The sequence below is a fragment of the Acidovorax sp. GW458-11-26-14-TSB4 genome, assembly GCF_059423865.1.
In genome coordinates, this window is record NZ_JBWKYR010000009.1 from 1 (window position 1) to 55,767 (window position 55,767).

The window sequence follows — 55,767 nt, forward strand, 5'->3', positions numbered from 1 at the left end:
TGCAGGCGGTCCAGCAGCAGGCGCCGGTTGGGCAGGCCGGTGAGCGCGTCGTAGAACGCCAGGCGTTCGATCTCCTGCTCTGCGCGCTTGCGGTCGGTGATGTCCATGGTGAAGCCATGCGATACCACCGAGCCATCGGCCTCGCGGTGGGGGATGGCGTTCGTCATGTGCCAGCGGATGCTGCCATCGGGCATGCGCACCCGGTACTCGCACTGCCAGGGCACGAGCCGGCGCACCGACTGCAGGGCCGAGCGCTGCAGTGCCGGCACATCCTCGGCCAGCACCCAGTTGGAGAGCACGCCGTGGTCGGCCGTCACCTCGTGCGGCTCCACCCCCATGAAGTCGCGCACCGCGTCGCTGATGTACTGCACGCTGGTGATGCCGTCCTGGTGCAGGCGGTACTGGTAGATGAAGCCCGGAATGCGGCTGGCAATGCGCTGGATGAACAGCAGCTGCTCGCGCAGTTGCTCGGCGGCGCGGCGCTCATCGGTCACGTCCTGCACCACGCCCATGTCCACCCGCATGCCGTCCTTGGCCGTGAGGCGGCGCACGCGCGAGCGCATCCAGCGGATCTCGCCGTCCGGGCGCTTCCAGCGGTACTCGACGTCGGCGCCGGTGCCGCGCTCGCGCGCCGTCTCGAACACATGGCGGTCTTCGGCCAGGATGCCGCTGACGGCACGCTCGGGGCTCACCCATTCCTGGCGTTCCACGCCGGCGATGTCGCACAGGCCGGGCGACCACAGCAGCACCGTCTCGCCCGGGTCCTCGATGCGCCGCCAGTGCCCGGTCTGGGCCAGGCTTTCCATGGTGTTGAAGACGTCCGTCTGCTCGCGCAGCTCGCGCCGCACGTCCTGCAGTGCATGCTCGGCAGCGGCCAGGGCCGTGCGCAGGCTCTCGGCTTCGCTGGCATCGCGCACGGTGACGACGATGGAGCCGTTGTCGAGCCGGCGCGCCGACACGTCCCAGGCCACCAGCAGCCGCCCCGGTTCGCGCGCCACCTGGCGGCATTCGAGCAGCATGCCGGTGCGCGCCACGGTCTGCAGCTGGTCCACGAGGTTGGTATTGGCCAGCAGGTCGAACACATCCACCGCATCGGCGCCGCTGGCGCGCACGCCCCCCAGGCCCGGCATGCGCCGCGCCGCAGCGTTGGCCGCGCGCAGGAGCAAGCGCCCGTTCTGGGGGCGGAATTCCATCAGTGCCACGGGCACGGCATCGAGCAGGGCCTGCAGGCGCGCCTGCGCCGAAGACTCCACGAAGTCTTCGCTGGCACCCGCAAACAGATCGGTCAGGAGTTCGGCAGAAATCACAGTCGCTCTGAAACCTCTCGCAAACGATGGGCCGCACATGGCCATGGCGGCGGCAGCCACCAATGTACACCGCAAAGTATGTCAAAACGTAACAAATGGGACACCCATTTGGGCAGGGGGTGCCCCCCCCGCAGGTACAGGCGCATGTTCCCACGTTCTGCCGCCATGGCGCGCTTATTTTGTGCACGCGCCCGCACACCGCCGGGCCGGTGCCCGGCAACGGTAGCAGGCTGTCCACCACCGGCGCCCCCTGGAGCCCCTTTCGCGCCCCACTGGCGCCACTTCGTCGCATGCCGGTGGCCGCCTGGACAGGGCCTTCCTAGAGTGCGGGCACTGGAGACGCGGTGTCTCCACCCCACCCTGGAGATTTGTACATGACGATGGCTTTCCGGCCCTTGGCCGCCCCCTCCCTCCCGCGTGCGGCACGCATCCTGGCCCTGGCCTGCGCCTGCCTGGCGCTGGGCAGCGCCCATGCCCTGGACCTCACCGTGGAGGTGAAGAACACCAAGGCCGACAAGGGACCGGTGCTGGGCGCGCTCTACGGCGCGGCAGACGGCTGGCTGCAGTTCAGCAAGGCGGTGCAAAGCGGCATGGCCCCCGTGTCAGGCGACAGGGCGGTGCTGGTGCTGCGCGACCTGCCCGCCGGCAGCTATGCCTTGTCGGTCTACCAGGACGAGAACGGCAACGGCAAGCTCGACACCAACCTGGTCGGCATGCCCCAGGAGCGCACCGGCTTCAGCCGCGACGCCCAGGGCAACATGGGCCCTCCGCGCTTCCAGGATGCGGCCATCGAGCTGCAGCAGGACACCACCATCACCCTCCAGCTGCGCTGAGCGCGCCGCGCCAAGGAGACAACACACCATGGACCGCCGCCTGTTTTGCCAATCCCTGGCCCTGGGAACCAACGGCAGTGCGCTCGCCGCCCTGCCCCTTGCCGCACACGCGGATGGCAGCCCCGAAGCCGGGGCCACGCTGGGCGCCTTCAACCAGCAGCGCAGCCGCGCGCCCTGGACCCTGGGCTTCGAGGGCCTGCAGGCCGACCTCGCGCCCCAGCCCATGCAACTGCGCGGCAAGCTGCCCCGGGACCTGCGCGGCACCCTGCTGCGCAACGGCCCGGCCCAGCACAGCCTGGGCGATGTGCGCTACCAGCACTGGTTCGATGGCGACGGCATGATCCAGCAGTACCGCTTCAGCGACCAGGGCCTGCAGCACCAGGGGTGCTTTCTGCGCACGCAGAAGTTCGTGGCCGAGAACGCCGCCGGCCGGCGCCTGCACCACAGCTTCGGCACCCGGGTGGCCGGGGGCAGCCCGATGGCGTCGGCCGATGCCGGCAATGTGGCCAACACCAGCGTGGTGCACCACGCGGGCGAGACCCTGGCCCTGTGGGAGGGCGGTTCGGCCACCCTGTTCGATGCCGGCACCCTGGAAACCGGCGGCCTCAAGACCTGGACGCCAGAACACGCGGGCATGCCGTTTTCGGCACACCCCAAGATCGGTGCCGACGGCAGCCTGTGGAACTTCGGCGTGAGCAGCATGCACGGCCTGCTGTCCATCTACCAGGTCTCGGCCCGGGGCCAGGTGCGCACCGCCACGCTCCAGGTGCCGGACATGGCCATGGTGCACGACTTCGCGGTGACCGAACAGCACCTGGTGTTCCTGCTGCCCCCGCTCATCTTCGATCGGGACCGGGCCCAGGCGGGCAACACCTTCATGGACAGCCATGTCTGGAAGCCGGAGCTGGGCATGCGTGCGCTGGTGCTGCACAAGGACCGGCTCAACCAGCCGAAGTGGATGGAACTGCCCTCCGGCTTCCTGTTCCATACCGGCAACGCCTGGGAGGACGGCAAGGGCGTCATCCACCTGGACTACGTCCGCTCGGCGGATGCCTCCTCCGTCATCCAGGGCTTTCGCGCGCTGATGCGCGGAGAGTTCGGGGGCGAACCTGCGCATGCAGTGGCCCGGGTCGAACTGGACACGCGCAGCGGCCGCGCGCGGCAGACGCTGCAGGCGCACCACGCCGAGTTTCCGCGCATCGACCCGCGCTTCGTCGGCCGCCGCAACAAGCAACTCTTCATGGCCGAGCGCGTGGCGGTGTCGAACCGCCCGGGCTTCGACTGCATCACCCGGCTGGACCTGGACAGCGGCAAGGTGGACCGCTACCGCTACGGCGCCGACGTGATGGTCGAGGAGCATGTGTTCATCCCCGCCCGCAGCGGCAGCGGCAAGGAGGCAGAGGGCTGGCTGGTGGGCACGGCGCTGGACCTGCGCAGCCGGCGCACCCTGCTGTCGGTGTTCGACGCGCGCCTGCTGGCACAGGGCCCGCTGGCCCAGGGCAGCATGGACCGGGCTGTGCCCCTGGGCTTTCACGGGACATTCATCCTGGCGTGACGGTGGGCCTGCATGGCACCGCCATCTTGGCGGGCCGGTCTGCGCGATAGACTCGGAGCCCCCCGCAGAACCCCGGGGTGCCCCTGTCCTGGACCCAGATGACACAGACCGACCTTTCCGCCCACACCCCCATGATGCAGCAGTACTTCACCCTGAAGGCTGCGCACCCGGACACGCTCGTGTTCTACCGCATGGGCGACTTCTACGAGTTGTTCTATGCCGATGCGGAAAAGGCCGCACGCCTGCTGGACATCACGCTGACCCAGCGCGGCCAGTCCGGCGGCCAGCCCGTCATCATGGCCGGCGTGCCGTTCCATGCGCTGGAGAACTACCTGGGCCGGCTGATCAAGATGGGCGAATCGGTCGCCATCTGCGAGCAGGTGGGCGACGTGGCCACGGCCAAGGGACCGGTGGAGCGCAAGGTGGTGCGTGTGGTCACGCCCGGCACGCTGACCGATACGGAGCTGCTCTCGGACAAGGCCGAATCCATGCTGATGGCGGTGCACCAGGGCCCGCGCGCGCGCTGCGGCCTGGCCTGGCTGAGCGTGACGCAGGGCCGGGTCTACCTGGCCGAGTGCACCCAGGACGAGGTGGGCACCTGGCTGGCCCGCGTGGCGCCCAGCGAAGTGATCTACAGCGCCGGGGTGACCGAGCGCTTCGAGCAGCAGCTGCAGGTGCTGCGCCAGGGCGGCGCCTTCACCTGCCCCATGGGCCCTCGGCCGGACTGGCAATTCGATGCCACGCTGGGCGAGCGCAAGCTGCTCGAGCACCTGGGCGCTGCCAGCCTGCAGGCCTGGGGCGCGCAGGACCTGGCCCAGGCCCATGCCGCCGCCGCCGGCCTGCTGGCCTATGCCGAGCACACCCAGGGCCGCACCCTGACCCACGTGCACAGCGTGCAGGTGCAGCGCGGCGACGACCTGATCGACCTGCCGGCCAGCACCCGGCGCAATCTGGAGATCACGCGCACCCTGCGCGGCGAGGATGCCCCCACCCTGTTCTCGCTGCTCGACACCTGCATGACCGGCATGGGCAGCCGCCTGCTCAAGACCTGGCTGCTGGAGCCCCCGCGTGACCGCACGGCCGCGCGCCGGCGCCTGGCCGCCACCGCCGCGCTGCGCGGTGCCGCAGGCGCGGGCGGCGGCAGCGGCCCCTGGGCGACGCTGCGCGGCGAGCTCAAGGGCGTGAGCGATGTGGAGCGCATCACCGCGCGCATCGCCCTGCGCCAGGTGCGCCCGCGCGAACTCGTGGCCCTGTGCAAGACCCTGCACAAGGCGGCCCTGCTGGCGCAGGCCGGCCAGGCGGCCGAGCCCTACCTGGCCGAAATCTTCGGCCAGTTGCACCCGCCGGTGGACTGCCCCGAGCTGCTGCTGCGCGCCATCACCGAAGAGCCCGCGGCCCTGGTGCGCGATGGCGGCGTGATCGCCACCGGCTTCGACAGCGAGCTCGACGAGCTGCGTGCCATCCAGACCAATTGCGACGACTTCCTGCTGGACCTGGAGACGCGCGAGAAGGCACGCACCGGCATCGCCAACCTGCGCGTGCAGTTCAACAAGGTGCATGGCTTCTACATCGAGGTCACCAGCAGCAACCTGGACAAGGTGCCCGATGACTACCGCCGCCGCCAGACGCTGAAGAACGCCGAGCGCTTCATCACGCCCGAGCTCAAGACCTTCGAGGACAAGGCCCTGTCCGCCAGCGAGCGCGCGCTGGCGCGCGAGAAATGGCTGTACGAGCAGGTGCTGGACCAGTTGCAGCCCCATGTGCCGGCCCTTACCCGCCTGGCCCAGGCCCTGGCCGCGCTGGACGTGCTGTGCACGCTGGCCGAGCGCTCGCTCACCCTGAACTGGTGCGCGCCGCAGTTCGTGGCCGAGCCCTGCATCGAGATCGAGGACGGCCGCCACCCGGTGGTGGAGGCACGGCTGGCCGAGGTATCGGCCGGCAGCTTCATCGCCAACCACACGCGGCTCAATGCCAACACGCGCATGCAGGTCATCACCGGCCCCAACATGGGCGGCAAGTCGACCTACATGCGCCAGGTGGCGCTGATCGTGCTGCTGGCCAGCATGGGCAGCCACGTGCCGGCCAGCGCCTGCCGCCTGGGGCCCATCGACGCCATCCATACCCGCATCGGCGCGGCCGACGACCTGGCCAACGCGCAGTCGACCTTCATGCTGGAGATGACCGAGGCCGCGCAGATCCTGCACGCCGCCACGCCGCACAGCCTGGTGCTGATGGACGAGATCGGCCGCGGCACCAGCACTTTCGATGGCCTGGCCCTGGCCAGCGGTATCGCCACGCACCTGCACGACAGGACGCGCGCCTTCACGCTGTTCGCCACCCACTATTTCGAGCTGACCGAGCTGCCCGCCAAGGCCAGGCATGCCGTCAACATGCATGTGAGTGCGGCCGAGGCGGGCGCTGACATCATCTTCCTGCACGAGATCCAGCCCGGCCCCGCCAGCCGCAGCTACGGCATCCAGGTGGCCAAGCTCGCGGGCGTGCCCGGCCCGGTGCTCAACCATGCGCGCCATGCGCTGGCCGCGCTGGAAGAACGCGCGGGCGAGGACGAGCTGCAGGTGGACCTGTTCGCCGTGCCGGCCATGCCCGAGAGCGCGGGGGCGAGCCCAGTGGAAGCCCTGCTGTCCACCATCCACCCCGACGCGCTGAGCCCGCGCGAGGCGCTGGATGCGCTGTACCAGCTCAAGAAGCTGGCGGGCTGACCGTTTGGACCGGGGGCATCACTCGATCTTCAGGCCGATATCCTTGATGAGCTGGCCCCAGCGGGCACGCTCGACCTTGGCGTAGGCGTTCATTTCCTCGGCGGTGCCGGGCACGGCCTCCACCCCCAGGGTCTGGAAGCGGGCCTTCACCGGCGTGGAGTTCAGGGCCTGCTGCAGGGCCGCATTCAAGCGCTGCACCTCGGGCGCGGGCATGGATGCGTTGACCGACAGGCCCTGCCAGGCAAAGGCCTCGAAATCCTTCACGCCCTGCTCCCGCAGCGTGGGCACCTCGGGCAGGGTCTCCATGCGCTTGGCGCTGGCCACGGCGATGGCCCGCAGGTTGCCGCCCGTGATGTTGGGCATGCCGCCGGCCGACTCGACGAACATGAAGGGCACTTGGCCACCCATGATGTCCTGGATGGCGGGGGTCACGCCGCGGTAGGGCACGTGGGTCATCTTCAGGCCCGTGCGCTGGCGCAGCAGCTCCATGGCCAGGTGGTGCGGCGTGCCGGCGCCGGGCGAGGCGAAGTTCACGCCGTCCGGCTGGGCCTTGGCCCAGGCCACGAACTCCTGGAAGTTGCGCACCGGCAGCTTGGGCGAGACCACCAGGATCAGCGGAAAGCGCACCAGCATGCCCACGGACGCCAGGTCCTTGTCCACGTTGTAGCTGAGCTTGCTGTACAGCCAGGGGTTGGTGGCCAGCACCGCATAGTCGCCCGTGAGCAGCAGATTGCCCGGCGTGGACGAGCGCGCTACATAGTCCGCCGCGATGTTGTGCGCGGCGCCGGGCTTGTTGACCACCACGATGGGCTGGCCCAGGGTCTTGGCCATCTGGTCGGCCACGGTGCGGGCCACGATGTCGGTGCCGCCGCCGGGAGCCATGCCCACCACCCATTCGAGCGGACGCTTGTCCTGGGCGCTGGCGCCCGGGGCCAGGCAGGCGATGGCGAGCGCGGCGGCGGCGCACAGGGTGGACCGGCGGGTGAAATGGATCGTTGGCATGGCTTGTCTCCTCACGGGTGGTTGACTGGAAAGCACTATTCAAGTTAATTAATTAACTAGCTCATTGGCTAAATTGGAGTGGTGGCGATGGGCTGGCATGCGGCGCACTCAGTACGGGCTTGCCACGCCCGACACGGCCTGGAGGGCCGGGCCCCTGGCGAAATGCCCGGCCAGCTCGGTCGCGGCGCGCACCAGCAGCGTGGTGTCCACCCCCACGGCGACGAACAGGGCCCCGGCGTCCAGGTAGGTCTGCGCCAGCGCCCGGTCGGCCATGAGGATGCCGGCGGCCTTGCCGGCCCGGCGCACGGTGGCGATGCCGTCCAGGATGGCGCGCTGCACCGCAGGGTGCCCGGGCTGGCCCCGGTAGCCCATGGAGGCGGACAGGTCGGCCGGGCCGAAGAAGACACCGTCCACACCCTCGGTCTCGGCAATGGCCTGCAGGTTCTGCAGGGCCAGCGGTGTCTCGGCCTGCACGAGCAGGCACATCTGGCCGTTGGCGCGGTTCAGGTAGTCCTCCACCTGGTTCCAGCGCGAGGCGCGGGCCAGCGCGGCGCCCATGCCGCGCACGCCCTCCGGCGCATAGCGCATGGCGCGCACCATCAGCGCGGCGTGCTCGGGCGTGTCCACCATGGGGATGAGCAGGGTCTGCGCGCCCACATCCAGGTACTGCTTGACCAGGGCCACATCGCCCTGCACCGGGCGCACCACGGGCTGCACCGGGTACGGGACCACGGCGCGCAGCTGGTCGAGCACGCTGCGCACGTCGTTGGGCGCATGCTCGCCGTCGAGCAGAAGCCAGTCGAAGCCGCAGCCGGCCAGGGCCTCGGCGGCATTGGCGTCCGCCAGGCCCACCCACAGGCCGATCTGCGGCCGGCCCGCGCGCAGCGCGTTGCGGAAATGGTTCTCGGGGATCTGCTGCATGGTGCGCCCCTCACACGAAGCGGAACGAGACCGAACCCAAAGGCCCGTAGTCCACATGGAAGTTGTCGCCCTGCACGGCCGCCACGGGCCGCGTGAACGAGCCGGCCAGCACCACATCGCCCGCATTGAGCCGTTCGCCGTGCGGCGCGATCTTGTTGGCCAGCCAGGCCACGCCCGTGGCCGGGTGGTTGAGCACGGCGGCCGCCAGGCCCGTCTCTTCGATCACGCCGTTCTTGTAGAGCATGGCGCCCACCCAGCGCAGGTCCACGTCCATGGGTTTCACGGGCCGCCCGCCGAGCACGATGCCGGCATTGGCAGCAAAGTCCGAGATGGTGTCGAACACCTTGCGCATGGCTTTGGTGTCGCGGTCGAACTGCTCGATGCGCGCGTCGATGATCTCCACGGCCGGCACCACGTAGTCGGTGGCCGAGAGCACGTCGAACAGCGTCACGCCCGGGCCCTGGAGCGGCCGCGCCAGGATGAAGGCCAGCTCCACCTCGACGCGCGGGGCGATGAATCGCTCGAATGGGATGTCGCCGCCGGCGTCGAAGAACATGTCGTCCATCAGCGGCGCGTAGTCGGGCTCGGTGATCTGGCTGGCCTGCTGCATGGCGCGCGAGGTCAGGCCGATCTTGCGGCCCCGGATAGCGCGGCCGTTGGCCAGCTCCAGCTGCACCCAGGCGCGCTGGATGGCATAGCCGTCCTCGATGGTCATCTCGGGGTGCTGGGCCGAGAAGTGGCGCAGCTGCATGCGCTGCTTGCGCGCCTGGTAGAGCTGCTGCGCCAGGGCGGTGATGGTGTCGTTGGAAAGCATGGATGGTCAGCCCTGTGCAGGCTTGTTGAACAGGGGGTGGAGGGAGCTGTGCTTGGCGTCGAAGACCTCGGGGCCTTCATCGATCTGCAGGGTGACGCCGACAGGGCGCGACGCGAGCAGTGGCGCGAAATGCGCCTTGGCCACGTCCGACAGGGCCTGCCCCACGGCCTGCTGCGTGGCGGCGCTGCGGCCCCGGCCCATGCGCAGGTTGAGGTACACAAAGCCGTAGCCCGGCGACGGGCCGCCAGCGGGGGCGGCATCCCCATCGTCCGCCACTGCATGGTGGGCCGCCGGGTAGGCCAGCACGCGGATGCCACCGGTGGGGAACACCGGCTTGCCCGCCTCGTCCATCTGCCGGCGCATGGCTGCGGCCAACGCGCGGCACAGCGCGCTCATGTCGCTGCCACCCTGCTCCGCGGGCCGGTCCAGGTCGGGGGTGTACAGGATCACCAGATGCGGCATGGCACGCTCCTCACAGCCGGCTGGCCGATGGCTGCCCGACCGAGGCCTGCGGCCCCGGCACGGCGGCACCCGTCTGCGGCGTGACCGGGAACACGGCATTGATCTGCCCCGTGCCCGAGGCGCCGAAGTACGGCGTGAGCACCTCGGCCCGGCCGGTGTAGTCCGACCAGCCCAGCGCGCCCATGAGCATGGCCGTGTCGTGCATGAAACCCTCGCCATGGCCCTTGGCCGCGTATTCGGGCAGCATGGCGCAGAAGGTGGCCCAGTCGCCCTGCTTCCACATCTCGACCACGCGGTGGTCCAGGGCTTCGAGGAAGGGGCTCCAGATCTTCGTGGCGAAGTCGGGCGCCGTTCCGTTCTGCGCGAAGCGGTGGCTCAGGCTGCCGCTGGCCAGGATGGCCACGGTGCCCTCGTATTGCTGCTCGATGGCTTGGCGCATGGCCCAGCCCAGGCGCGCGCTGTCATTGAGGTAGTGCACCTGGCACAGGGCCGAGACCGAGACCACCTTGAAATGCTGGTCCGCGTTCATGTAGCGCATGGGCACCAGGGTGCCGTACTCGGGCGCCAGCGTGGTCGCGGGGTGGGCCAGCGTTTCCACTCCCTGGGCGCAGCAGGCCTGTGCCAGCAACTGGCCCATTTCGGGGTTGCCCGGGAAGGCGTACGGCAGGTTGCTGATGAAGTGCGGCAGCTCGTTGCTGGTGTACACGCCCTCGAAGCGCGGCGCGCAGTTGATGTGGTAGTTGGCGTTCACCAGCCAGTGCGTGTCGAACACCACGATGGTGTCCACACCCAGCTCGCGGCAGCGCCGGCCAATCTCCACATGGCCGTCGATGGCGGCCTGGCGAAAGCCCTTGCGCGGGCCTTCGAGCTCGCTCAGGTACATGGACGGCACATGCGTGATCTTGGCCGCGAGGGCAAGGGTGCCCATGTTCAGACTCCCCAGTGTGGAATGTGGTGGCCGCCCAGCGACACTGCCACGTTCTTGGGCTCGAGGAAGACCTCGTAGCTCCAGGTGCCGCCCTCGCGCCCGGTGCCGCTGCCCTTGGTACCGCCAAAGGGCTGGCGCAGGTCGCGCACGTTCTGGCTGTTGACGAAGCACATGCCGGCCTCGATGCCCGTGGCCACGCGGTGGGCGCGGCCGATGTTCTCGGTCCACACGTAGCTCGACAGGCCGTACTGCGTGTCATTGGCCAGGCGGATGGCCTCGGCCTCGTCGGCAAACGGGATCAGGCAGGCCACGGGGCCGAAGATCTCGTCCTGCGCGATCTTCATGCGGTTGTCCACGTCGGCGAACACGGTGGGGCGCACGAAGTTGCCCCTCTTCAGGTGCACCGGCAGGTCCGGCGCCTCCAGCCCGCCGCACAGCAGCGTGGCGCCCTCCTTCGGACCCAGCTCGATGTAGCTGCGCACCTTGGCCAGGTGGGCCGGGCTGATCATGGGGCCGATGGTGGTTTGGTCATCCATCGGGTCGCCCACGGTGATGCGCCGGGCGCGCGCCGCGAACTTCTCGGCAAAGTCGGCGTAGATCGATTTCTGTACCAGGATGCGCGAGCCCGCCGTGCAGCGCTCGCCGTTGTTCGAGAAGATCATGAACACGGCGGCGTCGAGCGCGCGGTCCAAGTCGGCGTCGTCGAAGATGACGAAGGGGCTCTTGCCGCCCAACTCCATGCTGAACTTCTTCAGGCCCGCGGCCTGCACGATGCGGTTGCCCGTGGCCGTGGAGCCGGTGAACGAGATGGCGCGCACGTCGGGGTGGGCGCACAGCGGCTCGCCCGCCTCTTTGCCGAAGCCGTGCACCACGTTGAGCACGCCAGCGGGGATGCCGGCTTCGAGCGCCAGTTCGCCCAGGCGCGCGGCCGTGAGCGGCGACAGCTCGCTCATCTTGAGCACCGCCGTGTTGCCGAAGGCCAGCGCCGGCGCCACCTTCCACGTCGAGGTCATGAAGGGCACGTTCCACGGCGAGATCAGCGCGCACACGCCCACGGGGTGGAACAGCGTGTAATTGAGGTGCGTGGGCGTGGGGTAGGTGTGGCCGTCCACGCGCGTGCACATCTCGGCAAAGTAGTAGAAGTTGTCGGCCGCGCGCGGGATCAGCGCCTTGCCGGTCTGGGCGATGACCTGGCCGGTGTCGCGCGTTTCGGTGGCCGCGATCTGTGGCACCTCGGCCGCGATCAGGTCGCCGAGCCTGCGGATGAGCTTGGCGCGCTCGGGTGCGGGCAGCCCGGCCCAGGCGGGGAAGGCGTCCTTGGCGGCGGCCACGGCCGCGTTCACCTCGGCCGCGCCGCCGCTGGCCACCTCGGCCAGCACCTCTTGCGTGGCAGGATTGACGGTCTCGAAGTACTCGCGACCGGGCACGGGCTTGCCGGCGATCAGGTGGTCGATGCGCATGGGGTCAGGTCTCCAGGGTATTGATGTTGAAAGCCGCGTCGCCCACGATGGTGTTGACCAGACGGCCGATGCCGTCGATCTCGGTCACCACCTCATCGCCCACATCGACGTTGACCACGCCTTCGGGCGTGCCGGTCAGGATCACGTCGCCCGCGCGCAAGGTCATGAAGCTGCTGAGGTACTCGATCAGCGCGGGGATGCCGTTCACCATGTTGCCGGTATGGCCCTGCTGCTTCACCTGGCCGTTGACCAGGGTGCGCAGCGCCAGGTCGTGCGGGTCGGGCACGTCGGCCGCTTCCACGAACCAGGGGCCGAGCACGGTGGCGCCATCGCGGTTCTTCACGCGCAGGTTGGGCCGGTACCAGTTCTCCAGGTAATCGCGGATCGCGTAGTCGTTGCACACGGTGTAGCCGGCCACATGCTGCAGTGCATCGGCCTGGCGCACCTTGCGTGCAGTCTTGCCGATCACCACCGCCAGCTCGCATTCGTAGTGCATGAAGGCCACGCCCGCCGGGCGGCGCGTCTGGCCGCGGTGGCCGAGCAGCGTGCCCGGGCCCTTGAGGAAAACCAGCGGCTCGTCCTTGGCGGTGACGGTGAGCTCACCCGACAGTTCCTTGAGATGGTCGGCGTAGTTCAAACCCAGCGCTATGGTGGTGCCCACCTCGAAGGGCGGCAGCCAGACCACGGCGTCCTCGGCGACCACGCGGCCATCGGCCAGGCGGATGTGCTGCGCATCGAAGGGCATGGCCTCATGGATCGCGCCTGCGTAGGCAACCCGTGCCCGCTTCATGGCGTGCCTCCTTCGGCGATGAAATGGTTGTCGAGCTGGCCCAGGCCATCGATCTCGATGCGCACCCTCTGACCAGCGCGCACGCGCGGCGCCCCAGCGGAGGCGCCGAGCAGGAGCACGTCGCCCGGCGAGAGGGTCATGAACTCGCTGACCTCGGCCAGCAGCCGGGCCACTGAACGCTGGCGCTCACCCGTGGTGGTGGCGTGCACCAGGGCGCCATCGACTTCCACGCGCACTGCGAGCGCATCGGGCTCCGCGATCTCACCGCGCGGTACCACGCGCGGGCCCATGGGACAAAAGCCGTCGCACGCCTTGAAGCGGATCGAAGGGCGGTAGAACACTGCGTGCGGCATGCTGATGTCGCCCACGATGGTGTAGCCGGCCACGTGCGCCAGGGCATCCTGCTCGGCGACGCGGCAGGCCGTGCGCCCGATCACGATGCCCAGGCTGGCGCCGACTTCGAGTTCCGGTGCATCCTGCGGCACCACGATGGCGTCGCCATGCCCGGCCAGCGTGTTGCGCGGTTTGACATAAAGCACGGGCGCCGCGGCCGGTGCCTTGTAGGGCGGCTGGTGGACGGTATCCCCCAGCGCGGCGATGGCGGGCAGGTGGTTGAGCAAGGCGCCATAGACGATGCCGGACAGGCGAAAGGGCGCGGTGTCGAACTCCATCCGTCCTGGAGCGTACTGCGGGGTCTGGTACATTGCTAACATGTGAGTAGTTTATTTACTAACATGCTAGTAAGTCAACGGCCAGCCCGCTTCTTTTTCTCCGGGTTTGCACCAGGGCTGCCGTGCCACCCGCCATCAAGGATGATTTCGCCCCATGGATTCCCCCTCACCGCAACTGGTCCACCGCAACCTGCCGCTCCTGTTTCTGCAGGCGCGCGAGAGCGTGTTTGCGCGCTTTCGGCCCATCCTGCATTCAGTGGGCCTCACCGAGCAGCAATGGCGTGTGGTGCGCGCCCTGCTCGACCACGGCCCGCTGGAGCCGCGCCAGATCGGCGACATCTGCCGCCTGTCGAGCCCGAGCCTGGCCGGCATCCTGGCGCGCATGGCCGACCTGGGCCTGGTGCTGCGCGAGCGGCTCGAACACGACCAGCGCCGGGTGATGGTGTCGGTCACCCCTGAGGGCAAGGCGCTGGCGGCCAGGCTCGCGCCGACCATCGAGGCGACCTACCGTGCGCTGGAAGAGGAGATGGGGGTGGAGTTCATCACGCAGCTGTATGCCACGCTCGATGCGGTGATCGCGCGCCTGGGCGAAGCGCCCGGGGGCGAGGAAGGCTGAGAACGCCGCCCGCTCCCGGGGGCGGCGTTCGTGGAGGGATCAATCAGAGGTCTTGCGCCAGCGGGGCCAGTTGGCCAAGCATGTAGTTCATGAACGGCGGCACGCAGCCGATGTGGCTGGACGGCACGGCCGGGCAGTCGGTCAGGGTCACGAGGTCGCCCGCGCCCTGGGCGCGCATGGCCTGCAAGGTGGTGACGGAGCTGCCATAGGGCACGGTGACATCGTCGCGGCCGTGGTACAGGCGCACGGGCACCTGGGGCTTCCAGTCGTGCACGTTGCTCACGCGGGCCACGGCCTGGGTGTCGTCGGCCAGGAAGTTGTCGATGAACTGGTTGTCGAACGTGACGTCGGCATCGTCGGGTAGCAGGGCCTTGAGCAGGGCGCGGCGCACCTCGCGCTGCACGCTGCCACCCAGGTAGCGCAGGAAGCCGGGGTTGATCAGCGCGCCCAGCACGGGCTCGCGGTCGCGCACCACGTTGACCAGGCCATCGAGCGTGGCCTGCACGTTGTAGGGACCGGCCCCCACCACCACCATGCGCAGGGCCTGGCGTTCGGGCGCATTGCCGGCCTGCAGGGCGCGGTGCGCGGCCATGGTGGCATAGCCGCCTTCGGAATAGCCGGTGAGGAACAGTTGGCCGTTGTCGACCGCGTTGCCCTGGCCGCGCCAGGTGCGGGCGGCCGTCAGCATGTCCAGCGTGGCCGCGGCCGTGGGCGCCGACAACAGGTAAGGGTGGGGCGTGCCCTTGGAGACACCGTAGCCCACGTAGTCCGGCGCCACGACGATGTAGCCCAGCGAGGCCATCACCACCGCCACCTCGGATCCCACGGCGTTGTTGCTGGGCGCCTCGGCGCTCTTGAAGATGGTGCCGTGCTGGTAGCCCAGCACCGGGCTTCTGGCGCCCGCCGCCTTCACCGGCACGCTGACCAGGCCCGAGGCGCGCACTTCCTTGCCCTGGGCGTCGACGGTCATGTACTCGAGCCGGTAGGAGGTGACGGAGTAGCGCGGCACGATGCCCTGGACCTTGGAGGCGTCCTTGCCCAGCGCCTCGATGATCTGCGCCGGCGTGATCGTGTTGAGCAGCGCGGCCGACTTGAGCTCGCCGGCCGTGGCCACCGGCGGCGGGGTGGTGCCGCCTGCGCCGCCCTCATCGTTCTTGCTGTCCCCGCCACCGCAGGCGGTCAGCGAAACGGCCGCAGCCAATACGACGCTGCGCGCCAGGAGCGCAGGGCTTGCAAGGGTAGGGATATGGAACAAGATGCTGCTTTCAGGTGTGAATTGTGAATGATAGTAAAGATCGCCCCGTCGGGCCCTGTCAGAAATCACGCCGTGGCGGCGTCGGAGATGGCCCCACGGAGGGCTGCTTCACCCGCCTAAATGCCCGGTCCGCAGGATTGGCCATAAAATCAGGCATTGCTGCGGCGCCGATTGGCGCGTTTGCTATGCTTTTTGAAACGCCAGGCGGCGCTGGCCGCAGCGCTCCTTGCGCCACCGAAGGCGCCCCACCATGCACTCCTTTTTGCCGACTTAAGCCTCCATGACGTACTGCGTCGCCATCAAACTCAACGCCGGGCTGGTTTTCCTGTCCGATTCCCGCACCAATGCGGGCCTGGACCAGATCAGCTCGTTCCGCAAGATGATGCTGTACGAGAAGGCGGGCGACCGCTTCATGGTGCTGCTGTCGGCCGGCAACCTGTCCATTTCGCAATCGGTGCGCGAGATCCTGCAGACCGAGCAGATCATCGACCGCGACGAGGAAGAGCCGATCACCATATGGAACGCCAAGAGCATGTTCGATGCCGCGCGCGTGCTGGGCGCCGCGGTGCGCCACGTGCACGAGCGCGATGGCGCCGCCCTCAAGCGTTCCGGGGTGGACTTCAACGTGTCCATGGTCTTCGGCGGCCAGATCAAGGGCGAGGGCATGCGCCTGTTTCAGGTGTACTCGGCCGGCAACTTCATCGAGGCCACGTCCGAGACGCCCTATTTCCAGGTCGGCGAGTCCAAGTACGGCAAGCCTGTGCTCGACCGCGTGCTCACCCCCGAGACCCCCCTGGACGAGGCCGCCAAGTGCGCCCTGGTGTCCATGGACAGCACGCTCAAGTCCAACCTGTCGGTGGGCCTGCCGCTGGACCTGGTGGTCTATGAGGTGGACCGCTTCGCCACCGACAAGATCATCTGCATCGACGAGCACAACCCCTACTTCCGCATGCTGCACGACAGCTGGGGACAGAAGCTGCGCCAAGTGTTCGACAGCATCGAGGACCCGGCCTGGGGCGGCGGCGACACGGCCGTGCCCATCATGGTGAACCCGTCGCGCAGCAAGCCGCTCAAGAAGATCACCAACCACCTGGACAAGCTCATCTAGGAAGGTGGTGCCCACCGGGCAGACCTGCCGCCGCGCACCTTCCCCCGTTTCCCCGCCCATGCTCCCCATCGTCTTCTCGCACGCCAACAGCTTTCCCGCGGGTACCTACCGCCTTCTTTTCAAGCTGCTGCGCCAGCGTGGTTTCGACATCAGCGCCGTGGAGCGCTTCGGGCACGAGCCGGAGTACCCGGTCTCCAACAACTGGCCGCACCTGGTGCAGCACCTGGCGGATTTCGCGACGGAGCAGGTCCAGCGCCTTGGGGAGCCGGTGTTCCTGGTGGGGCATTCGCTGGGCGGATTCCTGAGCGTCATGGCCGCGGCGCGCCACCCGCATCTGGTGCGCGGCGTGCTGCTGATCGACTCGCCGCTGATCGGTGGTTGGCGCGCCAATGCCCTGGATGTGGCCAAGCGCACGCAGGTGGTGGGCTCCATCTCGCCCGGCAAGATCAGCCGGCAGCGCCGCAACACCTGGGCGAGCAACGACGAGGCGCTGGAACACTTTCGCCGCAAGAAGGCATTTGCGCGCTGGCACCCCGAGGTGTTGCTCGATTACATCACCCATGGCCTGGCCGATCAGGACGGCAAGCGCGTGCTGGGCTTCGACCGCGCGGTGGAAACCGCCATCTACAACACCCTGCCCCACAACCTGGGCCGGCTGCTGGCCAGGCACCCGCTGCAATGCCCTGCCGCATTCATCGGCGGGCGCGACTCCGAAGAAATGAAGCAGGTGGGCATGGCCATGACGCTGCGCATCACCGAAGGGCGCACCATGATGCTCGATGGCAGCCACCTGTTCCCCATGGAGCAGCCCCAGGCCACGGCCGCTGCCATCGAGGCCTCGCTGCTGAACCTGACCGCGGTGGCGGCGCGCGGCTAGGACCTCCTGCAACCGGAGGGGCCTTTTACACATGGAGCGCCCCCTGAATGGGCGCATCCTAATCCTTCCTGTCTATTCACGGGTCCACGCAGTTGGCACCACAATGCGTGAACCGTTAAATAGAGGGGGAAAAGCGCGCTGTTGGCGGATTCTCAGGTCAAAAAAAGCGGGGGATGTGTCGCAACAATCCCCTACACTGGGGGTTTGTAACAGCGTGTACATGATTCATGCCTGCTTCCAATTTGCTGACTGTCCGCCTGCCGGTGCTGATCTTCGGGCTGGTATCCGCCGGGCTGATCTACACCTCCATCGGCCCGGGTAAAGCCGTCACCCTGGCCGTCGCCATTGCCTCGGTGCTGATGTTCGCCGCCACCTGGGCCAGTGCCACGCGGCTACTTGGGGCGTCCGCCGCGCTGCGCTTCCTGGCGATATCGGTCTCCCTTGGCTGGTTCGCCGAGCAGATGGGTAGCACCCACGGCTGGTTCTTTGGCAGCTACACCTATACCGAGGTGCTGGGCCTGCGCTTCGTCGGCGTGCCGGTGGTCATCCCGATGATGTGGTTCGCGCTGACCTATGCGGGCTATGTGATCAGCAACCTCATCGTCTGGCAGGCGCCGGTCGATGGGGCTCCCGGGGTGGGCAATGCCGTGTTCCTCTCGTTCCTGGCAGCGATGATCGTCACCGCCTTTGATCTGGGGGCTGATCCCTACCTGGTGTACGTGCTCAAGGCCTGGATCATGACCAAGACCGATGGTGCCTGGTTCGGTGAGACGGTACAGGGCTTCTTCGGCTGGGTCTTCGTGAGCTTCTGCATCCTGTGCGCATTCCGCTTCGCCACGCGCAAGATGCCGCTCAAGGCCGGTTCGGTCAACTTCCTGCCGCGCCACGCCACCGTGCCGCTGGGCATCTACAGCGCCGGTCTGGTGTTCCAGGTGTTCCTGGGCCACCCGGTGGAAATCAAGTCCATCGCCCCGTTTGCCATGGGCATCCCGCTGCTGTGCGCCCTGGCCGGCCTGCAGCGCTGGCGCAACCAGTTGAAGGCCGTCCGATGAGCACGACACCCCCACCTGCCATTTCCGATGCGGCCCTGGCCTCCATGCAGCAGCATGCCGATCCGCTGGCCGACGAGACCATCGCCGCCATCCTGGGCCCCTGGCCTGCCGGCATGCCGCCGGTCGATGCCCCGCAATGGGAGCGCATAGCCACCGTCAACCGCCTGTTCGGCGAGTGGACCACCAATGCCAGCATCGACGGCTGGACGGCCACCGGCCCCGGTGTGGACGACTCCCTGGCCCAGGCTCTGCAGGACTACCTGGCTGCCGGGCAGGTGCTGCCCGACTGGGCGGACGCCAGGAAGATTGAGCGCGCCGAGAAGATCTTCTTCGACCATGGCGCGCTCTCGTGCATTCTGCTGTTCTGCGCCAGCCTGCCCGAGTGCTATGTGATCCCAGACCTCTCCAGCGTGCTGCACACCGCGGGCCAGCTGGAGCAGCACACCGAGTACCGCATCCGCTCCACGGCGGCGATGATCTTCCCCGTGATGATGCACGGCGGGCTGACCCGCCCGGACGGCGCGGGGGTGGCGCAGATCCTCAAGGTGCGCCTGATCCATGCGACCATCCGCAACCTGATCCTGCGCGGTACGCCCGAGGCCGCCATCCATGACCTGCAGGCGCAGGGCGACATGGTGGGCGCGGGCCAACTGGGGGCGCTCAAGGGCCTGCCCGGCCGGCCGACCATGTACCAGATGCTGTTCGCCCGTGGCTGGGACGTGAAGCGCCATGGCCTGCCCTGCAACCAGGAAGAGCTGGCCTACACGCTGCTCACCTTTGGCTATGTGTTCCTGCGCAGCATGCGCCGCCTGGGCATCGGCCTGCCGCAGCACGATGAAGAGGCCTACCTGCACGCATGGAACGTGGTGGGCCACATCCTTGGCATCAAGCGTGAGCTGATGGTCGAGACCATGGACCAGGGCAAGGAGCTCATGGCCCGCATGCAGGCGCGTGGCCGCGCCGAGCCGGTGACGCCCGACCCGCGCCCCGGCCTGGGCCAGGCACTCATGGCCACCATGGCCAACTCCATTCCCTGGAACATCGCCAAGCCCTTTCCGCAGCTGATGACACGCTTCCTGTGCGGCAAGGCCACGGCGGGCGACCTGGGCCTGACCCAGCCCGTGCCCTGGTCCTCGGCCCTGCTGTTCTGGGGGGTGTTGCTGGTGGCCCGCGCCATCGACTGGGTGCTGCGCCTGGTGCTGCCGCGCTTTTCCATCGTGCGCACGCTCACGCGCATCCTGGGCTACCACTTCATGAGCCGTGTGTTGATGAGCCAGACCCGGCCACTGCAATTGCCCAGCGAACTGCTCAACCAGGTGGACGGGGTGGTGCACAGCTGGAGCGACGACCCCGATATGCCCCAATGGATCAACCGCGTCGAGGACCGCCTGACCACGCACGGCACCTGGAGCCTGAAGCTGGCCGCCAGCGCCCGCCCGGCGGCCACGGCCTCCCAGCCTGCAGCCACCGCGCAGGAGACAGCGTAGCCCCATGGCCCGCCGCCCCACCGCCACCGGCCGCGTGCCGGCACGACGCGCAAGCCGACCGCCTGCGTGGTGCGGCGCATGGCAGCGGTGGATGGCATGGCTGGGCCTGGTCCTGCTCTGGCCGGCGCTGGCCGCAGCAGCAGCGCCGGCCGCTCAGCCGCTGGTGCTGGACGAGCAACAGCCCTCGGTGAACGCATGGCCCCATGTGCGCATGCTGCCCGACGCCAGCCGGCAGCTCACGGTACAGCACATGCTGGCGCGCCTGCCCGAGTTCACCAGCCCCACCGGGGCGGAAGGCACCCTGGGCGTGCGCCAGGATGCGGTGTGGCTGCGCGTGCCGCTGTCGGTGGCCCAGACGCCGGCCCACCCCTGGATCCTGAGCATCGACTACCCTGTGCTCAACGAGGTCGATGTCTACCTCACATCGCAGGGCATGGTGGTCCAGCAGGCCCTGATGGGCAATCTGCGCCCCTTCTCCGACCGGCCGCTGCGCGGGCGCACGCCGTCGATGATGCTGAACCTGCAGTCCGGCCAGCAGTACGAGCTGCTGGTGCGCGTGCGCACCGGGGGCGCGATGATCGTGCCGCTGGTGGTCAGCAAGGCCCCGGTGCTCCTGCCGCTGGCCCTGCGCGAGCAGATGCTGCAGGGCCTGCTGGCCGGCCTGGCCCTGTGCCTGGTGGTCTACAGCCTGACCCAATGGGCCAGCCAGCGCGAGAAGCTATTCCTCTTCTATGCCCTGCTGGTGACCGGCAGCGCCGGCTTTTCGATCCAGTTCTTCGGCATTGGCAGCCAGTTCCTGTGGAGCAACAACCACTGGATGGAGGTCCACGCCGCCAGCGCCGCCGGGCTGCTGGCCCTGGGGGCTTCGTTCCTGTTCATGGGCTATGCGCTCGTGGGAGACGACACGCGCAGCCGCTTTCTGGCCATCATGCGCGGCGGGGCCGTGTTGTGCGGCCTGGTGGGCCTGGCCTTCCTCACCGACCTGATCGACACCCGGCAGGCCACGGCCTTCCTGAGCATCTTCGGCCCGCTGCCCTCGCTCCTGAGCCTGCCGCTGGCGTTGAAGCGGGTGCGCCAGGGCGACACCGTGAGCACCACGCTGCTGGCCGCCTGGATCGCCTACTTCGTGGCCGCGGCCGTGATGGTGGGCCTGGTGCAGGGTTGGGCCCCGCTGTCGTTCTGGACCCTGCACTCCTTCCAGATCGGCGCCACGGTGGACATGCTGCTGTTCCTGCGCGTGCTGGCCCTGCGCACCGACGCGCTGCGCGCCGCCGCCGACGACGCGCTGCGCGAGCGCGACGCCATGCGGGCCCTGGCCTATACCGATGCGCTCACGGGACTGCCCAACCGGCGCGGCCTGCAGCTGGCGCTGAACTCGGCCATCTCGCTGTGCGCGCCCAACCGCCTGGTGGCGGTGTACCTGCTGGACCTCGACGGCTTCAAGCCCATCAACGACCTGCACGGCCACGACGTGGGCGACGACCTGCTGGTGGCCGTGAGCCACCGGCTGCAGGACCATGTGCGCCGCAAGACCGACGTGGTGGCGCGCCTCGGGGGTGACGAATTCATCATCATGGCTGCCGACCTGGTCCGCGCCGAGCAGGCCGAGGACCTGGGCAACGCGCTGCTGCACGCGTTCCGGGAGCCGTTCGTGATGAGCCACCTGCAGATGCACGTGGGCCTGACCATCGGCTATGCCCTGGCCCCCATCGATGCCGCCGAGCCCCGCGAACTGATCCGCCTGGCCGACGCCGCCATGTACCAGGGCAAGCAACGCGGCAAGCACTGCCTGGTCCGCAACGATGCCAGCGTGGCACTGCCGGCCTGATGCCCATGCGCCTCACGAGCCCCGCCCCCCTGGTTGGCACGCTGTGTGCCCGGGGATCCCGTTCCAGAGGCATACTGGTCAGCCCAAGCCACCAAGGCCTACCGCCACCGACCTTGCGCTCAGCCCTCTGACCACCATGTCCAGCGCTCCGCTCCTTTGCATTGCCGATGCCTGGCACCGGCTGCCAGCGCCACCCCGATGGTGCAAGGCAGGCCCTGGGCGGCTGGCCAGCCCTGTGGACACCCCATGAGCGTGCTGCACGGGTTCATGCGTTCGATGGCGGCCGTGGCGGTGCTGTGCCTGCTCATGCTCCAGGGGCTGCCGGCGCGTGCCGCCACGCCGCTGGTGCTCAGCCCCGACACCCAGAGTCTGGACGCCTGGAGCGTGGCCACCCTGCAGGCCGATCCCTCGCGCGAGCTCACAGCCAGCGACATGCTCCAAAGGCTCGACCGGTTCGAAGCGCCGGCCCGCCGCGGCGGCTCGATCGGAGCGCACAAGGAGGCCATCTGGCTGCGCATTCCGCTGGCCGTGCCAGAGACCCCCACGAACCAGTGGATCGTCAACCTCGACTACGGCTCCCTGCAGGAGGTCGACATCTACCTGACCAGCAATGGCCAGGTGCTGCAACAGGCGCTGCTGGGCTACCTGCGCACGCCCGGCAAGGCTGCGGGCGCCAGCAGGACGCCGGGCCTGGCTCTGAACCTGCAGGCCGGGCAGGCGTACGAGGTGCTGATCCGTGTGCGCACGCCAGGGCCGATGATCCTGCCGATCACGGTCAGCGAAGCCCCCTACCGCCTGAAGATGGCGCTGCGCGAGCAGATGCTGCAGGGCCTGCTCAACGGCCTGGCCTTCTGGCTGCTGTTGTACAGCCTGCTCCAGTGGGTGGGCCAGCGCGACCGCCTGTTCGCCTGCTATGCGCTGGTGGTGCTGGGCAGTGCCGGCTTTTCCCTGCAGTTCTTCGGTATCGGCGTGCAGTTCCTCTGGCCGGGCAGTGTGTGGATGGAATTGCACGGGGCCATCATCTTCGGTCTGGTGGCGCTGGCAGGTTCCTTCCTCTTTCTGCGGCACGCCATGGCGGGCGACGCCCCGCACGGCCGCTATGCCCGCACCATGCAGGGCGGCGCCGTACTCACAGCCGTCGTGTGCCTGGCCTTCGCGTTCGACCTGCTGAGCGTCAAGGCAGCCACCATTTTCATGAGTGTGTTCGGCATGGCGCCGACCTTGCTGAGCCTGCCCGCCGCGCTGCGCCTGGCACGCCGCAAGGATCCCATCGGTACGACGCTGCTGGTGGCGTGGACCGTCTACGGTATCGCGGCCCTCGTGATGGCGGCCCTGGTACAGGGCTGGGTGCCGGTGAATTTCTGGACCCAGCATGCCTTCCAGTTCGGTGCAGCGGTGGACATGCTGCTCTTCCTGCGCGTGCTGGGACTGCGCTCGGAAGGGCTGCGCCGGGCCACGCTGGATGCCCTGCGCGAGCGCGACGCCATGCGCTCGCTGGCCCACACCGACCCGCTCACGGGCCTGCCCAACCGCCGCGGCATGCAGATCGCGCTGAACTCGGCCCTGCAGCAGTGCGCGCCCGAGCGCATGGTGGCGGTGTTCCTGCTGGACCTGGACGGCTTCAAGCCCGTCAACGACACGCATGGCCACGATGTGGGCGATGATCTGCTGGTGGCGGTGGGGCAGCGCCTGTCGGCCAACGTACGGCACCAGACCGACCTGGTGGCCCGCCCGGGTGGCGACGAATTCATCATCCTGGCCCCCCAGCTCACGCGGCCCGAGCAGGCCCGGGAGATCGGTGAAGGCCTGCTGCATGCGTTCAGCGAGCCGTTCGCGCTGCGCAACCTGCGCCTGCATGTGGGCCTGACCATCGGCTACGTGCTGGCCCCCTTCGATGGCAAGGATGTGCGCGAGCTCATCGGCAAGGCCGACGCCGCCATGTACAAGGGCAAGCAGACCGGCAAGCACTGCCTGCTGCGTGGCGATGGCGCCGTTGCCCTCGCCTCCTGACGACCATGCGAGCCCTGCTGCACCACACCCACACCCACCCGCTGCCCGCACTGCGCAGCTGGTGGAGGGCCGCTGCATGCCTGGTGCTGCTGCTGGGCCTGCTGGCCGGCGCAGGCAAGGCCCATTCGACGCAGCCCCTGGTGCTGCACGACAGCGCCGCGTCGATCGAGGTATGGCCGGCGGTGCGCATGCTCTCCGACCCCACGCTCAAGCTCGGCCTGGAGGAGGTGCAGGCCCGTGCCGGTGACTTCGTGCCCCCGCCCTCCCGGGGCGCCACGCTGGGCGTGCGCTCGGACGCCATCTGGCTGCGCGCGCCGCTGGCGGTGCACCTGACCTCCGACGGCCGCTGGACGCTGGACATCAACCACCCCGACCTGAACCGGGTCGATATCTACGTTCTCAGCGCTGGCCACGTGACCAGGCACGTCGTGCTGGGCAGCCTGCAGCCGTACTCGCAGCGGCCGCTGCAAAGCCGCTCGCACGCCGTGGCGCTCGAGTTCCTGCCCGGCCAGACCTACGAGCTGCTGATGCGCGTGGAAACCCGGGCGGCCATGATCCTGCCCATCACGCTCAACAAGTCGTCGGCCATGCTTGCCACGGCAGTGGACGAACAGATGCTTCAGGGCGTGCTCACGGGCCTGGCGCTGTGCCTTTTGATCTACAGCCTGGCCCAGTGGACCAGCCTGCGCGAGCCGCTGTTCATCTTCTATGCGATGCTGATCACGGGCAGCCTGATGTTCTCGCTGCACCTGTTCGGCATTGGCCGGCAGTACCTGTGGAGCAACAGCCTGTGGTTCACCGAGCATGCGGCAGGCCTGTCGGCGCTGCTGGCCACCTGCGGGTCCTTCCTGTTCATCAGCCAGGCCCTGGCGGGGGACCGGCCCAAGAGCCGCTTCCTGCGCGCCATGCGCTGCGGCGCCGTGCTGTGCGTGGTGCTGGGCATTGCCTACAGCCTGGACGTGCTGAGCACCCGCGCCATTGCCGCCATCGTCAGCATCCTGGGCCTGGTGCCCGCGCTCATGGGCATCCCGGGCGCGGTGCGCAAGGCCCTCGCAGGCGACGGCGTGGGCACCAGCCTGCTGGCGGCGTGGCTGATCTACTTCGTGACCACCGCGGTGATGATCGGCGTCATCAACGGCTGGGTACCGGTCAACTTCTGGACGCTGCACTCCTTCCAGTTCGGTGCCACCATCGACATGCTGCTGTTCATGCGCGTGCTGGGACTGCGCACCCATGCCCTGCATCTGGAGGCGCTGCATGCCAACCGCGAGCGCGACGCCATGCACTCGCTGGCGCACACCGATCCCCTTACCGGCCTGCCCAACCGCCGGGGCCTGAACATGGCCCTCGCGGCCGCCCTGCAGCGCAGCGGCCCGGACGACCTGCTGGCCGTCTACATGATGGACCTCGACGGCTTCAAGCCCGTGAACGACCAGCATGGCCACGATGTCGGTGACGAGTTGCTGGTGGCCGTCACGCGCCGCCTGCAGGGCCATGTGCGGCAAAGCGATGTGGTCGCACGCCTGGGCGGCGACGAGTTCGTGGTGATGGCCGGCCACCTGGGCAGTGCGCAGCAGGCGCATGAGCTGGGGCTCAAGCTGCTCGACGCCTTCCGCCTGCCGTTCTCGCTCGGCAGCATCCAGGTCCACGTGGGCCTGACCGTGGGCTATGCCATCGCGCCCGACGACAGCAGCGATGCCGCCGGCCTGCTCAAGCTGGCCGATGCCGCCATGTACAACGGCAAGCAAAGCGGCAAGTTCTGCCTGCGCCGCAATACCGGCGACCTGGCCCTGTCTTCGGCGTAGCCGGTTGCGCGCCATCCCGTGGCGCCTGGGGACATCCATTGCTGGTCAAAAGGCAGGCCTTCAGTTACACAGAAGGTCTCGCAACTCCCCAACGGACCCTGTGCCATGGCCCATCGCAAAAGCCCCGCCCGCATCGCCAAAGCTGCGCGCATCGCGCAATTCCATGCCCTTGCGGCCTCTGCGGCCGACCCGTCCTGTGCGGCCGAAGAAGGCCCGGCGGACCCGGCCGTCGCGCTGCATGCGCTGGCCGAGCTCGAGCACGCGCTGGTCGGCAGGGTGGTGCTGCCGACCAGCCCCGACTACAACGCGGCGCGCCAGGAATCCAACCCGGCTTTCCAGTCGTTTCCCAAGATCATCGTCTACTGCGCGGTCGAAAACGACGTGCTCGAATGCCTGGCCGTGGCGCGCAAGTACAAGGTGGCCGTGGCCGTGCGCTGTGGCGGCCACAGCACGGCCGGCTATTCGGTCAACAACGGCATGGTGGTGGACCTGAGCGACATGAAGGGCGTGGTGCTCGACCCGCCGAACGCGCGCGTGCACGTGCTGCCTGGCACCGACTTCGACCATTTCAATGGCGCCATGAACCACACCGGCTGGCACGTGCCCACGGGCGCCTGCGGCAGTGTCTGCGTGGGTGGCTTCGTGCAGGGTGGCGGCTACGGCTACACCTCGCGGCGCTTCGGCATCCAGAGCGACCTGGTGGAGTCTCTGCGGGTGGCCCTGGCCGATGGAAGCATCGTCACGGCCAGCGAAACCGAGAACCCTCTGCTGTACTGGTCCATGCGCGGGGGCACGGGCGGCAACTTCGGCGTGCTGCTGCAGGTGACCTACAGCATGGCGCCACTGGACACGGTCTGGGCCTGGTCCATCGGCTGGGACATCAGCCAGGGTGCGAATGTGCTCACCATGATGCAGCAGGCCTACATGCAGAGCGGCGCGCCCGACGCCCTCGGCTACATGATGAACCTGGGCTACCACAACGGGCAGCCGGTGGCCATGGTGCAGGGCATGTTCTGCGGTACGCGCGAGGCCGGGCTTCAGGCCATCGCGCCGCTGATGGCCATACCCAGCGCCCAGTTGCTGGTAGACCAGACCGGCACCTACCCGGACATGAACGTCTGGCTCGAGGACCACCCTTACTCGCTGCCCGAGAACCTGCCCGACGGCATCGCAGAGAGCAAGGCCTCGGGTTACATCGCGAGCCCGCTGGCCACCGCCGACTGGCAGGCCATCATCGACTACTTCCTCACCTCGCCCAACCAGTGGTCGCTGGCCTATCTGGAACCCTACGGTGGCGCGATCAACCGCTATCCCGTCGAGGCCAGCGCCTTCATCCACCGCCGCGTGGATGCCGACCTGGTGGTCGACGTGTTCTGGCGCAACCCGGCCGAGCGCGCACAGACCGAGGCCTGGCTGGCCGGGTTCATGCAGCTGGTGCAACCCTTCCTCAACGGGCACGTGTACCAGAACTACCCCGACGCCAGCCTGCAGGACTTCGAGAATGCCTACTGGGGCCCGGCCTACCCGAACCTGCAGCAGGCCAAGCAGGAGTACGACCCGAGCAATTTCTTCAAGTTCCAGCAGAGCATCCGCCTGCCAAAGCAGGTGTAAGGCGGGGTGCGGGCGCTCACTGCAGCGCCGGCTGGGCGTAGTGCAGGCGCCCCTTGCCGGCACGCTTGGCGGCGTACATGGCCTGGTCGGCGCGGTTCATGAGGGCGTCGGTTTCGCCTTCCAGCGGAGGGTGCATTGCCACGCCGATGCTGGCGCCGATGTGCAGCGCGCGCCCATCCACCCACATGGGCTCGTGCAGCGCATTGATGATGCGCTGGCCGATGCCATCGGTCACGTCGCGCGTGACCTCGCGGTCGAGCATGACCAGGAACTCGTCGCCGCCCAGCCGTGCCATGGTGTCTTCGCCGCGCACCGTGGCGGCCAGCCGCCGGGCGACGATGCGCAGCACCTCGTCGCCCGCACGGTGGCCTTCCGTGTCGTTCACGCGCTTGAAGCCATCGAGGTCGATGAACAGCAGCGCCACCGAGCCTGCGGCGTTGTGGCGCACCCGGGCCAGCGCCTGGTCGAGGCGGCTGTGGAAGGCGGCGCGGTTGTATAGCCCTGTCAGTGAATCGTGGTTGGCCAGGTACTGCTGCTGGCGCGCGATCTGGATCTTGGCCGAGACATCCTGCACCAGGGCCATGATGGAGGTCACGCGCCCCTCGGCGTCGGTCAGCGCGGAGTTGAACCACTCGCAGTGCACCTCGGCACCATCCTGGCGCGTGAAGGAGGTCTCCGCCCGGTTCTGCGCTTCCTGGCCTTCCTGCAGGCGCTGCAGTGCCTCGTGCAGGCCTTCGTCCGCAGTGTGGCCCAGCAGTTGCGTGAGCGACCGCCCCTCCAGGTGTGCCAGGGGGAGCCAGCCCATCAGTTGCACCGCGCGCTGCGAGCAATGCAGCAGGCGCAGGTCCTGGTCCATTTCGAGCACTGCAAGGGGGCTGTTTTCCATGTGCGAGGACAGCCGCTGGTTGGCGGCGCGCAACGCGTTCATGGTCACCTGCAGTTCGTGCACATCGAGCGCGGTCGTGATGAAGCCGTCGATGACGCCATTGCGTGCAGGCCAGGGCGTCAGGCAGATGGTGCGCCATTCGTCGAAGCCGTAGGGGGTGCGCAGCAGCCGCTGGTACTGCACCCGCTCACCGCTGAGCACCCGCTCGACGAAGGGCATGAAACGCGCCGCATCGCTTTCGCCATACAGGTCGATGATGGTCTTGCCCACCAGGAGTTCGGGTGTGCTGCCGAACCAGCGCGCATACTCCTCGTTCACGTAGACCATCTGCAGGTTCCGGTCCACGGCGGCCAGGGTAGCACCCGCACTCTTCGTGATCAGTTCGAGCAACTCTTCCTTGGACCAGTCGGTGTGCCTGGCACGGCGGCGCAATCTTTCTGGCTCATCTGGCGTCATGTAGCGAAAGTCCCGGGGCAAGGATCATCTGGTGGCCAAGCGAAAGCACGGTCGGCGCTGCACGACAGCGCAACCGCTATGGCGCGCCAACATTCATTTCACCCCCCGCGGAAGGAGTGTTGGCACGCCCTCGTCATTACAGCTTATCACCTTCCCGGCCTGGGCATGGTCACGGCATGACCACCAGCATCTCTACTCGGCCCAGCGCACCCACCCACCCCAGGCAGTGATCAGCACCACCATGCCGAACACGATGCGGTAGTAGGCAAACGGCACGAAGCTGTGGCTGCTGATGTAGCGCAGCAGCCAGCGCACGCACAGCCAGGCGCTGATGAAGGAGAACACCAGCCCGGTGGCGAACATCGGGATGTCGGCCGCCGACAGCAGCGCGCGCTCCTTGTACAGGCTGTACACCCCGGCCCCGATCAGCGTGGGCATGGCCAGGAAGAACGAGAAATCCGTGGCCGCCTTGCGCGACAGCCCGAGCAGCATGCCGCCGATGATGGTGGCGCCGCTGCGGCTGGTGCCGGGCACCATGGCCAGGCATTGCACCAGACCGACCTTGAGCGCATCGAGCGGCGTCATGTCGTCCACCTCGTGGACGCGGGTTGCCGTGGCCGGGCGCTTTTCGGCCCACAGGATGATGAAACCGCCCAGGATGAAGGTGCTGGCCACCACCACCGGGATGAACAGGTGCGCCTTGATCGCCTTGCCCAGCAGCAGGCCCAGCACCACCGCGGGCAGGAAGCCGATGAGCACGTTGAGCACCAGGCGCTGCGCGCTGCGCTCGCGCGGCAGGGCCACCAGGGTGGCGCGGATCTTCTGCCAGTACACCAGGATGACGGCAAAGATGGCGCCGGTCTGGATGGCGATGTCGAAGACCTTGGCCTTGGCATCGTCGAAACCAAGCAGGGAGCCCGCCAGGATCAGGTGGCCGGTGGAGGAGATGGGGAGAAATTCGGTCAGGCCTTCGACCACGCCCATGAGGGCGGCCTTGGCCAGCAAAACGAGGTCCACGCGTGCGTCCTTTTGGCCCACAGGGCCGTCAAAAGCTGCCGATTATCCCTGCCCGCCCACCCTCGCCCGGCGCCAAAACACCTGCATTCCACTCCGGTCCACCGCATTTCGCGCCCCCGTCCGCGCATTCCGTCGCAGGCCGGTGGAAGGCCCGGGACGGGATCGGCACAGTACGCCCATCGACGCAAGCTGACCCCAGGAGCCCACCATGCAGATCACCCCCGTCATCGCCATCCACATGGCCGCCGCGCTGGCCGCCCTGGCCATCGGCCCGCTGGCCCTGTGGGCCCGCCGCAGCCGCGCCCAGCGCCCGCGCCTGCACCGCGCCGCCGGGTACGCCTGGGTCACGCTGATGGTGATGGTCGCCGTATCGGCCGTCTTCATCAGCGGTGACAAGGGCCCGCGCCTCGCAGGCTTCGGCCTGATCCATCTGCTGGTGCCCATCACCCTGGGCTTCATCGCACTGTCCTTCCACTTCCTGGTGCGCGGCAATGTGACGGCGCACCGCCGCATCATGCAGGGCACCTACATCGGCTCCTGCCTGGTGGCAGGCGCTTTCACCCTGCTGCCCAACCGCCTGCTCGGCCAGTGGCTGTGGAGCCAGGTGGGAATCCTCTGAGCCCCGCCTCCACCCCCTCATTCCTCGACCCCATTTACCTCCAACGGAGCAACACCATGATCATCGACCTCCTGATCCACCACCCCGAAGCCCTCCCCACCGTGCTGCAGAAGACCCCCACCTGGGTCTGGGGCCTGCTCGCCGCGCTCGTCGCCCTGGGTGCCAGCCAGCTGGTGGCCCGCACCGCCAGCCTGACCCGCGTGGCCGTGATGCCCGTGGCCATGACCCTGTTCTCGGTCTATGGGCTGGTGTCGGCCTTCGGCAGCTCCGGCCAGGTGCTGGGCACCCTGGCCGCCTGGCTGGCTGCCGCCGCCATCGTGGCCACCCTCACCCTGGTGCTGCGGCCCGCCGTGCCCGCCGGCACCCGCTACCTGGCCGATTCGCGCAGCTTCCACATGCCCGGCAGCCCGCTGCCCCTGCTGCTGATCCTGGGCATCTTTCTGACCAAGTACCTGGTCGGCATCGAGATGGCCATGCAACCGGCCCTGGCCCACGACGCCACCTTCGACCTGGAGATCGCAGCCCTGTACGGCGTCTTCAACGGCTTGTTCATCGCTCGCTCGGCCCGCCTGTGGTGCCTGGCCCTGGCACCCCAGGCTGCACGCACGGCATCCGGCCACGCCGCCGCCTGACCCACCCTTCGCCCCATCACCCCAAGGAAAACCACCATGTCCCGCCGCTACCCCCTGTCCGACGACCCCATCGAGAACCTGGCGCGCAAGCGCGCCGGCGCCAAGCTGGGCTGGTTCATCCATGCCACCGTCTATGTGCTGGTCAACCTGCTGCTGGTATCGCTGTCGCTGTCCAGCGGCCGGCACTGGGCGGTGTTTCCAGCCGCCGGCTGGGGCATCGGCCTGCTGGTGCATGGCATGGTGGTGTTCTTCCTGGCCGGCGGCTCGAACTGGCACGAACGCATGGTCCAGGCCGAGCGCGAGCGCATCGTCCAGAACAACCACCGCGCCTGAGCACAGGCGAGGAGACCGCCATGCGCAAGTCCACCCACCTGGCACTGGCAGGCCTGCTGGCCCTGTCCGTCGGCCTGGCCCAGGCCGGGGTAGGCCTCAGGGAGATCGCCGCCCTGCTCTCACCCCAGCCGCCGCTGGCCCGGATGTCCGACCTGGCCGTGCGCCTGCTGGGCGACCCGCCCGGCTTTGACCGCGGCCAGATGCGCGCGGTGGACAGCAAGATCGTGCGCCACTTCGAGCGGCACCTGCTGGCTCCGTCGCCTGCCCGCTGACACCCAACGCCCCTACCGGAGCCTCTTCATGCTGACGATCGCCGCCACCCTGGCCCTGCTCGGCCTGCTGCCACCCGACCACCCGCTGCGCCTGGCGGGCGGCCGCACCTTGTCGGCCGCCGTGCTGGCCTGCGCCCTGCGGCTGCCCGGCGCAACCGCAGGACTGCGCCGCGCCGGATGAGCGCGTGCCCCCTAGAATCACCCCATCCATGACCGCACCCCTGACCCCTGAAGCCATCGAGCAACTCGCCCGCAAGCGCGCCGGCGCCAAGCTCGGCTGGTACATGCATGCCATCCTGTTCGTGGTGGTCAACATCGTGGTGTTTTCCATGTCGCGCTACGGCTTCGGCAACCGGCCCTGGTCGGTCTACCCGCTGCTGGGCTGGGGGTTGGGGCTGGCGCTGCACGGCGTCTCGGTGTTCGTGCTGGGCACCGGCAGCGGCCTGCGCGAGCGCATGGTGCAGAAGGAACGCGAGCGCCTGCTGCGCGATCGCGGCGATCACTGACATGGCCCCGGCCAGCGCGCTGCCCCTGAAGATCGACTGGATCGACAAGCTCCAGCGGCTGCTGCAGACCCTGGCCTTCTGCCTGGCGATCTCGGGCATCCAGTACGCCTTCCGGCCCGAGAAGCCCTACTACATCCCTGCCACCTACTCGCTGGCCATCGGCACCCTCACTTGGGCGCTGATCGACTTCGGCCGCCACCTGTTTCCCTCCAGCCACGAATACGGCTGGCCCAAGGGCTTTGCCGGCGTGGCGCTGCCCCTGGTCGGCATCGTGCTCGGCTACCTGGGCGGCACCCTGCTGGCCGACTGGTCGTGCGGTGTCTCGTCGTGGGATACCGAGGGGCGTGCGCAGTTGCGCATCTCCATCGGCATCACCGTGGTGGCGGGCACCGTCATCAGCTACTATTTCTATGTGAACGGCAAGAGCGCCTGGCTGCAGGCGCGCATGGCCGAGGTGCACAGCCAGGCCACCGAGGCCCAGCTCAAGCTGCTGGAAACCCAGCTGGAACCGCACATGCTGTTCAACACCCTGGCCAACCTGCGCGTGCTGATCGGCACCGACCCGGTGCGCGCGCAGGAGATGCTGGACCGCATGATCGCCTACCTGCGCGCCACGCTGAACGCCTCGCGCAGCACCCAGCACCCGCTGGGCGACGAGTTCCAGCGCCTGGCGGACTACCTGGAACTGATGGCCGTGCGCATGGGCCCGCGCATGGCCTACACGCTGGACCTGCCGCAGGCGCTGCGCGATCTGCCCGTGCCCCCGCTGCTGCTGCAGCCGCTGGTGGAAAACGCCATCCGCCACGGGCTCGAGCCCGAGGTGGAAGGCGGCCACATCACCGTGCAGGCGCGCACCCAGAGCGGCCCCGAGGGCAGGACGCTGCTGGTGCTGCAGGTGAGCGACACCGGTGCCGGGCTGGGCGCGGCCCCGCAGCCGGCCGCCACCAGCCCGGGCACCAGCTTCGGCCTGGCCCAGGTGCGCGAGCGCCTGGCCACGCTGCACGGCGATGCCGGGCAGTTCACGCTGGCCGCCAATACCCCCAAGGGCACGCGCGCCACCATCACCTATCCCTTGTCCGCACCCGCATGACCACCACCCCACGCGCCCTGATCGCCGAAGACGAGCCCCTGCTGGCAGCGGCCCTGCAGCAGGAGCTGGCCCGTGCCTGGCCGCAACTGCAGGTTGCCGCCACCGTGGGCGATGGCCTCTCGGCCGTGCGCCAGGCCCTGGCCCTGCAGCCCGAGGTGCTGTTCTTCGACATCCGCATGCCGGGCCAAAGCGGGCTGGATGCCGCCGTGGAGCTGGCCGACGCCTGGCCCGCCGACAAGCCCTTCCCTGCCCTGGTCTTCGTGACCGCCTACGACCAGTACGCCGTGCAGGCCTTCGAGGCCCAGGCCGTGGACTACCTGCTCAAGCCGGTGCAGGCCGCGCGATTGCAGAAAACCGTGCAGAAGCTGCAGCAGGCCCTGGCCGCCAAGGCCCCTGCACCCGATGCGCTCGAAGCCACCATGGCCCAGCTGCGCCACCTGCTGGCCGCCCCCGGCGTCGCCGCGGCGGCACCGGCGGCCAGCCCGCCCGCCGCCGCGCCCCTCACGGTGATCCAGGCCAGCAGCGGCAACCAGATCCACATGGTGCCGGTGGCCGAGGTGCTGTACTTCGAGGCGGCCGACAAATACGTGCGCGTGCTCACGGCCGCGCGCGAGTTCCTGATCCGCACCCCGCTCAAGGAACTCACCGAGCAGCTCGACACCAGCGTGTTCTGGCAGGTCCACCGCAGCACCCTGGTGCGCGCCAGCGCCATCACCACGGTCACGCGCGACGAGGCCGGCAAGCTGCACCTGGCGCTGGCGGGCCGGCCCGAGAAGCTGGCCGTGAGCCGGCTCTACGCGCACCTGTTCAAGGCGATGTAAGCCTTCTCTTGGGGCGTTTGGTAAAATAACCGCTGGGTGTACGCGCTGGAGGGGCGCGGCAGGTTCAGCGTCGGTCGGGCCGCCACGCGGTCTGTCTGCGTCTGGAAATTTCTGCCCATGCAACCCCAAGCCATCCACTGGATTGCCGCTGCCATCTTCGGCATCGCCCTGCTCCACACCTTTGCCGCCGGCCTGTTCGAGCACCTGGCGCACCGCTATCCCCGCCATTCCGGCCTGTTCCATCTGCTCGGCGAGGTCGAGGTCGTCTTCGGCTTCTGGGCCATCGTGCTGGTCCTTGCCATGGCCTTCGTCTCCGGCGGCAGCCAGGCACTGGACTACGCCGAATCGCGCAACTACACCGAGCCCCTGTTCGTCTTCGTGGTCATGGTGATCGCGGCTTCCAGCCCGGTGCTGCGCAGCGTGGTGGCCGTGGTGGACACCCTGGCCCGGCACCTGCCCGTGCCCACGCCGCTGGCCAGCGCCTGGCTGGGCCTGGCGGCCGTGCCGCTGCTCGGTTCGCTCATCACCGAGCCGGCGGCCATGACCATCGCCGCACTGATGCTGGCGCCGCAGATCTTTCGCCGTGCCGTGCCCGACCGGGTGAAGTACTTCGCCCTGGGCACGCTGTTCGTCAACGTGTCCATCGGTGGCACGCTCACATCCTACGCCGCACCCCCAGTGCTCATGGTGGCCAGCACCTGGCAGTGGGACAGCGCATTCATGCTGGTTACATTCGGCTGGAAGGCGGCCCTGGCCGTGCTGGTCAACGCCACGGTCTGCACCTTCGTGCTGCGCAGCCACCTGCGGCCCGCGCCGGGAGAAGAAGGCACGGCTGGGCCCGCACAGCCAGCCGTGCCCCTGGCCGTGGTGGCCGTGCACCTGGGTCTGCTGGCTGCCGTGGTGGTGTTCGCCCACCATCCGGTGGTGTTCCTGGCGCTGTTCCTCATGTTCCTGGGCTACACCCAGGCCTATGCACAGCACCAGACGCCGCTGATCCTCAAGGAAGCCCTGCTCGTGGGTTTCTTCCTTGCGGGCCTGGTGGTGCTGGGCGGCATGCAGCAATGGTGGCTGCAGCCCATCGTCTCGGGCCTGCAGCCGCTGGCCCTGTTCGCAGGCGCTCTGGGCCTGACGGCCATCACCGACAATGCGGCCCTGACCTACCTGGGCTCGCTGATCGAGGGCATCTCCGATCCGGCCAAGTACATGCTGGTGGCCGGCGCCGTGGCCGGCGGCGGCCTCACGGTGATCGCCAACGCGCCCAACCCGGCCGGTGTGGCCCTGCTCAAGGGCGGGTTCACGGACGGCAGCGTGGGCGCGGTGGGCCTGCTGCTGGGGGCGCTGCTGCCCACGGCCGTGGCGGCGGCCGCGTTCCTCGTGCTATAGGTCAACGCAAAACCAAGTCTTCGCGTCGCCCGATCAATCCGCCTTGAGCTGCATGGCGGGCCGCGCCTGCACCCGCTCCAGCCAGGCCTGCACATGCGGGTGGGCGGCCACGGGGGCGCCGATGAAGGCGCTGTAGCCGATGACCGCGCCCACGATCAGGTCCACCAGCGAATAGTCCGCGCCCAGCATCCAGGGCTGGGCGGCCAGGCGTGCGTCGAGCACGGCCAGCAGTTGGTCCAGGCCCTTGCGCGCGGCGTCCGCCCAAACCTCGCTGCGCAGCGCCGCGTCGCCCTGCGTGGACAGTTGCAGGCGCACCAGCACGGCGCCATAGGTCACATAGGCCCAGGTCGCCCAGGACATGGCCTGCATCCTTTCGGGCGTGCCGTCCTCGGGCCACAGGCCGCGCTCCACGCCGTACTTGCCAGCCAGCCAGAAATGGATCGCCAGGGTCTCGAACATGGGGTTGCCGTCCACCACCACGGTGGGCACCTTGCCATTGGGGTTCAGGGCCAGGAACTCGGGCCGGCGCTGGTCGCCGGCCTGCAGGTCCAGGGTGACGCGCTCATGGGGAAGGCCCAGCTCGACCAGTGCGTTGGCAACGGGGGTAGCGCTGGACATGGGGTGCCAGTAGAGAACGATGGACATGGAAAACTCCTTGAAGTCGGGTTTTTGAGAGGTTCAAACCGTTTCGGCACTGCGCCGTGAACGTGGATGCAATGTAGGATGCATTGCGGACAGATTCCGCCCTCGATTCAACGTACAGTCGATTCCATGCTGTCCTCGTCCTCCCGCCTTCTGCGCGTGCTCTCCCTGCTGCAGACCCGCAGCCACTGGGCCGGCCCCGAACTGGCCGAGCGCCTGGAGATCCACCCCCGCACGCTGCGCCGCGACATCGACCGCCTGCGTGAGCTGGGCTACCCCATCCACGCCAGCAGCGGCGTGGCCGGCGGCTACGCCTTCCGCGCGGGCCAGGCCTTGCCGCCGCTGCTGCTCGACGACGAGGAAGCCCTGGCGGTGGCGATCGCCCTGCGCATGGCCACGGCAGGCACCGTCGGCGGGGTGGAGGAAAGCTCGCTGCGCGCCCTGGTCAAGCTCGAGCAGGTGATGCCTTCGCGCCTGCGCAAGCGCATCGACGCACTGCGCTCGGCCATCCTGCCCACCGAGCACATGGGCCCCACGGTGCAGGCGGCGGCGCTCGCCGTGCTGGCCGCTGCCTGCCGCGACCAGTTGCGGGTGGAGTTCGCCTACCTGGACGCCAAGGGCCAGGCCAGCCAGCGCTCGGTGGAACCCCAGGGCCTGGTGCACACCGGCCAGCGCTGGTACCTGGTGGCCTGGGACCCGGCGCGCGGCGACTGGCGCAGCTTCCGCGTGGACCGCATCGTGGGCGATGCGGCGGCCGGCGCCCACTTCGCCCCGCGCCCCGGGCCGGACGGAGGCGATCTCCGGGCCTATGTTGCGCGCTCGGTGGCGCTGTCGCAGTTCCCGGAGCAGGCGCGCGTGGTGCTGCACCAGCCGCTGGCCACCATGGCGCGGCGCATCCCGGCTTCGGCCGGCGTGCTGCAGGCCCTGGACGCGGAGCGCTGCGTGCTGGCCTGCGGTGCGCACCAGCAGGGCACGCTGGTGTACTGGCTGCTGGCGCTGCAGGTGGAGTTCGAGGTGCTGGAACCCCAGAGCCTGCGCGAGTATTTGCAGGCCTCCACAGAACGCGTGGCGCGCGGCCTGGCGCGTGGGTCTGGCACCATGGCACCTTCGCCATGAGCACCGAAGCCCCCATGCCGCACCTGCCCTACCCCGAACTGTTCCAGATACTCGGCCGCACGCTGCGGCCCATGGACGCGGTGGACCCGCATGCCATCGACAAGGCCGAGCAGGCCCTGGACCTGGCCGCGCCGCAGGCGCTGCGCGACTTCTACCTTCTGGCCGGCAACGCGCGCGATTTCACCGCGGTGTACGACCAGTTCCTGCTCCCGGCCGACTGGAGCCTTCAGGAGGGCAAGCTGGTCTTCGTGGCAGAGAACCAGGACGTGGTGCGCTACGGCGTGGACTGCGGGCCCGATGCCGGCGACGACCCGCCGGTATGGATCACCACTACGGGCCATGCCACCGAGTGGCACCGGGTGTGCGACAGTTGCTCGGAGTTCATCGCCACCATGCTGGCCTGGCAGTGCAGCTTCGGCGAGGCCCTGCCGCATGGCGCATCGGGCCTGGCCGGGCCCGGTACCGAGGCGGCGCTGAAGGCCGGCTGGCACTTTGTGGGAACGGTCAACGAAATGCGCGCCTATGTGCAGCCCGGCCACGCCGCCTGCGTGGTGGAATGGAGCGACGGCCTGCGCGTCTTCGTGGGCGCGCTCAGCGACGACGCGCTGTGGGCGCTGGAAGATGCGCTGGATCTGTCCTTGGAATCCGAGGACTGAGCCGCTACGCCAGAAGGCAGGCCAGCACTTTGGCCAGCAAATCGTTCACATCGCTGGCCGGCACGGCACCGGGCAACTGCACGCCGCCGTAGAGCTCGAACACCGGCTTGCCCCACTTGAGGCCCAGGGCCATCTCCGACAGGGTGCCCAGGTTGCTGCCGATGGCCACCAGGCACACGCCGCTGCGCGCGATGATGGCGTTGCGCATCTCGCCCATGCCGGTGGGCACGGCCACACTCAGCCATTCGTTGGCGTTGGCATCGTCGTCCTCGGGCAGGATGCCCACGGCCATGCCTCCGGCCTCGGTCGCGCCGCGCGATGCGGCGGCCATGACACCGCCGCGCCCGCCGCAGATGACCACCATGCCGGCGCCGGCCAGCGCATGGGCCACGGCATGGGCGGCGGCGCACTCGGCCTCGCCCGCATCGCCGGGCCCGATCAAGGCCACGGGCTGGCGGTGGCGCCCCGGGCTTTTCTGCTTCAGGGCCAGGCGCTGCAGCGCCTGCAGCAGCGGCACCGGCCACGCTTCAATGGCCTGCACGGCGCTCGCGCTTTCGCGTAAAGACATCACCCACTCCCATCACCACCACACACACCACCATCAGCACCAGCGACAAGGCCGCCGCCACCGCGAAATCCGAGCCGCCATCGCTGACCTGGGCCAGCAGCATCAGCGGCAGGATGTTGAGCTGCGTGCCCACCAGTGCCAGCGCGGTGCCGTAGGTGCCCATGGCAATGGCGGCCACCATGCAGGCGCTCGACAGCACCGAGGGCGCCACCTCGGGCACCACCGTGTCCCAGAAGGCCCGCGCGCGCGATGCGCCCAGCGTGCGCGCGGCCTGCGCGGGGCGCAGGTCCAGGTTGGCGAACACCGGGTACAGCGACAGCGCCACGCGCGGGATCAGGTAGTAGGCATAGGCCACGCCCAGGCCCGAGACGCTGTAGATCCAGCTGCCGATCACCGCCGGGTCACCGCCCAGGCCCGCCAGCAGCTGCGTGACGAAGCCCGCGCGCCCGAAGGCCAGGATGAAGCCATAGGCGATCACCAGGCCTGAGAAGGCCAGCGGCAATCCCAAGAGGGCCATCATCCACTGGCGCCGCGCAGCGGGCTGGCGCGCCAGCTCGATGGCGATGCAGGTGCCCGCCAGCGCCGACACCGCGCCCGCTGCCAGCCCCAGGGCCAGCGTGTTGCGCAGCGCACCCATGAACAGCGGGTTGCCGAACAGCCGCCCGAAGGCGCTGGCGCCGTCGCCAAAGGCCTCGGGCAGCAGCGCCGCCAGGGGCACCGCGAAGAAGAGCGCCATGAAGGCCCATGCGGGCCAGGCGCCGAAGCGTCGCATGCGGGCCGGCCCCTCTTACTTGTTGCCCAGCGCGGCCTGCGCCCACAGGCGGTCCACGTCGGCCTTGCGCTCGGAGGCTTTCACCACATCGAGCGGGCGGATCTGCGGAGCGGCCGGCATCTTGGCGGCCACGTCGGCAGACAGCGGCGTGCCGGGCACGGCGGGGCGCACAAAGCCCTGGGCAAACAGCGACTGGCCGGCTTCGCTCGTGATGAAGTTGAGCCAGAGCTTGCCGGCATTGGGGTTGGGCCCGTTCTTGACCAGGCTGATCGCATAGGGCGCAGCCACGCTGGCCTCCTTGGGGATGACCACCTCCACCGCATCGCCCATACCGTCAACGTGCTTGGCCTTGAGGCCATCGTTCTCGTAGCTGATCCACACGGGGATCTCGCCCTTGAGGAACTTGGCGTAGGGCGTGGTGCCTTCCACACGCAGCACGTTGCCGGCGGCATGCAGCTTGCCCAGGTAGTCGGTGCCGGGCTGCACGTTGTCCACGCTGCCGCAGTTGGCATACGCAGCGGCAAAGGTCAGCACCTGGCCGATGCCGGTGGAGCGCGGGTCCAGGTAGACCACGGTGTTCTTGAACTCGGGCTTGAGCAGGTCGGCCCAACCCGTGGGCACGTTCTTCACCAGCTTCTTGTTGACCAGGAAGGCGATGTTCAGCGTGTGGATGGTGAACCAGCGGCCTTCGGCCTCGCGGAACACGGGCGGCAGCTTGTCGAAGTTGACGGGCTTGAAGGGCGCGACCACGTCCTTCTTCGCCGCATCTACGGCCGAGGCGGCGAAGTAGTAGGCCGTGTCGGCCTGCGGGCGGCGTTTGGTCTTTTCGAGCGCCACCACCGTGGCGGCCGAGCCGATGTCGTTGTAGGTCAGCTCGATCTCGGGGTAGCGCTTCTTGAAGTCCCGGAACAGCGACTTCCAGTTGGCCCATTCAGGCCCGGTGTCGAAGGAGACGCACAGGCCTTCCTTCTGCGCCTCGGCGTACAAGGCCTTTTCGCCCGCATAGAGCTCGAGGCCGTCGAAGGCGAAGGCGGTGCGGGCGGCGAGCGTCGCGAATGACAGCGCTGGCAGTGCGCCGGCGGCCTGGATCAGTTGTCTGCGTTGCATGGTGAAGGCTCCTCGGTGGGAATGGTTCGGGAAGGAAATCAAAGGTCGAGCAGGCGGATGTGCTCCGGGGCGATGGCAATCGCTTCGGCGGCCGGCAGGGCCGACTCGGCGAGAAACGGCTTTCCCGCACCGGGCACTGCAAAGTCGTAGCGCGTGAGCGCACCCAGGTAGCGCTGGGCACCGGTGCGTCCCTCCAGCCGGTTCACGCTGCCCGGCGCAGGGTCGGGGCGCACATGCTCAGGACGCACCATCGCGTGCAGCGCCGTGCCCACGGCGCGCGCGCCCGTGTGGGCGATGAGCTCGGCAAAACCCAGGTCCACCCGGCCCGGCGCGCTGACCTTGCCCGGCAAGATGGTGGACAGCCCCACGAATTCGGCAACCGCGCGGCTCGCGGGCTGCTCGTAGAGTTCGCGCGGCGTGGCGATCTGCAAGAGGCGCCCGTCCTTGAGCATGGCCACGCGGTCGGCCATGACCAGGGCCTCCTCCTGGTCGTGCGTGACCAACAGCGTGGTGGCGCCAAAGCGCTGCTGGATGGCGCGGATCTCATCGCGCAGGTGGCCGCGCACGCTGGCATCCAGGGCCGAGAGCGGCTCGTCGAGCAGCAGGGCCTGCGGGTCGATGGCCAGGGCCCGCGCCAGCGCCACGCGCTGCTGCTGCCCGCCCGAGAGCTGGGCGATGCCGCGCTGCGCGTAGCCCGCCAGGCCCACGATGTCGAGCAGCTCCCGCGCGCGCCGGTGGCGCTCGGCCACGGCCACCTTGCGCAGCTTGAGGCCGTAGGCCACGTTGTCCAGCACCGACAGGTGCGGGAACAGCGCATAGTTCTGGAACACCATGCCCATGCGGCGCTGGTGCACGGGCATTGCCGACATGTCCTGCCCGCCAAAGACGATGCGGCCCGTGTGGCCGGTTTCCAGGCCCGACACCAGCTTGAGCAAGGTGGACTTGCCCGAGCCGCTGGGGCCGATCACCGCCACCAGCTCGCCCGCGCGCACGTCCAGGGACACGGCGTGCAGGCCCTGCGTGCTGCCGGGGTAGTGGTAGCTGACATTGTCGAGGACGAGGCTCATGGGTGCTCTTTGCGGGCTTGGACGAGGGAAGAGGACAGCAGCGCCGACGCGCCCGCCAGCACCAGCAGGACCACCGTGGCGGCGCAGGCAAAGCCCGTGGCACCGTAGAAGGCCTGCAGCAGCACGACCGGGTAGGTGCGGTTCTGGAAGCTGGTGAGCAGGTTGGACACACCGAACTCGCCCACCGAGATGGCCGCCACCATGACCAGGCCGCTGAGCAGGCTCTGGCGCAGGCTGGGCAGCACGATGCCCGTGAACTGCTGCCAGCCCGAGGCGCCCAGCGTGGCGGCGGCCTGCTCCAGCCGGTGCAGGTCCAGGTGGCGCAGATCGGCCAGCAAGGTGTTGGTGAGGTAGGGCAGCGTGAGGATGGCGTGCGCCGCGATGAGCAGCGGCATGGAGCCCAGCCAGGGCGCCAGATCGGTGTTGAAGACCACCATGTAGCCGAAGGCCAGGGTGATGGCAGGCACGGCCACGGGCATGGCGCTCACGATGCGCGCCGCCAGGCCACCGCCGCGCCGCGCGCCGTGGTAGAGCGCATAGGCCAGCGGCAGGGCCAGCACGGTGTTGATGGCGCAGGCGGAGAGTGCCACCACCAGGCTGCTCACGAAGGCCTTGCGGAACGAGCTGTCCAGCCACAGGTCCTGGTACCACTGGCCGGTGACGCCGCTGGGCAGCAACGTATTGGTCCAGCTGCCGCCCACGCTGCCCACCAGCAGCAGCGCGATGGGCAGCAGCAGGTACACGCCGTAGACGATGGAAATACCGCGGATCACCTTGTTGCCTCCAATGCCCCAATTACCGGCATACTTTCCGCATGCGCCAGTGTTCGCCGCAGGCTTGCTGCAGCACCTGCCCAAATTCTAGGGAGAGACCGCCCCATGATGGCTGAAACCTGGATGAGGACACTTGAGCAATTGGAAAACGTTTTTCACACAGCTTTCACCAACCCCGGCTATGAAGCGCGACTGCCCCACCATCCAGGAACTGCTGGCCTTCGACGCCGTGGCACGCCACCAGAGCATCACCCTGGCCGCGGGCGCGCTGTGCATCACGGCCAGCGCGGTCAGCAAGCAGGTGGCGGGGCTGGAGGCCTTCCTGGACCGGCAGTTGCTGCAGAAGAACGGGCGCGGCGTGGAGCTCACGCCCCAGGGCCGCGTGTACTGGCAGAAGATCTCGGGCGGGCTGCGCGCCATCGAGGCCGCGACCTTCGAGGCCCGCTCGGGCGATGCCGGGGCGGGCCTGCTCACGCTGGCCAGCGTGCCCACCTTCCTCACCAAATGGCTGATCCCGCGGCTGCCGGCCTTCAGCCAGCAAAGCCGCCATGTGATGCTGAGCTTCAGCCGCCACCTAGAGCCCAGCGACGGCATCCCTGCCGGGGTGGATGCGGCCATCCGCTACGGCCCCGACGGCTGGCCGGGCGTGGTGTCCGAGTACATCGCAGGTCGCGAGTTCGTGCTCATCGTGGCGCGCAGCCTGGTCGAGGGCCGCAACCGCATCGCCCAGCCCACCGACCTCCTGGGCCACACCCTGCTGCACCACGAGGGCGCGCCCACCGCCTGGCGGCAGTGGGCCGCACAGCACGGTGTGCCCGAGGTGCAGACCCTCGCAGGCCCGCGCTTCGCCCAGTACTCGGCCCTGATCCAGGCGGCGCTCAACGGCCTGGGCATCGGGCTGGTGCCGGCCCTGCTGGTGCAAAAGGAATTCGCCGAAGGCTCGCTGCTCAGCCCCTGCGGCAGCCCGGTGCGCGTGGACCAGGGCCACTACCTGTGCTACCGGCCCGACCGGCTGGACCTGCCGGCCTTCGCCGCTTTCCGCGAATGGATTCTGGGCGAAGGCGCGCAGTCGCGCGGCGCGTCGGCGGACTGACGGCTACCCGGGGAGCGTCAGCGCGCCAGAGGCTCCCAGTTGCCCGCCACGTTCTTGAGCAGCGTGTTCACGGCCACCAGACGGCGGTTCTTCACGTCGATCAGGCTGCGCTGCGAGGACAGCACCGAGGCCTGGGCCGTGATCACATTGAGAAAGCCCACGGTGCCCGCGCGGTACTGGTTGTTCACCACGTCCAGCGCGCGCTGGGAGGCGGCCAGGGCTTCGGTCTGCAGTTGCTGCTCCTGCGCCAGCGCGGTGGCGGCGGTGAGGTTGTCCTCCACCTCCTGCAGGGCCGTGAGCACGGTCTGGCGGTATGCGGCGGCGGCCTGCTCGTTGCTGGCGCGGGCCGATTCCACGGCGGCATTGCGCGCGCCGCCGTCGAACAGCGATACCGCCAGCGCCGGCCCCAGCGACCAGAACAGGTTGGGCGCACTCAGCAGGTTGGACAGCTCCGAGCCCCGGTAGCCGGCCGAGCCCGAGAGCGTGAGCGCCGGGAAGAAGGCCGCGCGCGCCACGCCGATCTGCGCATTGGCGGCGGCCACGCGGCGCTCGGCCGCGGCAATGTCGGGGCGGCGCTCCAGCAGTTGCGAGGGCAGTTGCGCTGGCACCGCGGGCGGGGCCGGCAGCTCGGCCGTGGCCGGCAAGCTGAAGGCCGCGGGCGCCTGGCCCACCAGGGCGGCGAGCGCGTGTTCGAGCTGGCTGCGGCTGGTCTCGGATTCGAGCAGTTGCACCTGAGTGCCCTTGTACTGGGCCTCGGCCTGGGCCACGTCGGCCAGCGAAACCACGCCGGCCGCCTGGCGGTTGCGCGTGAGCTCCCAGCTGCGGGCATAGGCGTCCAGCGTCTCGCGCAGCAGCCGGGCCTGGGCCTCGGCGGCGCGCAGCGCAAAGTAGGTCTGCGCCACCGTGGCCTGCACCGACAGGCGCATGGCGGCCAGGTCGTCGGCACTGGCCTGGGCGCTGGCGCGCGCGGCATCCACCGTGCCCGAGATGCGGCCCCACAGGTCCAGCTCCCAGCTGGCGTTCAGGCCCAGCGAATGGCTGGTGCTGATGCGCGCATTGCTGCTGCCGTCGGCCTGCAGCGTGCTGCCGCTGCGCGAGCGCGAACTGCTGGCGCTGGCCCCCAGGCTCGGGAGCAGGCTGGCGCTGCTGCTGGCCACCGCCGCCTGCGCGGCGCGCAGCCGCGCCAGGCTCTGCGCAATGTTCTGGTTGCCGGCAGCGGCCTGCTGCTGCAGGGCATCGAGCGTGGCATCGCCATACAGCGACCACCAGACAACCGGCACGGCCTGGTCGCCGCCGGGCTGGGCCGGCTGCCACAGGCCCTGGGCCGCAGCGCTGCTCTCCTTGAAGGCTGGCGGGATGTCCATGGCCGGGCGCTCGTAGGCCTGCTTGCTGGCGCAGGCGCCGAGCAGCGCCAGCACCGCGAGCGAAAGCGCCAGGCGTGCAGGAATGGAAGGGGCGTGAGGGGAAGGCATCAATCTTTTCCTTGAAGCGCCACGGCAGGTCCCTGTACGGGATGCTGCGGCGTCCTGCGCCAGCGGCGCACCGCGCGCAGCACGCGGGCGCGCAGGCGGTCCAGCGCCACGTAGACCACGGGCGTCGTATAGAGTGTGAGCACCTGGCTGAACAGCAGACCACCCACGATGGCGATGCCCAGCGGCTGGCGCAGCTCGGCGCCATCGGCCCGGCCCAGGGCCAGCGGCAGCGCGCCGAAGATGGCGGCCATGGTGGTCATGAGGATGGGGCGCAGGCGCAGGTTGCAGGCGCGGTAGATGGCCTGGGCCGCGCTCACGTGGCCGCCGCGCTGGCGCACCAGCGCGAAGTCGATCATCATGATCGCGTTCTTCTTGACGATGCCGATGAGCAGGATCACCCCGATCAGCGCGATCAGCGAGAACTCGGTCTTGAACAGCATCAGCGCCAGCAGCGCCCCCACACCGGCCGACGGCAGGGTGGAGAGGATGGTGAGCGGGTGCACCAGGTTCTCGTACAGGATGCCCAGCACCAGGTAGATGGTGATGATGGCCGCCAGGATCAGCAGCGGCTGGCCCGCCAGCGCGTCCTGGAAGGCACCCGCCGTGCCGCCGAAGGTGCCGCGGATGCTGACCGGCACGCCCAGTTCGGACACTGCGTTGTGGATGGCATCCGTGGCCTGCGAGAGCGAGACGTTCGGTGCCAGGCTGAAGCTCACCGTGCTGGCCGGCGTGCCCCGGTCGTGGCTGACCGACAGCGGCGTATTCGTCTGCGTGATGCGCGCGAACGCCGTGAGCGGTATCTGCTGGCCCTGGTTGTTCACGAAGAAAAAGCTGCGCAGGGTCTCGGGGTCCTGCAGGTACTGGGGCGCGGCCTCCATCACCACGCGGTACTGGTTGAGCGGGTTGTAGATCACGCCCACCTGGCGCTGGCCGAAGGCATCGTTCAGCGTGGCATCGATGGTGGCAACGGTGAGCCCCAGGCGCGTGGCCGCATCGCGGTCGATCACCAGCGTGGTCTGCAGGCCGTAGTCCTGCACGTCGCTGTTCACGTCCTCCAGTTCGGGCAGCTGCGACAGGGCCTGGCGGATGCGCGGCTCCCAGGTGCGCAGCTCGGCGATGTCGTCGGCCTGCAGCGTGTAGTCGAACGAGGCGCTGCTCTGCCGCCCGCCGATGCGGATGTCGCGCTGGGGGGTCATGAACAGGCGAGCGCCGGGCTCGTTCTTGAGCTGCTCGCGCAGCCGCGCGATCACTGCGTCCGAGCTCTCCTGCCCCGGCCCGCGCTTGAGCGACATGAACATCATGGCCGCATTGCGCTGCCAGCCCCCCGTGAAGCCGGTGACATGCTCCACGGCCGGATCGGCCTGCACGATGGCCAGAAAGCGCTGCAGCCGCTGCTCCATGGCCTGGAACGAGGTGGCCTGGTCGGCGCGGATGAAGCCCGAGATGCGGCCCGTGTCCTGCTCGGGCATGAAGCCCTTGTCGATGGCGGTGTAGAGGTACACGTTGCCCGCCACCACACCCGCCAGCACCAGCAGCACCACGGGCTGGTGGCGCAGGCACCAGGCCAGGCTGCGGCGGTAACCGCGCAGGCCGCGCTCCTGCAGCTGGTCCACCCAGCGCGAAAAGCGCGCCCAGCGGGTTCGGCTCGGTGCCTTGGGCGCCCGGTGCTGCTTGAGCAGGGCCGCGCACATCATGGGCGTGGTGGTCAGCGAGACCAGCAGCGACACCAGGATGGCCGCCGACATGACGATGGCGAACTCGCGAAAGAAGCGCCCCACGATGCCGCCCATGAACAGAATGGGCACGAACACCGCGATCAGCGAGATGCTCATGGACACCACGGTGAAGCCGATCTCGCGCGCGCCGTCGAGCGAGGCCTGCAGCGCCGTCTTGCCGCGCTCCATGTGGCGCATGATGTTCTCCAGCACCACGATGGCGTCGTCCACCACGAAGCCGGTGGCCACGGTGAGCGCCATCAGCGAGAGGTTGTCGAGCGTGTAGCCCGCCAGGTACATGATGCCGAAGGTGCCCGCCAGCGACACCGGCACCGCCACGCTGGGGATGAGCGTGGCGCGCGCATTGCGCAGGAACAAAAACACCACCATGATCACCAGCGCCACGGCGATCAGCAGGGCGTTCTCCACCTCCTTGACCGAGGCGCGCAGCGTGGGCGTGCGGTCGGAGACGATCTCGATGTCGATGGCCGCCGGGATCGATGCCTTGAGCGCCGGCAGCAGCGAGCGCACGCGCTCCACCGCTTCGAGGATGTTGGCGCCGGGCTGCTTGTACACCTGCAGCAGGATGGCCGGCTTGCCATTGGCCACGCCGAAGTTGCGCACATCCTGCACCGAATCCGTCACCTGGGCCACGTCGGCCAGGCGGATGGCGTTGCCGTCCTTCCAGCGCAGCACCAGCGGCGCATAGTCGGCCGCCACGCGGGCCTGGTCGTTGGCGGCCACCTGCCAGTAGTGGTCCTCGCGCTCCACCGATCCCAGCGGCCGGTTGGCGTTGGTGCTGGTGATGGCCGCACGCACCTGCTCCAGCGAGACACCGTTGGCCGCCAGGCGCAGCGGGTCGAGCTGCACGCGCACGGCGGGCAGCGCGCCGCCGCTGATGGACGCCTGGCCCACGCCCTCGACCTGCGAGAGCTTTTGCGCCATGACGGTGGAGGCCGCGTCGTACATCTGCCCGCGCGTGAGCGAGTCGGACGTGAGCGCCAGGATCATGATGGGCGAATCCGCCGGGTTCACCTTGCGGTAGGTCGGGTTGCTGGGCATGCCCGTGGGCAGCAGCGTGCGCGAGGCGTTGATGGCTGCCTGCACGTCGCGCGCAGCGCTGTCCACCGTGCGGCTCAGGTCGAACTGCAGCGTGATGGAGGTGCTGCCCAGCGTGGAGCGCGAGGTGATCTCGTTGACGCCCGCAATGGCGCCCAGGGCCCGCTCCAGCGGCGTGGCCACCGTGGCGGCAATGGTGTCGGGGCTGGCCCCGGGCAGGCTGGCCGAGACCGAGATGGTCGGGTAGTCCACCTGCGGCAGCGGCGCCACGGGCAACAGGAAGTACGACACCGCCCCCGCCAGCGCCAGCCCGATGGTGAGCAGCATGGTGGCGATGGGCCGGTGGATGAAGGGGGTGGACAGGCTCACACCGCTCCCTCGGCATGTGCCACCTTGGCTGCGCGCCGTGCGCGCCAGCGCTCGGCCGCGTTCTCGAAGGTCAGGTAGATCACCGGCGTGGTGAACAGCGTGAGCAACTGGCTCACGATGAGGCCGCCGACCATGGTCACGCCCAGCGGATGGCGCAGTTCGCTGCCCACGCCCGTGCCCAGCATCAGCGGCAGCGCGCCCAGCAGGGCCGCCAGCGTGGTCATGAGGATGGGGCGAAAGCGCAGCAGGCAGGCCTGGTAGATGGCCTCGCGCGCGGGCAGGCCCTGGTCGCGCTGGGCCTCCAGCGCGAAGTCGATCATCATGATCGCGTTCTTCTTGACGATGCCGATGAGCAGCACGATGCCGATGATGGCGATGATGTCCACGTCGAGCCCCATGACCAGCAAGGCCAGCAGCGCGCCCACGCCAGCGGACGGCAGGGTGGAGAGAATGGTGACCGGGTGGATGGTGCTCTCGTACAGCACACCCAGCACGATGTACATGGTGACCACCGCCGCCAGGATGAGCAGCAGCGTGTTCGACAGCGATGCCTGGAAGGCCAGCGCCGCGCCCTGGAAGCTGGTCTCCACCGACAGCGGCAACAGGCCTGCCTCCTTGGCGCCGGCCTGCTCGGCCTGGATGGCCTTGACCGCATCACCCAGCGCCACGCCGGGCGCGGTGTTGAAGGAGATGGTGGCCGCGGGCAGCTGGCCCACGTGGTTCACGCCCAGGGCCATGGGCCGTTCTTCGATGCGCGCCACGGTGGACAGCGCCACCGGCTTGCCGGCCGTGGAGGTGACGTAGATATTGTTCAGCGCCTCGGGCCCGATCTTGAACTGCGGCGCCACCTCCAGCACCACCCGGTACTGGTTGGACTGGGTGAAGATGGTGGAGATGAGCCGCTGGCCGAAAGCGTTGTACAGCGCCGTGTCGATGCCCGACACCGTGACCCCCAGCCGGCTGGCCTGGGCCCGGTCGATCTGCACGAAGGCCTGCAGGCCCTGGCTCTGCAGGTCGCTGGCCACGTCGGCCAGCTGCGGCAGGCCGCGCATGCGGCGCACCAGCTCGGCGGTACTGGTCTGCAGTTGCGCCGGGTCGGGGGAAGACACCAGCAACTGGTACTGCGTGCGCGCCACGCGGTCCTCGATGGTCAGGTCCTGCACCGGCTGGGCATACAGGCGGATGCCCGGCATGTCGGCCGTGTCGTCGGCCAGGCGGCGCACCACGGTGGAGGCCTTGTCGCGCTCGCCGTGGGGCTTGAGGTCGATCAGCAGCCGGCCCGTATTCAGCGTGGTGTTGGCGCCATCGACCCCGATGAAGGACGAGACACTTTTCACCGCCGGGTCCTGCAGGATGCGCTCGGCCAGCCGCTGCTGGCGCTCGGACATGGCGGCGAACGAGATCGACTGGTCGGCCTCGGTGGTCGCCTGCAGCGTGCCCGTGTCCTGCACCGGGAAGAAGCCCTTGGGCACCACCATGTACAGCAGCACCGTGAGCGCCAGCGTGGCGATGAACACCACCCAGGTGAGCAGTTGGTGGCCCAGCACCCAATTGAGCGCCCGGCCATAGTGCGCGATGGTGCGGTCGAAGAAGCGGCCCGTGGCCTGGTAAAGGCGGCCATGGCTCTCCTCGGGCGTGTGGCGCAGCAGGCGCGCGCACAGCATCGGCGTGAGCGTGAGCGAGACCACGGCCGAGATCAGGATGGCCACGGCCATGGTGATCGCGAATTCGTGGAACAGCCGGCCCACCACGTCGCCCATGAAGAGCAGCGGGATCAGCACCGCGATCAGCGAGATGGTGAGCGAGATGATGGTGAAGCCGATCTGCTTGGCACCCTTGAGCGCCGCCTGCAGCGGGTGCTCGCCCTCCTCCACGTAGCGCGCGATGTTCTCGATCATCACGATGGCATCGTCCACCACGAAGCCGGTGGAGATGGTCAGCGCCATCAGCGTGAGGTTGTTGATGGAGAACCCCGCCATGTACATGATGCCGAAGGTGCCCACCAGCGACAGCGGCACCGCGACGCTGGGGATGAGCGTGGCCGAGGCGCTGCGCAGGAAGACGAAGATCACCGCCACCACCAGGCCGATGGCCAGGGCCAGCTCGACCTGCATGTCCTTGACCGAGGAGCGGATGGTCACTGTGCGGTCGGTCAGTATCTGCACGTCCAGCGAGGCCGGCAGCGTGCTCTGCAGCTGGGGCAGCAGGGCCTTGATGCGGTCCACCGTCTCGATCACGTTGGCACCGGGCTGGCGCCGGATGTTGAGGATCACGCCCGCGCGCGCCCCGGTGTCGGGCGTGCCGGCCCAGGCGGCCAGGCGGGTGTTCTCGGCGTCGTCCACCGTGGTGGCCACGTCGCGCAGGCGCACCGGTGTGCCGTTGCGCAAGGCGATCACCAGGTTCTGGTACTCGGACGCGGACTGCAGCTGGTCGTTGGCATCGATGGTCGATGCGCGCGCCGGGCCGTCGAAGCCGCCCTTGGCCTGCTTGACGTTGGACGCGGCGATCACGCCGCGCACGTCTTCCAGCGTCATGCCCACGGAGGCCAGCGCCACCGGGTTGACCTGGATGCGCACGGCCGGCCGGCGCCCGCCCGCGATGGCCACCAGGCCCACGCCCTTGACCTGCGAGAGCTTGGGCGCCAGGCGGTTTTCCACCAGGTCGTTGACGCGGATCACGGGCAGCGAGGGCGAGGTGATGGCCAGCGTGAGGATGGGCGCATCCGCCGGGTTCACCTTGCTGTAGATGGGCGGCATGGGCAGGTCGCCCGGCAGCAGGTTGCTGCCGGCATTGATGGCCGCCTGCACCTGCTGCTCGGCCACGTCCATGGCCATGTCCAGCGCGAAGCGCAAGGTGATGACCGAGGCACCGCCCGAGCTGGTGGAGGACATCTGCTCCAGCCCCGGCATCTGGCCGAACTGGCGCTCCAGCGGCGCCGTGACGTTGGAGGTCATCACGTCGGGGCTGGCACCCGGGTACAGCGTGGTGACCTGGACGGTCGGGTAGTCCACCTCGGGCAGGGCCGAGATGGGCAGCAGCCGGTAGGCCAGCAGGCCCGCGATCAGGATCGCCACCATCAGCAGCGAGGTGGCGATGGGGCGCAGGATGAAGATGCGCGAAAGGTTCATGGCGGCAGGGCCCGCGTCAAGGGTGTCGGGACTGCATCAGCGCGAGGCCGCGGCGCCAGGGGCCGCGATACCGGCCGCCTGCATCTTGCTGCGGATGAAGGCGCGGCGTTCATCGGGAGGCATGGCCTGCAGCTTCTGGCGCTCTTCGGGGCTCATCTTCTCCAGCAGGGCCCGCACCTCGGGCGACATGCCAGGGCGGCGCTCGCCGTCGGGGGCACCGCCTTCAGCACGTGGCCCGCCTTCACCGCGCGGGCCGCTTTCGGCACCTGCGGCCTGGCTGGCCCGGGGCGTTTCGCGTGGTCCCTCGGCGCTGCTGCGGCCACCAGCAGGGCGCGACGCACCCTGCGCCGGAGCCGAGGCACCGGCCGCAGGCGCAGCGGCAGCCTCGCCACCCACCGTACCGCTTGCGGCACCCGCCGGCCCGGCGGCTGCGCCGGGCTGGTTGCGCTTGCTGCGGAAGAAGGCGCGGCGCTCCTCCTGCGTCATCTTGGCGAGCTTGTCGCGCTCTTCGGGGGTCAGGTTGCGCATCATTGCGGCGCGGCGGGCGCCGGAATCCTGCGCGGCCTCATCGGCACGGGCGGCGGCGCCCGAGTCGATGACAGCCACCTTGGCGCCTTCGCGCAGGCGGTCGATGCCGTCGACCACCACCTGGTCGCCGTCCTTGAGATCGCCTTCCACCGCAACCCTGTCGCCATCGGCCACACCGACGCGGATGCGCCGCTGCGTCACCGTGCCATCGGGCTGCACCAGGTAGACATAGTTGTTCTGGATGGCCGTGCCGGGCACGGTCAGGGCGTCCTGCAGCAGGTTGACCTGCAGGCGCACGTTGACGAACTGGTTGGGGAACAGGGTGCCGTCGTCATTGGAGAAGGTGGCCTTGACCTTGATGGTGCCGGTGGTCGCGTCGATGGCGTTGTCGAGCGCCCCCACCTTGCCACGGCCCAGGCGGCGCTTTTGCTCGCGGTCCCACAGCTCCACGGGCAGCTCGGCGCCCTCGCCCAGGCGCTGGTTGATCTGCGCCAGGTGCGCCTCGGGCACGGAGAACACGGCGTCGATGGGGCGCACCAGGTTGATGGTGACGATGCCGTTGGCGTCCGAGGGGCCGACCACGTTGCCCCGGTCGGCCTGGCGCAGGCCCAGGCGCCCGGCGATGGGCGCGGTGATGCGGGTGTAGCTCAGCTGCAGCCTGGCGGCGTCGACCTGGGCCTGGTCGGCCGCGACCGTGCCTTCGAGCTGGCGCACCTGGGCGGCCTGCGTGTCCACCTGCTGGCTGGCGATCGAATCCTTGGCCAGCAGGTCCTGGTAGCGCTTGAGGTCGAGCTGCGCGTTCTTAAGCAGCGCCTGGTCGCGGGCGAGGTTGCCCTGCACCTGGCTCAGCGATGCCTGGTAGCTGCGGGGGTCGATTTCGGCCAGCAACTGGCCGGCCTTGACCTCCTCGCCCTCCTTGAAGCGCAGGCTGGTCAGTTCGCCGCTGACCTTGGCGCGCACCACGGCCGTGGCGCGGGCGCTCATGGTGCCGATGGCGTTGACCTGCACGCGCACGTCCTGGCGCCGCACCACACCCACCGATACCGGCTGTGTCTGCCCCCCCGCGCTGAAGCGGGCCGGCCCACGCCCCCCTGGGCCGCCAGGACCACCCCGCCCCGCCGGGCCTGCTTCGGCCGATGCCGGGGCCGCCTGGCGTTGCTTCCACCACCAGCCCCCGCCCGCTGCGGCGGCAATGAGCACCAGCAGCACGATCCACCACAGGGCACGCCCCTGTTGGCGCAAGAGGGGCCGCGAAGACACGGACGGAAGGCGAAGGGACGGCATGGTGCAGGTAACAAATAGAGTCGTGGCTATGGTAGCCACCCGCCAAGTCACTCCGGCGCCCGGGCAGAAGGATTTACCCTGCCTTTACCACCGGTTTACGGCGTTTTCAGGGCCGAAACCTGGTTCAGCGGTTAGTGGCCAGCAACAGCCCGCCTGCGCCCATGAAAAATCCGCCCGTGGCCTTGTTCAGGCGCACCACGCCGCGCGAGGTGCGGATGAAGCGGCGGATCTGCCGCCCACCGGCCGCATACACGGCCGTGGCCACGAACTCGGCCGCCAGGTACACGCTGCCCAGCACCAGGAACTGGCGCGCCGCCGGCTGGGCCGGATCGATGAACTGCGGAAAGATGGCCGCGAACAGGATGATGGCCTTGGGGTTGGTGATGCCGAGCAGGAACTCCTGCGTGACCAGCGACCACAGGCGCACGGGCGCGGCACCGGTGGCGGCCACCTCGGCGCCGTCGGCCACCTCCAGGCCATTGAACTCGCGGCTGCGCCAGGCGCGCCAGCCCAGCCAGAACAGGTAGCAGGCACCCACCCACTTCACGGCGGTGAACGCCGCCTGCGACGCCAGCAACATGGCCCCCAGGCCCACGGCCGAGACGGTGAGAAAAATCGCAAACGCCGCCGCCCGCCCGATGGTGCCCACCAGGGCCGCGCCCACGCCGGCACGGATGCCGTTGTTGAGCCCACAGAAGTTGTTGGGACCGGGGGTCAGGGCGATGGCGACGGCAACGGGGGCGAAGAGAAGGGCGTCCATGGGAGGGAATATCCGGAAAAACGGCCGCCGACACGGCCAGCGCGCCAGTTTAGGGGTTTGCGCCCTGCCCTGCTGGCCGCGCCCGGGTATTACCTGTCTGGCAGTGCGATGGTGGCCTGCCAGGGCACGCCCGCCAGCGCATCGTAATGCGCCACCACCACCGCGCGGTCTGGCTCATCCGCCACCGCGGCCAGCGCCCGTTGCAGGTACTGGATGGAGGGCTTGTCCAGCCCCGCCACGGGCTCATCGAGCAGGGTGAGCACGGCGTTCGATGCCAGGGCGCCGGCCGTCCACACCTTGCGCCGGGTGCCGGTGGACAGCATCAGAAAGCGCTTGTGCATATGCTCCTGCAGCTCAAAGCCCTCGATGTGCAGGGCCAGCGCGGCCGCATCGAAGCGCGGGTAGCGCGCGGGCAGCGCGGCCAGCCAGTCCTGCACGCCCAATTCGTCCAGTGTGCCGGCACGCGGGTCGCCCCAGAATACCTGGGCCCGGTAGTCGGCAGGCGCCGACTGCAGCGCAACGCCCTGCAGCACCAGTTGCCCCGCACCGGCCGCCAGTTCGCCCGCCAGCAGGCGCAGGAGGGTGGTCTTGCCGCTGCTGTCGCCCCCCAGGACCAGGGTGGCACCCACCGGCACCTGGGCGGACAGGCCGTCGAACAGCGGGACTTCGGGGTAGGCAAAGCGCAGGCTGTCGATCTGCAGGAGTGGGCTGGGGGAAGGCATGGAGCGGCCTCTTCTTTCGGTACGGGCAAAACGCCGATTCTAGGAAGGCCTGCCGCCCTGCTGAGACAATGCACGCCCGCTCTCGCCCGCCACCCTTGCCTGCCATGACCCTCGACTATCTGGATTTCGACTACAGCGAAGACTGCGAAGGCACGGGCACCTTCGATGCGATGGCGGCCGCCAACCCGGCGCAATTGCCGGCCTTGCAGGCCGAGGTGGCGCAGGTGCTGGCGTGGGCGCATGCACAGTTCCCTGGTACGCAGGGGCCGGCGGACGAAGGCGGGGAGTGGGACTACGACCTATCTGCCGTGCAGGAGGTGGCCACGCCCCTGGCACTGGCATTCGACAGCACCAGCAGCACCATTGCGGTGCATACCGGCACACCGGCGCCGGCACGCACCACCATCACTCTGACGATCAGCGGCGGCAGCGCGTTTTGCGGCGCCCTGCGCGAGGCCTTCGGAATGGACTGATTGCTGGTCAGCACAGCGTCAGCGCCGGTTGCAGGGGTGACAGGCAGTCTGCCTACATACAAACCCCTGGCAAACACCTATTCTGGTGGTGGTGCTGCGGCATGCCGGTGTGGCAGGCCGCGAAGCCCTTCCAGAGAGACTCCACCATGCTCGCGCAAGCGTCCTCCATCGCAACACCTTTCAATTCCCTGGCAGCCCGGCTGCCGTTCGTTGCCGCCAATGGCGAGGCGGTCAACTCGTCCCAACAGCAACAGCAGGGCCTCTCGCTGCACCCGGCATCGCCCGCCTCCCTGCCCGCAGCGGCAGCGCCTTTCATGGCCCATACCAAGGTGCGGCTGGAGCTGGAGATCGAGTTGAACTACGAGATCGACCAGTACGGCGCCGACTTCGTGTTCAACATCCACGCGGCCCACACGCCGAGCCAGGCCATCAGCAACGAGCGGCTGGTCATCAACCAGGACGTGCCGCAGCAGATCCACACCGACCCCGCCACCGGCAACCGCTACCTGCGCCTGCACGGCGAGCCGGGACCGCTCAGCGTGGCCTACTCGGCCACCGTGGACATCAGCCACCACTGCACCGATCCCTCGCAACTGGCCGAAGTGCCCATACGGCGGCTGCCGCAGGAGGTGATGGGTTACATCTACCCCAGCCGCTACTGCCAGTCCGACCGCTTGCTGCGCCTGGCGCTCAACGAGTTTGGCGCCCTGTGGCAGGGCCACAGCCGGGTGCAGGCCATCCGCGACTGGGTGCAAAGGCATGTGGCCTTCACATCCAACACCTCCAATTCGAACACGTCGGCCGTGGACACCCTGGTGGAAAAGGTCGGCGTGTGCCGCGATTTCGCCCACCTGATGATCGCGCTGTGCCGCGCAGTGAACATTCCGGCGCGCTTCACCACCGGCACGGACTATGGTGCCGACCCGAGCCTGGGGCCACCGGACTTCCATGCCTACGTGGAAGCCTACCTGGGCGACCGTTGGTACCTGTTCGACCCCTCGGGCACGGCCATCCCCATGGGGCTGATCCGCTTTGGCACCGGGCGCGATGCGGCCGACGTGGCGTTTGCCACCATCTTCGGCGGCGTGCGGGCGCAGCCACCGGTGATACGCACCAGGGCCATCGAAGACGCCGGGCGCGGCTTCGTGCTGCCGCACCACTGCCGCGAGGCCTTGTCGACCGACCATGGGGCAGCTTTTGCCACGCGCTTCACCGGCCCCTGAAACCACCCTGGGGGGACTCGGAAAAACCCATATTCTGGGCTTTTTGGCCGACCTATGGCCTAATACGCGTTTTTCCACTCACTTTTCCAGAGAATTTCCATGGGCAACAAGAT

At 68.9% G+C, this 55,767-nt stretch carries 51 protein-coding genes (1 of these 51 only partly in view); 27 read left to right on the forward strand and 24 right to left on the reverse strand.

Features of this window, described 5'->3' with window-relative positions:
• Positions 1-1,307: PAS domain-containing protein (locus AC07X5_RS18640; RefSeq protein ID WP_494771344.1), on the reverse strand; the 1,307-nt coding region annotated here is incomplete at its 3' end.
• A gap of 374 nt (positions 1,308-1,681) precedes the next feature.
• Between AC07X5_RS18640 and AC07X5_RS18645 the strand changes: the two genes are divergently transcribed.
• From AC07X5_RS18645 to mutS, 3 genes are all read left to right on the forward strand, one after another.
• Positions 1,682-2,140 carry a DUF2141 domain-containing protein gene (locus AC07X5_RS18645; protein ID WP_494771345.1) on the forward strand — a complete coding sequence of 153 codons (459 nt, stop codon included), beginning with the start codon at positions 1,682-1,684 and terminating at the stop codon, positions 2,138-2,140.
• Between the two features lie 28 nt (positions 2,141-2,168).
• Positions 2,169-3,695, forward strand: a complete 1,527-nt coding sequence (locus tag AC07X5_RS18650; RefSeq protein WP_494771346.1) for a carotenoid oxygenase family protein — start codon at positions 2,169-2,171, stop codon at positions 3,693-3,695.
• A 98-nt stretch (positions 3,696-3,793) separates the two neighbouring features.
• Complete coding sequence (gene mutS / locus AC07X5_RS18655; protein WP_494771347.1) at positions 3,794-6,415, forward strand: DNA mismatch repair protein MutS; 2,622 nt, start codon at positions 3,794-3,796, stop codon at positions 6,413-6,415.
• An 18-nt stretch (positions 6,416-6,433) separates the two neighbouring features.
• Here the strand turns inward: mutS and AC07X5_RS18660 are convergent, their stop codons facing one another.
• The 8 genes from AC07X5_RS18660 to AC07X5_RS18695 all read right to left on the reverse strand — a co-directional run bounded on the left by AC07X5_RS18660 (position 6,434) and on the right by AC07X5_RS18695 (position 13,496).
• Positions 6,434-7,417, reverse strand: coding sequence for a Bug family tripartite tricarboxylate transporter substrate binding protein (locus AC07X5_RS18660; RefSeq protein ID WP_494771348.1), 984 nt, complete (start codon positions 7,415-7,417; stop codon positions 6,434-6,436).
• Between the two features lie 108 nt (positions 7,418-7,525).
• A complete protein-coding gene (hpaI, locus tag AC07X5_RS18665; protein ID WP_494771349.1) occupies positions 7,526-8,338 on the reverse strand; it encodes a 4-hydroxy-2-oxoheptanedioate aldolase in 813 nt (270 codons plus the stop codon).
• 10 nt (positions 8,339-8,348) lie between these two features.
• Entirely contained in the window at positions 8,349-9,152 is an 804-nt protein-coding gene (hpaH, locus tag AC07X5_RS18670) for a 2-oxo-hept-4-ene-1,7-dioate hydratase (protein WP_494771350.1), read from the reverse strand.
• Positions 9,153-9,158: 6 nt separating this feature from the next.
• Positions 9,159-9,614, reverse strand: a complete 456-nt coding sequence (locus AC07X5_RS18675; protein ID WP_494771351.1) for a 5-carboxymethyl-2-hydroxymuconate isomerase — start codon at positions 9,612-9,614, stop codon at positions 9,159-9,161.
• Between the two features lie 10 nt (positions 9,615-9,624).
• Positions 9,625-10,542, reverse strand: a complete 918-nt coding sequence (gene hpaD / locus AC07X5_RS18680; RefSeq protein WP_494771352.1) for a 3,4-dihydroxyphenylacetate 2,3-dioxygenase — start codon at positions 10,540-10,542, stop codon at positions 9,625-9,627.
• Between the two features lie 2 nt (positions 10,543-10,544).
• Positions 10,545-12,002, reverse strand: a complete 1,458-nt coding sequence (hpaE, locus tag AC07X5_RS18685; protein ID WP_494771353.1) for a 5-carboxymethyl-2-hydroxymuconate semialdehyde dehydrogenase — start codon at positions 12,000-12,002, stop codon at positions 10,545-10,547.
• A 4-nt stretch (positions 12,003-12,006) separates the two neighbouring features.
• Positions 12,007-12,792 carry a fumarylacetoacetate hydrolase family protein gene (locus AC07X5_RS18690; RefSeq protein ID WP_494771354.1) on the reverse strand — a complete coding sequence of 262 codons (786 nt, stop codon included), beginning with the start codon at positions 12,790-12,792 and terminating at the stop codon, positions 12,007-12,009.
• Positions 12,789-13,496, reverse strand: a complete 708-nt coding sequence (locus AC07X5_RS18695; protein ID WP_494771495.1) for a fumarylacetoacetate hydrolase family protein — start codon at positions 13,494-13,496, stop codon at positions 12,789-12,791. The genes AC07X5_RS18690 and AC07X5_RS18695 overlap by 4 nt, the downstream gene beginning before the upstream one ends.
• Positions 13,497-13,617: 121 nt before the next feature.
• Here AC07X5_RS18695 and hpaR point away from each other — a divergent pair, with 121 nt between their 5' ends.
• Positions 13,618-14,079, forward strand: coding sequence for a homoprotocatechuate degradation operon regulator HpaR (gene hpaR / locus AC07X5_RS18700; RefSeq protein ID WP_409957017.1), 462 nt, complete (start codon positions 13,618-13,620; stop codon positions 14,077-14,079).
• Between the two features lie 43 nt (positions 14,080-14,122).
• Here hpaR and AC07X5_RS18705 read toward each other — a convergent pair whose 3' ends face one another.
• Positions 14,123-15,334, reverse strand: a complete 1,212-nt coding sequence (locus AC07X5_RS18705) for an alpha/beta hydrolase family protein (protein ID WP_409957015.1) — start codon at positions 15,332-15,334, stop codon at positions 14,123-14,125.
• 280 nt (positions 15,335-15,614) lie between these two features.
• Between AC07X5_RS18705 and AC07X5_RS18710 the strand changes: the two genes are divergently transcribed.
• The 8 genes from AC07X5_RS18710 to AC07X5_RS18745 all read left to right on the forward strand — a co-directional run bounded on the left by AC07X5_RS18710 (position 15,615) and on the right by AC07X5_RS18745 (position 27,112).
• Complete coding sequence (locus AC07X5_RS18710) at positions 15,615-16,442, forward strand: proteasome-type protease (RefSeq protein WP_409957013.1); 828 nt, start codon at positions 15,615-15,617, stop codon at positions 16,440-16,442.
• Positions 16,443-16,500: 58 nt separating this feature from the next.
• Positions 16,501-17,319: an alpha/beta fold hydrolase gene (locus tag AC07X5_RS18715; protein ID WP_409957012.1), complete on the forward strand. Its 819-nt coding sequence runs from the start codon at positions 16,501-16,503 to the stop codon at positions 17,317-17,319.
• A 227-nt stretch (positions 17,320-17,546) separates the two neighbouring features.
• Entirely contained in the window at positions 17,547-18,371 is an 825-nt protein-coding gene (locus AC07X5_RS18720; protein WP_494771355.1) for a carotenoid biosynthesis protein, read from the forward strand.
• A complete protein-coding gene (locus tag AC07X5_RS18725) occupies positions 18,368-19,858 on the forward strand; it encodes an oxygenase MpaB family protein (protein WP_494771356.1) in 1,491 nt (496 codons plus the stop codon). The genes AC07X5_RS18720 and AC07X5_RS18725 overlap by 4 nt, the downstream gene beginning before the upstream one ends.
• Before the next feature lie 91 nt (positions 19,859-19,949).
• A complete protein-coding gene (locus tag AC07X5_RS18730) occupies positions 19,950-21,686 on the forward strand; it encodes a diguanylate cyclase domain-containing protein (protein WP_494771357.1) in 1,737 nt (578 codons plus the stop codon).
• A gap of 246 nt (positions 21,687-21,932) precedes the next feature.
• The gene (locus AC07X5_RS18735; RefSeq protein ID WP_494771358.1) at positions 21,933-23,696 is read left to right on the forward strand and encodes a diguanylate cyclase domain-containing protein; all 1,764 of its coding nucleotides are present in this window, start codon (positions 21,933-21,935) and stop codon (positions 23,694-23,696) included.
• A 5-nt stretch (positions 23,697-23,701) separates the two neighbouring features.
• Entirely contained in the window at positions 23,702-25,501 is a 1,800-nt protein-coding gene (locus AC07X5_RS18740; RefSeq protein ID WP_494771359.1) for a diguanylate cyclase domain-containing protein, read from the forward strand.
• A gap of 105 nt (positions 25,502-25,606) precedes the next feature.
• Complete coding sequence (locus tag AC07X5_RS18745; protein ID WP_494771360.1) at positions 25,607-27,112, forward strand: FAD-binding oxidoreductase; 1,506 nt, start codon at positions 25,607-25,609, stop codon at positions 27,110-27,112.
• 16 nt (positions 27,113-27,128) lie between these two features.
• Here AC07X5_RS18745 and AC07X5_RS18750 read toward each other — a convergent pair whose 3' ends face one another.
• Positions 27,129-28,454, reverse strand: coding sequence for a diguanylate cyclase domain-containing protein (locus AC07X5_RS18750; protein ID WP_494771361.1), 1,326 nt, complete (start codon positions 28,452-28,454; stop codon positions 27,129-27,131).
• Between the two features lie 192 nt (positions 28,455-28,646).
• Entirely contained in the window at positions 28,647-29,471 is an 825-nt protein-coding gene (locus AC07X5_RS18755) for an undecaprenyl-diphosphate phosphatase (RefSeq protein WP_409956996.1), read from the reverse strand.
• 208 nt (positions 29,472-29,679) lie between these two features.
• Between AC07X5_RS18755 and AC07X5_RS18760 the strand changes: the two genes are divergently transcribed.
• The 9 genes from AC07X5_RS18760 (at position 29,680) to AC07X5_RS18800 (ending at position 35,127) form a co-directional block, all read left to right on the forward strand.
• The gene (locus tag AC07X5_RS18760; RefSeq protein WP_409960986.1) at positions 29,680-30,090 is read left to right on the forward strand and encodes a DUF2306 domain-containing protein; all 411 of its coding nucleotides are present in this window, start codon (positions 29,680-29,682) and stop codon (positions 30,088-30,090) included.
• Positions 30,091-30,146: 56 nt separating this feature from the next.
• Positions 30,147-30,722, forward strand: a complete 576-nt coding sequence (locus tag AC07X5_RS18765; protein WP_409960987.1) for a DUF6622 family protein — start codon at positions 30,147-30,149, stop codon at positions 30,720-30,722.
• Positions 30,723-30,758: 36 nt separating this feature from the next.
• Positions 30,759-31,055: a 2TM domain-containing protein gene (locus AC07X5_RS18770; RefSeq protein ID WP_409960988.1), complete on the forward strand. Its 297-nt coding sequence runs from the start codon at positions 30,759-30,761 to the stop codon at positions 31,053-31,055.
• A gap of 20 nt (positions 31,056-31,075) precedes the next feature.
• Positions 31,076-31,327 (forward strand): hypothetical protein, encoded by a 252-nt coding sequence (locus AC07X5_RS18775; protein ID WP_494771362.1) that lies wholly within the window; start codon positions 31,076-31,078, stop codon positions 31,325-31,327.
• Between the two features lie 28 nt (positions 31,328-31,355).
• Positions 31,356-31,508 (forward strand): hypothetical protein, encoded by a 153-nt coding sequence (locus AC07X5_RS18780; protein WP_409960990.1) that lies wholly within the window; start codon positions 31,356-31,358, stop codon positions 31,506-31,508.
• A 28-nt stretch (positions 31,509-31,536) separates the two neighbouring features.
• A complete protein-coding gene (locus tag AC07X5_RS18785) occupies positions 31,537-31,833 on the forward strand; it encodes a 2TM domain-containing protein (protein WP_409960991.1) in 297 nt (98 codons plus the stop codon).
• Between the two features lies 1 nt (position 31,834).
• Positions 31,835-32,923: a sensor histidine kinase gene (locus AC07X5_RS18790; protein WP_409960992.1), complete on the forward strand. Its 1,089-nt coding sequence runs from the start codon at positions 31,835-31,837 to the stop codon at positions 32,921-32,923.
• Positions 32,920-33,744: a LytR/AlgR family response regulator transcription factor gene (locus AC07X5_RS18795; RefSeq protein WP_494771363.1), complete on the forward strand. Its 825-nt coding sequence runs from the start codon at positions 32,920-32,922 to the stop codon at positions 33,742-33,744. The genes AC07X5_RS18790 and AC07X5_RS18795 overlap by 4 nt, the downstream gene beginning before the upstream one ends.
• 117 nt (positions 33,745-33,861) lie before the next feature.
• Positions 33,862-35,127, forward strand: a complete 1,266-nt coding sequence (locus tag AC07X5_RS18800) for a putative Na+/H+ antiporter (protein ID WP_494771364.1) — start codon at positions 33,862-33,864, stop codon at positions 35,125-35,127.
• Between the two features lie 33 nt (positions 35,128-35,160).
• Here the strand turns inward: AC07X5_RS18800 and AC07X5_RS18805 are convergent, their stop codons facing one another.
• Positions 35,161-35,772: a glutathione S-transferase family protein gene (locus AC07X5_RS18805; protein WP_494771365.1), complete on the reverse strand. Its 612-nt coding sequence runs from the start codon at positions 35,770-35,772 to the stop codon at positions 35,161-35,163.
• A gap of 126 nt (positions 35,773-35,898) precedes the next feature.
• On the opposite strand from AC07X5_RS18805, the gene AC07X5_RS18810 reads away from it, so the two are divergent.
• Positions 35,899-36,885 carry a helix-turn-helix transcriptional regulator gene (locus tag AC07X5_RS18810; protein ID WP_494771366.1) on the forward strand — a complete coding sequence of 329 codons (987 nt, stop codon included), beginning with the start codon at positions 35,899-35,901 and terminating at the stop codon, positions 36,883-36,885.
• Positions 36,882-37,541, forward strand: coding sequence for an SMI1/KNR4 family protein (locus tag AC07X5_RS18815; RefSeq protein ID WP_494771367.1), 660 nt, complete (start codon positions 36,882-36,884; stop codon positions 37,539-37,541). The genes AC07X5_RS18810 and AC07X5_RS18815 overlap by 4 nt, the downstream gene beginning before the upstream one ends.
• Before the next feature lie 4 nt (positions 37,542-37,545).
• Here the strand turns inward: AC07X5_RS18815 and AC07X5_RS18820 are convergent, their stop codons facing one another.
• From AC07X5_RS18820 to AC07X5_RS18840, 5 genes are read right to left on the reverse strand one after another with little or no spacing between them, the layout of a single operon-like run.
• Positions 37,546-38,109 (reverse strand): TIGR00725 family protein, encoded by a 564-nt coding sequence (locus tag AC07X5_RS18820; RefSeq protein ID WP_494771368.1) that lies wholly within the window; start codon positions 38,107-38,109, stop codon positions 37,546-37,548.
• Complete coding sequence (locus AC07X5_RS18825; protein WP_494771369.1) at positions 38,069-38,881, reverse strand: ABC transporter permease; 813 nt, start codon at positions 38,879-38,881, stop codon at positions 38,069-38,071. The genes AC07X5_RS18820 and AC07X5_RS18825 overlap by 41 nt, the downstream gene beginning before the upstream one ends.
• 15 nt (positions 38,882-38,896) lie before the next feature.
• A complete protein-coding gene (locus tag AC07X5_RS18830; RefSeq protein WP_494771370.1) occupies positions 38,897-39,988 on the reverse strand; it encodes an extracellular solute-binding protein in 1,092 nt (363 codons plus the stop codon).
• Between the two features lie 38 nt (positions 39,989-40,026).
• Positions 40,027-41,055: an ABC transporter ATP-binding protein gene (locus AC07X5_RS18835; RefSeq protein WP_494771371.1), complete on the reverse strand. Its 1,029-nt coding sequence runs from the start codon at positions 41,053-41,055 to the stop codon at positions 40,027-40,029.
• The gene (locus AC07X5_RS18840) at positions 41,052-41,828 is read right to left on the reverse strand and encodes an ABC transporter permease (protein WP_494771372.1); all 777 of its coding nucleotides are present in this window, start codon (positions 41,826-41,828) and stop codon (positions 41,052-41,054) included. Before AC07X5_RS18840 ends, AC07X5_RS18835 begins: the two co-directional genes overlap by 4 nt.
• Before the next feature lie 181 nt (positions 41,829-42,009).
• Here AC07X5_RS18840 and AC07X5_RS18845 point away from each other — a divergent pair, with 181 nt between their 5' ends.
• Positions 42,010-42,921, forward strand: a complete 912-nt coding sequence (locus AC07X5_RS18845; RefSeq protein WP_494771373.1) for a LysR substrate-binding domain-containing protein — start codon at positions 42,010-42,012, stop codon at positions 42,919-42,921.
• A 17-nt stretch (positions 42,922-42,938) separates the two neighbouring features.
• Here AC07X5_RS18845 and AC07X5_RS18850 read toward each other — a convergent pair whose 3' ends face one another.
• The 6 genes from AC07X5_RS18850 to AC07X5_RS18875 form a co-directional block, all read right to left on the reverse strand.
• Positions 42,939-44,393, reverse strand: a complete 1,455-nt coding sequence (locus AC07X5_RS18850; RefSeq protein ID WP_494771374.1) for an efflux transporter outer membrane subunit — start codon at positions 44,391-44,393, stop codon at positions 42,939-42,941.
• On the reverse strand, positions 44,393-47,536 hold the full coding sequence (locus AC07X5_RS18855) for an efflux RND transporter permease subunit (protein WP_494771375.1): 3,144 nt from the start codon (positions 47,534-47,536) through the stop codon (positions 44,393-44,395). The genes AC07X5_RS18850 and AC07X5_RS18855 overlap by 1 nt, the downstream gene beginning before the upstream one ends.
• Positions 47,533-50,664 (reverse strand): MdtB/MuxB family multidrug efflux RND transporter permease subunit, encoded by a 3,132-nt coding sequence (locus AC07X5_RS18860; protein ID WP_494771376.1) that lies wholly within the window; start codon positions 50,662-50,664, stop codon positions 47,533-47,535. Before AC07X5_RS18860 ends, AC07X5_RS18855 begins: the two co-directional genes overlap by 4 nt.
• Positions 50,665-50,700: 36 nt before the next feature.
• Complete coding sequence (locus tag AC07X5_RS18865; protein WP_494771377.1) at positions 50,701-52,476, reverse strand: MdtA/MuxA family multidrug efflux RND transporter periplasmic adaptor subunit; 1,776 nt, start codon at positions 52,474-52,476, stop codon at positions 50,701-50,703.
• Positions 52,477-52,600: 124 nt separating this feature from the next.
• Positions 52,601-53,236, reverse strand: a complete 636-nt coding sequence (locus tag AC07X5_RS18870; protein WP_494771378.1) for a LysE family translocator — start codon at positions 53,234-53,236, stop codon at positions 52,601-52,603.
• 89 nt (positions 53,237-53,325) lie between these two features.
• A complete protein-coding gene (locus AC07X5_RS18875; protein ID WP_494771379.1) occupies positions 53,326-53,958 on the reverse strand; it encodes an ABC transporter ATP-binding protein in 633 nt (210 codons plus the stop codon).
• Between the two features lie 104 nt (positions 53,959-54,062).
• Between AC07X5_RS18875 and AC07X5_RS18880 the strand changes: the two genes are divergently transcribed.
• From AC07X5_RS18880 to AC07X5_RS18890, 3 genes are all read left to right on the forward strand, one after another.
• On the forward strand, positions 54,063-54,431 hold the full coding sequence (locus AC07X5_RS18880; protein ID WP_494771380.1) for a hypothetical protein: 369 nt from the start codon (positions 54,063-54,065) through the stop codon (positions 54,429-54,431).
• 314 nt (positions 54,432-54,745) lie between these two features.
• The gene (locus AC07X5_RS18885) at positions 54,746-55,654 is read left to right on the forward strand and encodes a transglutaminase-like domain-containing protein (protein WP_409958510.1); all 909 of its coding nucleotides are present in this window, start codon (positions 54,746-54,748) and stop codon (positions 55,652-55,654) included.
• Positions 55,655-55,753: 99 nt separating this feature from the next.
• On the forward strand, positions 55,754-55,767 hold the 5' portion of the coding sequence (locus AC07X5_RS18890) for a hypothetical protein (RefSeq protein ID WP_007853534.1). It continues 157 nt past the right edge of the window; the window shows 14 of its 171 coding nt (coding positions 1-14); the start codon lies at positions 55,754-55,756; its stop codon lies beyond the right edge, outside the window.

Excerpts from the sequence above, each read along its gene's own strand:
- AC07X5_RS18730 (WP_494771357.1), top strand. The coding sequence starts at position 19,950 with ATGGCATGGCTGGGCCTGGTCCTGCTCTGGCCGGCGCTGGCCGCAGCA.
- AC07X5_RS18845 (WP_494771373.1), top strand. The coding sequence starts at position 42,010 with ATGAAGCGCGACTGCCCCACCATCCAGGAACTGCTGGCCTTCGACGCC.
- AC07X5_RS18830 (WP_494771370.1), bottom strand. The coding sequence starts at position 39,988 with ATGCAACGCAGACAACTGATCCAGGCCGCCGGCGCACTGCCAGCGCTG.
- AC07X5_RS18725 (WP_494771356.1), top strand. The coding sequence starts at position 18,368 with ATGAGCACGACACCCCCACCTGCCATTTCCGATGCGGCCCTGGCCTCC.
- AC07X5_RS18720 (WP_494771355.1), top strand. The coding sequence starts at position 17,547 with ATGCCTGCTTCCAATTTGCTGACTGTCCGCCTGCCGGTGCTGATCTTC.
- AC07X5_RS18650 (WP_494771346.1), top strand. The coding sequence starts at position 2,169 with ATGGACCGCCGCCTGTTTTGCCAATCCCTGGCCCTGGGAACCAACGGC.
- AC07X5_RS18675 (WP_494771351.1), bottom strand. The coding sequence starts at position 9,614 with ATGCCGCATCTGGTGATCCTGTACACCCCCGACCTGGACCGGCCCGCG.
- hpaH (WP_494771350.1), bottom strand. The coding sequence starts at position 9,152 with ATGCTTTCCAACGACACCATCACCGCCCTGGCGCAGCAGCTCTACCAG.
- mutS (WP_494771347.1), top strand. The coding sequence starts at position 3,794 with ATGACACAGACCGACCTTTCCGCCCACACCCCCATGATGCAGCAGTAC.
- AC07X5_RS18690 (WP_494771354.1), bottom strand. The coding sequence starts at position 12,792 with ATGAAGCGGGCACGGGTTGCCTACGCAGGCGCGATCCATGAGGCCATG.
- AC07X5_RS18750 (WP_494771361.1), bottom strand. The coding sequence starts at position 28,454 with ATGACGCCAGATGAGCCAGAAAGATTGCGCCGCCGTGCCAGGCACACC.
- AC07X5_RS18795 (WP_494771363.1), top strand. The coding sequence starts at position 32,920 with ATGACCACCACCCCACGCGCCCTGATCGCCGAAGACGAGCCCCTGCTG.
- AC07X5_RS18815 (WP_494771367.1), top strand. The coding sequence starts at position 36,882 with ATGAGCACCGAAGCCCCCATGCCGCACCTGCCCTACCCCGAACTGTTC.
- AC07X5_RS18765 (WP_409960987.1), top strand. The coding sequence starts at position 30,147 with ATGATCATCGACCTCCTGATCCACCACCCCGAAGCCCTCCCCACCGTG.
- AC07X5_RS18885 (WP_409958510.1), top strand. The coding sequence starts at position 54,746 with ATGGCCCATACCAAGGTGCGGCTGGAGCTGGAGATCGAGTTGAACTAC.
- AC07X5_RS18715 (WP_409957012.1), top strand. The coding sequence starts at position 16,501 with ATGCTCCCCATCGTCTTCTCGCACGCCAACAGCTTTCCCGCGGGTACC.
- AC07X5_RS18810 (WP_494771366.1), top strand. The coding sequence starts at position 35,899 with ATGCTGTCCTCGTCCTCCCGCCTTCTGCGCGTGCTCTCCCTGCTGCAG.
- AC07X5_RS18735 (WP_494771358.1), top strand. The coding sequence starts at position 21,933 with ATGAGCGTGCTGCACGGGTTCATGCGTTCGATGGCGGCCGTGGCGGTG.
- AC07X5_RS18645 (WP_494771345.1), top strand. The coding sequence starts at position 1,682 with ATGACGATGGCTTTCCGGCCCTTGGCCGCCCCCTCCCTCCCGCGTGCG.
- AC07X5_RS18710 (WP_409957013.1), top strand. The coding sequence starts at position 15,615 with ATGACGTACTGCGTCGCCATCAAACTCAACGCCGGGCTGGTTTTCCTG.
- AC07X5_RS18785 (WP_409960991.1), top strand. The coding sequence starts at position 31,537 with ATGACCGCACCCCTGACCCCTGAAGCCATCGAGCAACTCGCCCGCAAG.
- AC07X5_RS18835 (WP_494771371.1), bottom strand. The coding sequence starts at position 41,055 with ATGAGCCTCGTCCTCGACAATGTCAGCTACCACTACCCCGGCAGCACG.
- hpaE (WP_494771353.1), bottom strand. The coding sequence starts at position 12,002 with ATGCGCATCGACCACCTGATCGCCGGCAAGCCCGTGCCCGGTCGCGAG.
- AC07X5_RS18800 (WP_494771364.1), top strand. The coding sequence starts at position 33,862 with ATGCAACCCCAAGCCATCCACTGGATTGCCGCTGCCATCTTCGGCATC.
- AC07X5_RS18770 (WP_409960988.1), top strand. The coding sequence starts at position 30,759 with ATGTCCCGCCGCTACCCCCTGTCCGACGACCCCATCGAGAACCTGGCG.
- AC07X5_RS18760 (WP_409960986.1), top strand. The coding sequence starts at position 29,680 with ATGCAGATCACCCCCGTCATCGCCATCCACATGGCCGCCGCGCTGGCC.
- AC07X5_RS18790 (WP_409960992.1), top strand. The coding sequence starts at position 31,835 with ATGGCCCCGGCCAGCGCGCTGCCCCTGAAGATCGACTGGATCGACAAG.
- AC07X5_RS18740 (WP_494771359.1), top strand. The coding sequence starts at position 23,702 with ATGCGAGCCCTGCTGCACCACACCCACACCCACCCGCTGCCCGCACTG.
- AC07X5_RS18695 (WP_494771495.1), bottom strand. The coding sequence starts at position 13,496 with ATGTACCAGACCCCGCAGTACGCTCCAGGACGGATGGAGTTCGACACC.
- hpaR (WP_409957017.1), top strand. The coding sequence starts at position 13,618 with ATGGATTCCCCCTCACCGCAACTGGTCCACCGCAACCTGCCGCTCCTG.
- AC07X5_RS18860 (WP_494771376.1), bottom strand. The coding sequence starts at position 50,664 with ATGAACCTTTCGCGCATCTTCATCCTGCGCCCCATCGCCACCTCGCTG.
- AC07X5_RS18870 (WP_494771378.1), bottom strand. The coding sequence starts at position 53,236 with ATGGACGCCCTTCTCTTCGCCCCCGTTGCCGTCGCCATCGCCCTGACC.
- AC07X5_RS18825 (WP_494771369.1), bottom strand. The coding sequence starts at position 38,881 with ATGCGACGCTTCGGCGCCTGGCCCGCATGGGCCTTCATGGCGCTCTTC.
- AC07X5_RS18660 (WP_494771348.1), bottom strand. The coding sequence starts at position 7,417 with ATGCCAACGATCCATTTCACCCGCCGGTCCACCCTGTGCGCCGCCGCC.
- AC07X5_RS18745 (WP_494771360.1), top strand. The coding sequence starts at position 25,607 with ATGGCCCATCGCAAAAGCCCCGCCCGCATCGCCAAAGCTGCGCGCATC.
- AC07X5_RS18850 (WP_494771374.1), bottom strand. The coding sequence starts at position 44,393 with ATGCCTTCCCCTCACGCCCCTTCCATTCCTGCACGCCTGGCGCTTTCG.
- AC07X5_RS18865 (WP_494771377.1), bottom strand. The coding sequence starts at position 52,476 with ATGCCGTCCCTTCGCCTTCCGTCCGTGTCTTCGCGGCCCCTCTTGCGC.
- AC07X5_RS18775 (WP_494771362.1), top strand. The coding sequence starts at position 31,076 with ATGCGCAAGTCCACCCACCTGGCACTGGCAGGCCTGCTGGCCCTGTCC.
- AC07X5_RS18780 (WP_409960990.1), top strand. The coding sequence starts at position 31,356 with ATGCTGACGATCGCCGCCACCCTGGCCCTGCTCGGCCTGCTGCCACCC.
- AC07X5_RS18820 (WP_494771368.1), bottom strand. The coding sequence starts at position 38,109 with ATGTCTTTACGCGAAAGCGCGAGCGCCGTGCAGGCCATTGAAGCGTGG.
- AC07X5_RS18875 (WP_494771379.1), bottom strand. The coding sequence starts at position 53,958 with ATGCCTTCCCCCAGCCCACTCCTGCAGATCGACAGCCTGCGCTTTGCC.
- hpaD (WP_494771352.1), bottom strand. The coding sequence starts at position 10,542 with ATGGGCACCCTTGCCCTCGCGGCCAAGATCACGCATGTGCCGTCCATG.
- AC07X5_RS18880 (WP_494771380.1), top strand. The coding sequence starts at position 54,063 with ATGACCCTCGACTATCTGGATTTCGACTACAGCGAAGACTGCGAAGGC.
- hpaI (WP_494771349.1), bottom strand. The coding sequence starts at position 8,338 with ATGCAGCAGATCCCCGAGAACCATTTCCGCAACGCGCTGCGCGCGGGC.
- AC07X5_RS18805 (WP_494771365.1), bottom strand. The coding sequence starts at position 35,772 with ATGTCCATCGTTCTCTACTGGCACCCCATGTCCAGCGCTACCCCCGTT.